At 37.7% G+C, this 57,671-nt stretch carries 51 protein-coding genes, 1 pseudogene and 1 other annotated feature (2 of these 53 running past the window's edge); of the genes and pseudogenes, 3 read left to right on the top strand and 49 right to left on the bottom strand.

What is annotated here, in order from left to right; genetic code table 11:
* From fmt to QRE67_RS17885, 9 genes are all read right to left on the bottom strand, one after another.
* Nucleotides 1-302, bottom strand: partial view of a methionyl-tRNA formyltransferase gene (gene fmt / locus QRE67_RS17845; RefSeq protein WP_286121566.1) — the start only. It extends 643 nt beyond the left edge of the window; 302 of the gene's 945 nt are visible here — the first part of the coding sequence; its start codon is at nucleotides 300-302; its stop codon lies beyond the left edge, outside the window.
* A gap of 16 nt (nucleotides 303-318) precedes the next feature.
* Nucleotides 319-795, bottom strand: coding sequence for a peptide deformylase (def, locus tag QRE67_RS17850; protein ID WP_286121567.1), 477 nt, complete (start codon nucleotides 793-795; stop codon nucleotides 319-321).
* 11 nt (nucleotides 796-806) lie between these two features.
* Entirely contained in the window at nucleotides 807-3,212 is a 2,406-nt protein-coding gene (gene priA, locus QRE67_RS17855) for a primosomal protein N' (protein ID WP_286121568.1), read from the bottom strand.
* On the bottom strand, nucleotides 3,209-4,414 hold the full coding sequence (gene coaBC / locus QRE67_RS17860; RefSeq protein ID WP_286121569.1) for a bifunctional phosphopantothenoylcysteine decarboxylase/phosphopantothenate--cysteine ligase CoaBC: 1,206 nt from the start codon (nucleotides 4,412-4,414) through the stop codon (nucleotides 3,209-3,211). Before coaBC ends, priA begins: the two co-directional genes overlap by 4 nt.
* Nucleotides 4,415-4,612: 198 nt before the next feature.
* Nucleotides 4,613-4,825, bottom strand: coding sequence for a DNA-directed RNA polymerase subunit omega (rpoZ, locus tag QRE67_RS17865; RefSeq protein ID WP_286121570.1), 213 nt, complete (start codon nucleotides 4,823-4,825; stop codon nucleotides 4,613-4,615).
* A gap of 1 nt (nucleotide 4,826) precedes the next feature.
* Nucleotides 4,827-5,444, bottom strand: a complete 618-nt coding sequence (gene gmk / locus QRE67_RS17870) for a guanylate kinase (protein ID WP_286121571.1) — start codon at nucleotides 5,442-5,444, stop codon at nucleotides 4,827-4,829.
* 13 nt (nucleotides 5,445-5,457) lie between these two features.
* The gene (gene remA, locus QRE67_RS17875; protein WP_001251459.1) at nucleotides 5,458-5,721 is read right to left on the bottom strand and encodes an extracellular matrix/biofilm regulator RemA; all 264 of its coding nucleotides are present in this window, start codon (nucleotides 5,719-5,721) and stop codon (nucleotides 5,458-5,460) included.
* Between the two features lie 68 nt (nucleotides 5,722-5,789).
* Nucleotides 5,790-6,665 (bottom strand): YicC/YloC family endoribonuclease, encoded by an 876-nt coding sequence (locus tag QRE67_RS17880; protein WP_286121572.1) that lies wholly within the window; start codon nucleotides 6,663-6,665, stop codon nucleotides 5,790-5,792.
* Between the two features lie 99 nt (nucleotides 6,666-6,764).
* A complete protein-coding gene (locus QRE67_RS17885) occupies nucleotides 6,765-9,485 on the bottom strand; it encodes a calcium-translocating P-type ATPase, SERCA-type (protein ID WP_286121573.1) in 2,721 nt (906 codons plus the stop codon).
* A 104-nt stretch (nucleotides 9,486-9,589) separates the two neighbouring features.
* On the opposite strand from QRE67_RS17885, the gene QRE67_RS17890 reads away from it, so the two are divergent.
* Nucleotides 9,590-11,299, top strand: coding sequence for an Rqc2 family fibronectin-binding protein (locus QRE67_RS17890; RefSeq protein ID WP_286121574.1), 1,710 nt, complete (start codon nucleotides 9,590-9,592; stop codon nucleotides 11,297-11,299).
* Between the two features lie 102 nt (nucleotides 11,300-11,401).
* Here QRE67_RS17890 and QRE67_RS17895 read toward each other — a convergent pair whose 3' ends face one another.
* Nucleotides 11,402-12,604, bottom strand: a complete 1,203-nt coding sequence (locus QRE67_RS17895; protein ID WP_286121575.1) for a lysozyme inhibitor LprI family protein — start codon at nucleotides 12,602-12,604, stop codon at nucleotides 11,402-11,404.
* 810 nt (nucleotides 12,605-13,414) lie between these two features.
* Here QRE67_RS17895 and QRE67_RS17900 point away from each other — a divergent pair.
* Together QRE67_RS17900 and QRE67_RS17905 are read left to right on the top strand one after the other, a co-directional pair.
* Entirely contained in the window at nucleotides 13,415-13,828 is a 414-nt protein-coding gene (locus QRE67_RS17900; RefSeq protein ID WP_286125313.1) for a mycothiol transferase, read from the top strand.
* A gap of 282 nt (nucleotides 13,829-14,110) precedes the next feature.
* On the top strand, nucleotides 14,111-14,365 hold the full coding sequence (locus QRE67_RS17905) for a YbeF family protein (RefSeq protein ID WP_286121576.1): 255 nt from the start codon (nucleotides 14,111-14,113) through the stop codon (nucleotides 14,363-14,365).
* 97 nt (nucleotides 14,366-14,462) lie between these two features.
* On the opposite strand, the gene pyrE is transcribed toward QRE67_RS17905, so the two are convergent.
* The 39 genes and pseudogenes from pyrE to bshC form a co-directional block, all read right to left on the bottom strand.
* A complete protein-coding gene (pyrE, locus tag QRE67_RS17910; protein WP_286121577.1) occupies nucleotides 14,463-15,095 on the bottom strand; it encodes an orotate phosphoribosyltransferase in 633 nt (210 codons plus the stop codon).
* On the bottom strand, nucleotides 15,092-15,808 hold the full coding sequence (gene pyrF, locus QRE67_RS17915; RefSeq protein WP_286121578.1) for an orotidine-5'-phosphate decarboxylase: 717 nt from the start codon (nucleotides 15,806-15,808) through the stop codon (nucleotides 15,092-15,094). Before pyrF ends, pyrE begins: the two co-directional genes overlap by 4 nt.
* 2 nt (nucleotides 15,809-15,810) lie before the next feature.
* Nucleotides 15,811-16,722 carry a dihydroorotate oxidase B catalytic subunit gene (pyrD, locus tag QRE67_RS17920; RefSeq protein WP_286121579.1) on the bottom strand — a complete coding sequence of 304 codons (912 nt, stop codon included), beginning with the start codon at nucleotides 16,720-16,722 and terminating at the stop codon, nucleotides 15,811-15,813.
* On the bottom strand, nucleotides 16,719-17,498 hold the full coding sequence (gene pyrK / locus QRE67_RS17925; protein WP_286121580.1) for a dihydroorotate oxidase B electron transfer subunit: 780 nt from the start codon (nucleotides 17,496-17,498) through the stop codon (nucleotides 16,719-16,721). The genes pyrD and pyrK overlap by 4 nt, the downstream gene beginning before the upstream one ends.
* On the bottom strand, nucleotides 17,495-20,713 hold the full coding sequence (gene carB / locus QRE67_RS17930) for a carbamoyl-phosphate synthase large subunit (RefSeq protein WP_286121581.1): 3,219 nt from the start codon (nucleotides 20,711-20,713) through the stop codon (nucleotides 17,495-17,497). Before carB ends, pyrK begins: the two co-directional genes overlap by 4 nt.
* A complete protein-coding gene (locus QRE67_RS17935; RefSeq protein WP_286121582.1) occupies nucleotides 20,698-21,795 on the bottom strand; it encodes a carbamoyl phosphate synthase small subunit in 1,098 nt (365 codons plus the stop codon). Before QRE67_RS17935 ends, carB begins: the two co-directional genes overlap by 16 nt.
* Nucleotides 21,792-23,078: a dihydroorotase gene (gene pyrC, locus QRE67_RS17940; RefSeq protein ID WP_286121583.1), complete on the bottom strand. Its 1,287-nt coding sequence runs from the start codon at nucleotides 23,076-23,078 to the stop codon at nucleotides 21,792-21,794. The genes QRE67_RS17935 and pyrC overlap by 4 nt, the downstream gene beginning before the upstream one ends.
* Entirely contained in the window at nucleotides 23,062-23,976 is a 915-nt protein-coding gene (gene pyrB, locus QRE67_RS17945) for an aspartate carbamoyltransferase (RefSeq protein ID WP_286121584.1), read from the bottom strand. Before pyrB ends, pyrC begins: the two co-directional genes overlap by 17 nt.
* Before the next feature lie 148 nt (nucleotides 23,977-24,124).
* The gene (gene uraA, locus QRE67_RS17950) at nucleotides 24,125-25,408 is read right to left on the bottom strand and encodes a uracil permease (RefSeq protein WP_286121585.1); all 1,284 of its coding nucleotides are present in this window, start codon (nucleotides 25,406-25,408) and stop codon (nucleotides 24,125-24,127) included.
* Nucleotides 25,409-25,556: 148 nt separating this feature from the next.
* Nucleotides 25,557-26,099, bottom strand: a complete 543-nt coding sequence (gene pyrR, locus QRE67_RS17955; protein ID WP_286121586.1) for a bifunctional pyrimidine operon transcriptional regulator/uracil phosphoribosyltransferase — start codon at nucleotides 26,097-26,099, stop codon at nucleotides 25,557-25,559.
* Between the two features lie 202 nt (nucleotides 26,100-26,301).
* A complete protein-coding gene (locus QRE67_RS17960; protein ID WP_286121587.1) occupies nucleotides 26,302-27,210 on the bottom strand; it encodes an RluA family pseudouridine synthase in 909 nt (302 codons plus the stop codon).
* A gap of 4 nt (nucleotides 27,211-27,214) precedes the next feature.
* Nucleotides 27,215-27,673, bottom strand: coding sequence for a lipoprotein signal peptidase LspA (gene lspA / locus QRE67_RS17965; RefSeq protein WP_286121588.1), 459 nt, complete (start codon nucleotides 27,671-27,673; stop codon nucleotides 27,215-27,217).
* A gap of 238 nt (nucleotides 27,674-27,911) precedes the next feature.
* Nucleotides 27,912-28,244 (bottom strand): TraR/DksA C4-type zinc finger protein, encoded by a 333-nt coding sequence (locus QRE67_RS17970; RefSeq protein WP_286121589.1) that lies wholly within the window; start codon nucleotides 28,242-28,244, stop codon nucleotides 27,912-27,914.
* Between the two features lie 313 nt (nucleotides 28,245-28,557).
* A complete protein-coding gene (gene ileS, locus QRE67_RS17975; RefSeq protein WP_286121590.1) occupies nucleotides 28,558-31,323 on the bottom strand; it encodes an isoleucine--tRNA ligase in 2,766 nt (921 codons plus the stop codon).
* A gap of 80 nt (nucleotides 31,324-31,403) precedes the next feature.
* Nucleotides 31,404-31,624 (bottom strand) — a binding site (T-box leader).
* Nucleotides 31,625-31,675: 51 nt separating this feature from the next.
* Nucleotides 31,676-32,182, bottom strand: coding sequence for a septum site-determining protein DivIVA (gene divIVA, locus QRE67_RS17980; RefSeq protein ID WP_286121591.1), 507 nt, complete (start codon nucleotides 32,180-32,182; stop codon nucleotides 31,676-31,678).
* Nucleotides 32,183-32,272: 90 nt separating this feature from the next.
* Entirely contained in the window at nucleotides 32,273-33,046 is a 774-nt protein-coding gene (locus tag QRE67_RS17985; RefSeq protein ID WP_286121592.1) for a YlmH family RNA-binding protein, read from the bottom strand.
* Nucleotides 33,047-33,061: 15 nt separating this feature from the next.
* Nucleotides 33,062-33,325 (bottom strand): YggT family protein, encoded by a 264-nt coding sequence (locus QRE67_RS17990; RefSeq protein ID WP_286121593.1) that lies wholly within the window; start codon nucleotides 33,323-33,325, stop codon nucleotides 33,062-33,064.
* Between the two features lie 6 nt (nucleotides 33,326-33,331).
* The gene (locus QRE67_RS17995; RefSeq protein ID WP_286121594.1) at nucleotides 33,332-33,787 is read right to left on the bottom strand and encodes a cell division protein SepF; all 456 of its coding nucleotides are present in this window, start codon (nucleotides 33,785-33,787) and stop codon (nucleotides 33,332-33,334) included.
* 19 nt (nucleotides 33,788-33,806) lie between these two features.
* Nucleotides 33,807-34,481, bottom strand: a complete 675-nt coding sequence (locus tag QRE67_RS18000) for a YggS family pyridoxal phosphate-dependent enzyme (RefSeq protein ID WP_286121595.1) — start codon at nucleotides 34,479-34,481, stop codon at nucleotides 33,807-33,809.
* 5 nt (nucleotides 34,482-34,486) lie between these two features.
* Nucleotides 34,487-35,296: a peptidoglycan editing factor PgeF gene (gene pgeF / locus QRE67_RS18005; protein WP_286121596.1), complete on the bottom strand. Its 810-nt coding sequence runs from the start codon at nucleotides 35,294-35,296 to the stop codon at nucleotides 34,487-34,489.
* Nucleotides 35,297-35,411: 115 nt separating this feature from the next.
* The gene (locus QRE67_RS18010) at nucleotides 35,412-35,690 is read right to left on the bottom strand and encodes a YlmC/YmxH family sporulation protein (RefSeq protein ID WP_286121597.1); all 279 of its coding nucleotides are present in this window, start codon (nucleotides 35,688-35,690) and stop codon (nucleotides 35,412-35,414) included.
* Nucleotides 35,691-35,792: 102 nt separating this feature from the next.
* Complete coding sequence (sigG, locus tag QRE67_RS18015; protein ID WP_286121598.1) at nucleotides 35,793-36,572, bottom strand: RNA polymerase sporulation sigma factor SigG; 780 nt, start codon at nucleotides 36,570-36,572, stop codon at nucleotides 35,793-35,795.
* 436 nt (nucleotides 36,573-37,008) lie between these two features.
* The gene (sigE, locus tag QRE67_RS18020; RefSeq protein ID WP_286121599.1) at nucleotides 37,009-37,728 is read right to left on the bottom strand and encodes an RNA polymerase sporulation sigma factor SigE; all 720 of its coding nucleotides are present in this window, start codon (nucleotides 37,726-37,728) and stop codon (nucleotides 37,009-37,011) included.
* A 19-nt stretch (nucleotides 37,729-37,747) separates the two neighbouring features.
* A complete protein-coding gene (spoIIGA, locus tag QRE67_RS18025; RefSeq protein ID WP_286121600.1) occupies nucleotides 37,748-38,665 on the bottom strand; it encodes a sigma-E processing peptidase SpoIIGA in 918 nt (305 codons plus the stop codon).
* Nucleotides 38,666-38,965: 300 nt separating this feature from the next.
* The gene (gene ftsZ / locus QRE67_RS18030) at nucleotides 38,966-40,123 is read right to left on the bottom strand and encodes a cell division protein FtsZ (RefSeq protein WP_286121601.1); all 1,158 of its coding nucleotides are present in this window, start codon (nucleotides 40,121-40,123) and stop codon (nucleotides 38,966-38,968) included.
* 39 nt (nucleotides 40,124-40,162) lie between these two features.
* Nucleotides 40,163-41,464, bottom strand: a complete 1,302-nt coding sequence (gene ftsA / locus QRE67_RS18035; RefSeq protein ID WP_286121602.1) for a cell division protein FtsA — start codon at nucleotides 41,462-41,464, stop codon at nucleotides 40,163-40,165.
* Nucleotides 41,465-41,656: 192 nt separating this feature from the next.
* Nucleotides 41,657-41,734: pseudogene (locus QRE67_RS28935) on the bottom strand (small basic protein); the annotation flags it as partial.
* Nucleotides 41,735-41,867: 133 nt separating this feature from the next.
* Nucleotides 41,868-42,638: a cell division protein FtsQ/DivIB gene (locus QRE67_RS18040; RefSeq protein ID WP_286121603.1), complete on the bottom strand. Its 771-nt coding sequence runs from the start codon at nucleotides 42,636-42,638 to the stop codon at nucleotides 41,868-41,870.
* A 98-nt stretch (nucleotides 42,639-42,736) separates the two neighbouring features.
* Complete coding sequence (gene murB, locus QRE67_RS18045; RefSeq protein WP_286121604.1) at nucleotides 42,737-43,642, bottom strand: UDP-N-acetylmuramate dehydrogenase; 906 nt, start codon at nucleotides 43,640-43,642, stop codon at nucleotides 42,737-42,739.
* A 50-nt stretch (nucleotides 43,643-43,692) separates the two neighbouring features.
* Nucleotides 43,693-44,796, bottom strand: a complete 1,104-nt coding sequence (gene murG, locus QRE67_RS18050) for an undecaprenyldiphospho-muramoylpentapeptide beta-N-acetylglucosaminyltransferase (RefSeq protein WP_286121605.1) — start codon at nucleotides 44,794-44,796, stop codon at nucleotides 43,693-43,695.
* 107 nt (nucleotides 44,797-44,903) lie between these two features.
* Nucleotides 44,904-46,001, bottom strand: coding sequence for a stage V sporulation protein E (spoVE, locus tag QRE67_RS18055; RefSeq protein WP_286121606.1), 1,098 nt, complete (start codon nucleotides 45,999-46,001; stop codon nucleotides 44,904-44,906).
* A gap of 84 nt (nucleotides 46,002-46,085) precedes the next feature.
* Nucleotides 46,086-47,438: a UDP-N-acetylmuramoyl-L-alanine--D-glutamate ligase gene (murD, locus tag QRE67_RS18060; protein WP_286121607.1), complete on the bottom strand. Its 1,353-nt coding sequence runs from the start codon at nucleotides 47,436-47,438 to the stop codon at nucleotides 46,086-46,088.
* Complete coding sequence (gene mraY / locus QRE67_RS18065) at nucleotides 47,439-48,410, bottom strand: phospho-N-acetylmuramoyl-pentapeptide-transferase (protein WP_286121608.1); 972 nt, start codon at nucleotides 48,408-48,410, stop codon at nucleotides 47,439-47,441.
* 22 nt (nucleotides 48,411-48,432) lie between these two features.
* On the bottom strand, nucleotides 48,433-49,908 hold the full coding sequence (locus QRE67_RS18070; RefSeq protein WP_286121609.1) for a UDP-N-acetylmuramoyl-L-alanyl-D-glutamate--2,6-diaminopimelate ligase: 1,476 nt from the start codon (nucleotides 49,906-49,908) through the stop codon (nucleotides 48,433-48,435).
* A gap of 291 nt (nucleotides 49,909-50,199) precedes the next feature.
* Nucleotides 50,200-52,116, bottom strand: a complete 1,917-nt coding sequence (locus QRE67_RS18075) for a stage V sporulation protein D (RefSeq protein ID WP_286121610.1) — start codon at nucleotides 52,114-52,116, stop codon at nucleotides 50,200-50,202.
* An 84-nt stretch (nucleotides 52,117-52,200) separates the two neighbouring features.
* Nucleotides 52,201-54,369, bottom strand: a complete 2,169-nt coding sequence (locus QRE67_RS18080; RefSeq protein ID WP_286121611.1) for a PASTA domain-containing penicillin-binding protein — start codon at nucleotides 54,367-54,369, stop codon at nucleotides 52,201-52,203.
* Nucleotides 54,370-54,386: 17 nt separating this feature from the next.
* Nucleotides 54,387-54,743, bottom strand: a complete 357-nt coding sequence (gene ftsL / locus QRE67_RS18085; protein ID WP_286121612.1) for a cell division protein FtsL — start codon at nucleotides 54,741-54,743, stop codon at nucleotides 54,387-54,389.
* Nucleotides 54,744-54,758: 15 nt separating this feature from the next.
* Nucleotides 54,759-55,691 carry a 16S rRNA (cytosine(1402)-N(4))-methyltransferase RsmH gene (gene rsmH, locus QRE67_RS18090; protein WP_286121613.1) on the bottom strand — a complete coding sequence of 311 codons (933 nt, stop codon included), beginning with the start codon at nucleotides 55,689-55,691 and terminating at the stop codon, nucleotides 54,759-54,761.
* Between the two features lie 408 nt (nucleotides 55,692-56,099).
* On the bottom strand, nucleotides 56,100-57,671 hold the 3' portion of the coding sequence (gene bshC, locus QRE67_RS18095; RefSeq protein ID WP_286121614.1) for a bacillithiol biosynthesis cysteine-adding enzyme BshC. Its footprint extends 45 nt past the window's final position; only the last 1,572 of its 1,617 coding nucleotides appear in the window; its start codon lies off the right edge, out of view — the gene reads right to left on this strand; the stop codon is at nucleotides 56,100-56,102.

Genomic DNA, 57,671 nt, shown 5'->3' on the forward strand with positions numbered 1-57,671 from the left:
TTTGGTGCTTCTAAAATTTCGTTTGGTACAATTTGTCCGAATGCAGCTGTCACGATTAAATCCGCCTGCAAGGCCAACACTTTTTCATATTCATCTTTTTCACGAATTTTTAACGGTTGCAACACTGGAATACCATGTTTTTCCGCTTCTACCTTAACAGGAGTTGGCGTCATAACCTTTTTTCTGCCCACTGGACGATCCGGCTGCGTCACAACACCAATCACATCATATCCATCTTCAATAAGACGACGAAGCACCGGTACAGAAAAGTCCGGTGTTCCCATAAATACTACTTTCACCATTCAAAAACCGCTCCTTTTACATCTCTTCTAATTCATTTTCCTCATAATATCTCGTCACTTTCGATGTAAATAATACACCATGTAAATGATCGATTTCATGTTGAATTGCACGTGCTAGAAAATCGTCGGCCTCTAATAAAAATACTTTTCCACGACGATTTTGAGCGCGCACTTTAATATATTCCGCACGCTTTACCTCACCATAAAGTCCCGGAAAACTTAAGCAGCCTTCGGGACCTACTTGTTCACCACGTTTTTCTAAAATAACTGGATTAATCAGTTCAATCTTTCCAGTATCATCGCCGATATCAACAACAGCCACTTGCAAACTTACACCGACTTGCGGTGCAGCTAAACCGACACCATCTGCAACTAACATTGTTTCGTGCATATCTTTTAATAACTTCACTAACTTTTTATCAAAGTTAATAACCCGTTCACATGGGGTTTCTAACACTTCATTTGGATGATTTACAATTGCTAAAACTGCCATATTTCCCTCCGCTACATTAACATTGTTGGATTAAAGTCAATTGAGATCTGTAGCTCTTTTTGCATTTCTGCTTGATAATGTTCATTTACCATTCTGAGCACGTACTTTAAGTTTGGTTCCCGTTTGTATTTTATCATGCATTGATAGCGATATCTATCCTTTATCCTTGGAATTGCTGATGCAACCGGACCTAATATCATCGTTTGCTGTGAACAGTGTTGCCGTAAGTAGCCGACAATTTTTTCCGTTACTTGCACTGCTTTTAATAATTCTGGATGCGATACTGTTACAAGAGCAACATAATAGTAGGGTGGATACTGCATCATTTTCCTCATATGCATCTCTCGTTCAAAGAACACATCGTACTGCTGATCTTTTGCTAGTTCTACACTATAATGCTCCGGTGTATACGTTTGAATTACCACTTCCCCTGGTAAATCATGACGTCCAGCACGTCCGCTTACTTGTGTCAATAACTGATACGTTTTTTCACTTGCTCGAAAATCTGGCAAATGTAGCATCGTATCAGCGGTTAATACACCAACAAGCGTAACTTTTGGAAAATCAAGACCTTTCGCAATCATCTGCGTTCCTAGTAAAATATCCGCCTTCTCTTCACCGAATGCTTTTAACAGCTTTTCATGCGTCCCTTTACGACTTGTCGTATCAACATCCATTCGAATGACACGCGCTTCAGGAAACAACTTTGTAATTTCTTCTTCCACCTTTTGTGTACCTGTTCCGAAGAACCGAATATAGGAACTATCACAAGCAGGACAAGCATTTGGTAAATTTTCCTCATAGCTACAATAGTGACATTTCAAACGATTATTCATCCTGTGATACGTAAGTGAAATATCACAATGTGGGCATTGTACCACATAGCCACAATCACGGCACATGACAAATGTCGAATGCCCTCTTCTATTTAAAAAGAGAACCATTTGCTCCTTTTTCTCTAATCGATCCGTTATTTTTTCATGAAGCAGCTTAGAAAACATCGAACGATTCCCATCACGCAATTCTTCACGCATATCGATAATCTCCACTGTAGGCAACGCTTGTTCATTCATACGTTTTTGCATTGTTAACAGCTCGTAGACACCTTTTTTTGCTCTAGCAAATGATTCAAGTGTCGGTGTGGCACTTCCGAGCACGACTGGACAGCCATGATATTGACCTCTCCAAATCGCAACATCACGCGCATGATATCGTGGATTGTCTTCTTGTTTATAGCTAGATTCATGCTCTTCATCAATAATAACAATACCTAAATTTTCAAATGGAGCATAAATGGCAGATCGTGCTCCCACAACCACTTTGACTTCTTTTCGTAAAATTTTACGCCATTCATCATATTTTTCCCCAACTGATAATGCACTATGAAGAACAGCAACTTGAGAGCCAAAGCGTCCTTTAAAACGATCTACCATTTGCGGTGTTAACGCAATTTCTGGAACGAGCACAATCGCTTCTTTTCCTTTTCGCAATACCGCATCGATTGATTGTAAATACACTTCGGTTTTACCACTTCCTGTTACACCATATAGTAAAAATGAATTGTGCGTTTCATTTGCAATAGATGACAAAATAGGCGTAATCACTTGCTCTTGTTCAGTTGTAAGCGGAAATGGCTTTGTCTGTTCAAATGCATCATCGTCATAAGGATTACGATATACTTCCACATACTTTTCTGAGAGTAACCCTTTTTTCACAAGTGACTTTACCGGCGCATCTGTTATTTGCAGTTCTTCTGTTAATGTTTTTAATGGTACGCTATGATAATTTTCTACAAAATAATAAAGTACGTCTTGTTGCTTCTTACTTTTCAGCTCATATGCTGCTGCTTCTAATTGTTCTTGAAGAAGCACAGGCTGAACCACTCTTTGTTTTTTCTTTTGTACTTTATCCCTTACTTTGTACACAACTTCAATCGTACCGTTTGCAATCTCTTTTTGTACTATACGATATATATGTGGATGTGCCCCAAGTTCTTCCCAATCTATTACTTCTTTCTCTTGAAATAAAACACGTACCTCATTAGCTACTTCTTCAGGTTTATGAAGCTGTAATTGCTTTTTATAAGTCGCTTTTATAGCAGTTGGAAGCATAACTTGAAAAGCGGAAATGGTATAACATAACGTTTCATTGGTAAGCCAAAACCCGAGCTTTAACAACTCTTCATTTAAAACTGGTGTCACATCTAATATTTCATGTAATGCCTTTAATTTTTTACTTTCTACATCTACAGAGTCTTTTATTTCAATAATAAAACCTTGCAATTTTCGCGGACCAAAAGGAACAACAACACGCATACCCGTCTGTACAAGATCTTCCCATTTCTTTGGAATGACATAATCAAACGGCCTATCCGTTTGACGTGCTGGTACATCAACGATTACACTGGCAAATTTCATGCGTGGTCCTCTTCTAGCATCGCTTCAATTTGCATTAAGATTTCACGAGCTACTTCTCGCTTTGTTAAAAGCGGTAATTGAATAGTCTCTCCACCTTTTTTATACATTGTTACAATGTTCGTATCCGTCCCAAAGCCCGCACCAACTGCCTTCACATCATTGGCCACAATCATATCAGCATTTTTCTCACGTAATTTTTTCGTTGCGTATTCTTCCACATTTGTTGTTTCAGCCGCAAAACCGATGAGCAGTTGATGTTCTTTTTTCTCACCTAATGTTTTCAAAATATCTATCGTTCTTTCTAATTCAATAACTGTATCGCCGCTTTTCTTTTTCATCTTCTCATCATAGACAAACTTCGGACGATAATCTGCTACCGCAGCTGTTTTAATCACGACATCCATAGCATGATAATTGTGTAGCACAGCTTCTAGCATGTCCTGCGCCGACTGAACTTGTACGGTTGTTACATTCGCAGGCGGTGTTAAAGCTGTTGGACCTGAAACAAGAATCACTTCTGCTCCCAGTTCTGCTGCAACTTCTGCTAAAGCATATCCCATTTTTCCTGATGAAAAATTCGTCATAAAACGAACGGGGTCAATCTTTTCACGCGTTGGCCCTGCTGTCACTAAAAGTTTTTTTCCTTTCAGTGGCTTATTTTGTGCAAAAACCTCTTGTAATCGAGTGATAATTATTTCTGGTTCTTCTAAGCGACCTTTTGCAACATATCCACAAGCTAAAAAACCTTCTCCAGGTTCGATAAATGTATATCCAAACGTTTTTAACGTTACCATATTTTTTTGAACAATTTTATTTTCATACATATGCACATTCATAGCAGGTGCAATCCAGACCGGTGCTGTAGTAGCTAATATTGTTGTTGTAATCATATCGTCTGCAATGCCATTTGCAAGTTTCCCAATACAATTCGCTGTTGCTGGTGCAACAAGTACCACATCTGCCCAATCTGCTAAGTCGATATGTGCAATCACTGCAGAATCTTTTTCATCAAATGTATCTGTATATACATCGTGGCGAGAAAGCGCTTGAAACGTAAGAGGTGTCACAAACTTCATCGCTGACTCACTCATCATTACTTTTACAAGTGCTCCTGCTTGCGTTAATTTACTTGTTAAAGCCGCTGCTTTAAAGACAGCAATGCCTCCTGTTACACATAGAAGTATCTTTTTCTCTTTTAGCATATGACTCGTCCTCTTTCTTTTAAAACTTATTCTGCTGAAATGTAGTAATTCCAGCTAGTCAGTGCTAGCATTCCATCAAACAAAAGTCTTTTTTGTTCCGTCTCTACCGTAAAAAAATAACAACCTACTTGTAAATAGGTTGTTACCGTTACATAGAAAAGTATAATGTCTATGTTTTCATTTGTCGAAGAGAATGCCTTATTCAGACACTTTCTCTTCGCTTGGCTCGTAGCTTAATACTTCTGCATCAATTTCTTCTAGTGCTTTTCCCACACATTTATGAGATACAGGTTGCGTAATCACACAATTATCAGCAATTTGCATTTCACGAGCACGTTTCGCTGCTACTGTTACTAATGTATATTTAGAGTCGATTTTTGTTAATAATGAGTCAATTGATGGATTTAACATATTATATACCCTCCGTCATTTCTTTGTAATATTTTGCTACTCTCTCGCGGCGACAGTGTTCACCGACCACAATGGCTTTAATACGTTCGCAAGCAAGTTCTACTTGATCATTTTCTACAACATAGTCATAAGCGTCCATCATATCGATTTCTTCTTTTGCTACTGTTAAACGATTTTGAATGACATCTTCTGTCTCTGTACCACGGCCAACGATACGGTTCTTAAGCTCTGATAAACTTGGAGGAGCTAAGAAGATAAATACGCCTTCTGGAAATGCTTTCTTTACTTGAAGTGCGCCTTGCACTTCAATTTCTAAGAACACATCTTTCCCTTGCTGCAATGTCTGTTCTACATAATCGACTGGTGTTCCATAATAATTCCCAACAAACTCTGCCCATTCAAGCAACTTTTCGTTACGAATCATTTCTTCGAACTCTTCTCTTTCTTTAAAGAAATAATCCACACCATCTACTTCACCCTCACGTGGTTTACGTGTTGTTACTGAAATAGAGTATTGTAACTTTGCATCTTCATGGCTGAACAATTCTTTTCGAACCGTCCCTTTCCCAACGCCAGAAGGTCCTGAAAGAACGATGAGCAACCCTCTTCTACTTCTCATAAATATGTAAAACCTACCCTTCCTCACTTAAATCTTCTTTATTATTTAAACGATGTGCAATCGTCTCAGGCTGAATTGGACTTAATACAATATGCCCATCATCCATGACAATAACTGCCCTTGTTTTTCTCCCATACGTAGCATCAAGCAGCACGTTATGTTCACGTGCTTCCTGTACCGTTCGTTTAATAGGAGCTGACTCCGGACTTACAATAGCAATAATTCGATGAGCAGATACGATATTCCCATATCCAATATTTAAAAACCGCATGGCCATAGTTTGCGCCTCCTAGTAAGTCTATCCGATTTCTCCACCACGTATAACTTTATCTACTTTTTTGACAGCTACTCAATATTTTGTACTTGTTCACGAATTTTTTCAAGGTTATTTTTCATTTCTACAACATATTTTGAAATTGTTAGGTCGTTTGCCTTTGAACCAATCGTGTTAATTTCACGATGCACTTCTTGTACGATAAAGTCCATTTTTCTACCAACGGGCTCCATAATTTGCAATGCTTCATTAAATTGATCTAAATGGCTTTGTAAACGAACTAATTCTTCATGAATATCACAACGCTCTGCAAACATAGCTATTTCTGTTAGCAACCGTTGTTCATCTAACTCTTGATTATGTAATTCCTTTAAACGATTTCCCAATCGTTCCCGGTACTTTTGAATCACAATTGGTGCATGTGGAATAATCGCATTTACACAATTGTGAATCTCTTGTAGACGATGCTCTATATCTTTATGTAATCGTTTCCCTTCACCATCTCTCATCATTTTCAACATATGAGCAGCTTGGCGAACAGCTTCATATAAACTATCTTCAAATTGTTCGTTTACATTTTCCATTTCTTCAATTGCCGTTACCTCTGGCATTGTCATTAATTGTTGTAATGTAATGGAATCTTGTAATTGAAATTTCATTTTTGCATCTTCCATAATGGATTTATATTGTTCCAGAAGTGGCCAATCCACACGTAATTTTCGTTCAACAAGCCCTTCACCTGCAATAGTAACAGACATTTCAATACGTCCGCGGCGAACTTGTTCAGCAATCAACTTACGAATTTTATCCTCAAATACCATCATTTGCTTCGGAAGTCGAATGTTCATCTCTAAAAAGCGATGGTTCACTGACTTCATTTCTACTATAATTTGAAAAGCATCGTTTTCCACCTTTGCTCGTCCAAATCCTGTCATACTCGAAATCATCTTTATCACATCCAAGCCATGAAATAACTCAACGAAAAAGGTAATAGAGATGCAACTCTACTACCTTTTGTAAATTATATCACATTTTCATATCATTGACTATTTCAAGTTTATACCTCGTTTATAAATTGCAGGCTTCTTTTTCTCTTTTTTACCCGTTAGTAAAGAACCGACTAACAAAAACGTTGGAATAGAAGATAAAGCAACAATGAGTAACCAGTCTCTTGCCTGAATTGGCATCGTACTAAAAACCGGTTGCAGTGGCGGATAATAAATAACAACGAGCATTAATAAAACCGAAATGATTACCGCTCCAACTAAATACAGGTTTCCAAACGGATTGCGATGAAAAATAGAATGTTCACTTCGGCAATCAAACACATGAATGAGCTGCGCTAATACAAGTGTTGCAAACGCAACTGTTTGTGCATATTTCAATTCATTTGGATGTTGATTATATGCAATGATAAATGCAAGCAGCGTTGCAATGCCAATTAAAAAGCCGCGACTCACAATTTTCCAAGCAAGCCCTCTCGCAAATACACCTTCTTTCGGATGACGTGGATTTCTCCTCATCACATCCCCCTCAGCAGCATCCAACCCTAGCGCCATCGCTGGCAAACCATCCGTCACTAAATTCACCCATAAAATTTGAATAGGAACGAGTGGAAGCGGTAATCCTAGCAGCATTGCAAATAACATAACAAGAATTTCTCCAACGTTTGATGCTAATAAGTAACGAATGAATTTCCGGATATTTTCATATATATTTCTTCCTTCTTTAATTGCTGCTTTAATAGTAGCAAAATTATCATCTAGCAGTACGAGAGATGAAGCTTCTTTTGCCACATCCGTACCCGTAATCCCCATTGCTATTCCGATATCAGCAGTTTTAATTGCTGGAGCATCATTTACTCCATCCCCTGTCATCGCTACGATATGATCTTTATTTTGAAGAGCCTTCACAATTTTCAATTTATGCTCAGGAGACACGCGGGCAAACACATATGTGTCTTCTACAATATCCTCTAGTTCCTCGACAGACATTTTTGCCAGCTCTACACCTTCCACAACACGGCCATTCGGTGGTAAAATGCCTAACTGTTCAGCAATTGCCATCGCTGTTACTTTATGATCTCCTGTAATCATCACTGTTTTAATACCAGCATCTTTACACTCTTGTACCGCTTGCTTTACTTCCGGTCTTGGGGGATCAATCATTCCCTGTATGCCAACAAGCATTAAATCTTTTTCTACTTCTCTTTCATGCTCAATTTGATCTGTGACTTTTAAAGGTCTAAACGCAACAGCGATCGTCCGGAGCGCTTGACTTCCAAGATTATGAATAGCCGTTTGCACTTCATTTCGATACAGTTCACTTAACGGCTGCTGTTTATTTCCCCATAAAATGGTTTGACTCATTTGTAAAAGGACATCCGGCGCTCCCTTTGTTACTACAAACTTTTTACCGTCACGATCACGAACAATGACACTCATCATTTTCCGTGTTGAATCAAAAGGAAACTCACGAATGATTTCAAACTTTCCTTTTAAAGCTTCTCGTGATATACCCGCTTTCATTGCCGCGGCAACAAGTGCTCCTTCTGTCGGATCTCCATCTAAGACATACGATTTTTTCTTCTTCATAATGTTGGCATTATTACATAAACAACCAAATGTTAATAATTGATATAGAGAACGGGCAGATGTCGGATCAATCTTCTGCTCATCTTTCATAAACGATCCAGTAGGTTCATACCCTTTCCCTGTTACATGCCATGTGTCTCCACTGGCCCACATGTGCGTGACCATCATTTTATTTTGTGTCATCGTCCCTGTTTTGTCCGAACAAATAACTGAAGCGCACCCTAAAGTTTCTACCGCTGGAAGTTTTCGAACGATTGCTTTCTTTTTAATCATACGCTGTACACCGAGTGATAAAGCGACTGTAACAATAGCTGGTAAACCTTCAGGTATCGCAGCAACTGCAAGTGACACACCCGCTAAGAACATGTGATATACTTCGTTCCCTTGATAAACCCCTGCGAGTACGACGAGCGCTGTTAAAATAAGAGCAACAATAATTAAAATTTTCCCAAGTTGTTCTAGCCTTCTCTGCAAAGGCGTTTCCATTTGCTCTGCATTTTGTAACATATTTGCAATTTGTCCCATGGCAGTATTCATTCCTGTTCCTACTACTACTCCTACCCCTGAGCCTCTCGTTATCATCGTTCCCATAAAAGCCATATTTTTTTGATCACCAATCGCTACATTTGAACCTTGCAGTGCTTCCACTTTCTTTTGAACGGGTACAGATTCTCCTGTTAAAGCTGATTCTTCAATATATAAACTTGATGTTTCAATGAGTCGAATATCAGCTCCAATACGATCCCCGCTAGAGAATTTAATAACATCACCAAGGACCAGACCTTTTGACGGCGCTTTTATCCATTTTCCATTTCGTAAAACTGTGACTTGCGGGGCGGCTAATTCCTTTAAAGCTTCTAGTGATTTTTCTGCTTTTCTCTCTTGGAAAAAACCGAGAATCCCATTAATAATGACAATTGCTACAATAGCAATCGCATCGATATACTCTCCTAAAAATGCTGAAATAACTGTTGCACCAAATAAGACAAGTACCATAAAATCTTTAAACTGTGCCAAAAATACAACGAGTGCAGAAGGCCGCTTTGCTTCTTGCAATTCATTTGGGCCAAGCTTTTTTAATCGCCCTTCTGCTTCTTGCTCTGTGAGCCCTATCTTTACATTCGTATTCGTTCTTTCTTCTACTTCATGTGCACGCATTTCATACCAATTCATCTCGCCATCGACCTCCTGATTGCAGACATGCTCTAATGAAAGCTTATTCAGCCTCGTCCAAAAAAATGCTATAATTAACATTTAGTTAGAAAGGAGTGTTCATTATGGCATTCGATGGATTATTTACGAGAGCGATTACACATGAAATTGCAAATTCTCTTCAAACAGGAAGGATTTCCAAAATATACCAACCGTCTAAATATGAAATTTTGTTACATATTCGGGCAAACGGAAAAAATCAAAAGCTACTTCTCTCCGCCCACTCTACATATGCGCGTATGCATCTTACAAGTCAAAGCTATGACTCACCCGCTCTGCCGCCCATGTTTTGCATGTTGCTGCGCAAACATTTAGAAGGTGGATTTATTGAAAAGATTGAACAAATTGATTTAGAACGAATCATTCAAATCACGGTTCGTAGCCGTAACGAAATTGGTGATGAATCAGTAAAAACATTAATCATTGAAATTATGGGTCGTCACAGCAATATTATTTTAGTAGACTCCAAAACAAATATGATTTTGGATAGCTTAAAACACGTTTCCTTAGCAGTAAACCGTCACCGTACTGTATATGCTGGAGCAGAGTATATCGCACCACCAGCGCAGCATAAAAAGAATCCTTTACAGATTGAAACGAAAGAAGAATTAATTAGACCATTAGACTTTTTAGCAGGAAATATGGATAAACAACTTGTTCAAACCTTTATGGGGATTTCTCCACTATTTGCAAAAGAAGTGGTCACAAAAGCTGGCATGGTAAATGAAAATGCATTATCAGAAGCATTTTTCACATTACAGAAATCGCTGAAATTACATCAGTATACGCCAACAATGATAAAGGCAAACGGGAAAGAATTCTTTTACTTATTCCCACTTACACATCTAAAAGGTGAAGAAAAAGCATTCTCATCTGTAAGTGAACTGCTAGATCGCTTCTTCTTTGGAAAAGCAGAACGTGACCGCGTGAAACAGCAAGCACATGATTTAGAACGATTTATGCACAATGAAAAAACAAAAAATGAAAAGAAATTAATTAAATTACAAAAAACATTACAAGACGCTGGCAAAGCCGATAAATATCAATTATTCGGTGAATTACTTACTGCTAATATGTATGCATTGAAAAAAGGTGACAAAGAAATTGAGGTTATCAATTACTACGATGAAAATAGCAGAACGGTAAAAATTACATTAGATCCACTGCGAACACCATCACAAAATACACAGCGTTATTTCCAAAAATATCAAAAAGCAAAAAATTCTGTCGCAATTGTTACCGAACAAATTGAAAAAACAAATGAAGAAATTCTTTACTTTGACAGCCTACTGCAACAAATGGAAGCTGCCTCTTCAAAAGATATTGAAGAGATCCGTGAAGAATTAGCTGAAGAAGGATATGTTCGTAATCGCAAATCCAAAAATGCTAAGAAAAAACCGACAAAACCTGTATTAGATAAATATATTGCAAGCGATGGAACAGAGATTTTAGTCGGTAAAAACAATAAACAAAATGATTATTTAACAACTAAATTCGCACGTCGTGATGAAATTTGGTTACATACGAAAGACATTCCAGGTTCACACGTTGTCATTCGTTCATTAGAACCTTCTGAGGAAACTTTATTAGAAGCCGCAAGACTTGCTGCTTATTACAGTAAAGCAAAAGAATCTAGCTCTGTTCCCGTTGACTTCACAAAAATTCGTCATGTGAAAAAACCGAGCGGTGCGAAGCTTGGGTTTGTTACATATGATAACCAACAGACACTGTATGTAACACCAGATGCGGATACTGTTATGAAGTTAAAAGCTTAATTCAATCCATAATAAAAAGGCATTGCTTTCGTGCAATGCCTTTTTACTATGGACTACATCTATTTCATGATCGTCTTTATCAAAAAAAGGATACTTGTTTATTTAACTCATATATGAATTAACTAATTCATAACATCTTTCTTTTGTCATTGTATATTTCTCTTGAGCAGCATCTATATATCTCATCGTTCCGTTGTTTGGGTCTTTTAAAATAACATCAATTCTATTTTCTTTCAATTTAATCCATTCAATTTGTTTTGCTTTCATAGTTTCAAATGCAGCAGCTGGCATATTATCCTTTAACACCCGATAAATTTCATTCAGTTTATCATCCCATAACTGAGAATTATCTCCAATTTCATTCGCTATGTCCATTGTAGCAGTGAGACCTGAATGTTTCTCTTGTTTTTCTAAAGCTGACAATTCATTAAGAAACTTGGTTTTGCTTAATCCTGAAGAAGAAGATTCTACCCCTGAGGCTGTATAAGTTTCTTGATTTTTATTATTGCTCGAATCATTTTGGTTAGCGTTAGTTGGTTCTTGATTAGATTCTTCCTGTTCTTGATTTTCATCACCTGAATCTTCCTCATAACCATATTTAATTACTGATGTTGCAGCATTAACAGCAAGAGTCTGTCCATTTACTTTAAATATATAATTTTTATGATTACTATTATCTTCTTTTATGAATGTTATATCTTTAAACTCAATAATATGTAAAAACTTCTCTGCTTCTTCTTTTGTAAGATTTAAATCAACTTCTGTATCAAACGACCATTTATCCATTAACCATTTACTATCTTTATAAATTAAATGAAATTCCCATGTTTCTGCTGGATTGCCCATATCATTAGCAGGAACTAATGTATCAATTTTTAGCTTTTCCTTTTCTTGTACAAAAGCAAATCTCATTTCAGGTTCAATATAGATTGGAAAAGGTTGCATGTCTGTGTCTCTTGAAGCATTATATGTTTCAAGCAATCTACTTAACTGATTTTTTGCAAATTGTTCAGAAATAACAGCCTTCAATCCATCTTTAACCGTTTCAAGATCGCCAGGATTATTACGGCTCCAGCCATTTTCTTTTTCCATTTCGTCAAAAGACTGTACTATTTCATTAATATTTTCTTTTAAAACTTTTTTAGCCTCTTCTTCTGTTACTTTTGGAATTTCTTCAACTTTTCGTTTTGAATCCGTTTTTACTGTACTTTCTTTTCCTTGAGCTTCATCATTGTTCTTTCCGCAGCCTGCCATTAGCATACTTGCTGTTAAGCACAATAACATCATCGTTAATGCTTTCTTCATGTGTTAACATTCCTCGATTTCCTATTTAATTATTCTCCTCAAGCTTATAACTAGCCTGACAAATTCCTATTATATCAATAACTAAAACTAGCGTATACATAATACTCGATATTCTAAAAAACAACACTCCTCACTGATTATTAGCCCTCACCAATCGGGATTTTACGAGCAGTTCTCCCCACCTATCTTCTTTGGTCTCCTTAGAATCTTAAATTACTGCCCCCGAATAGCGGGATATATTTTCATCACTACATTTTAAATATTTATTACTCCAGACCCTTATTACTAGATTAAAAACATATGGTCATCTAAAAATGTTCAAAAAATGCAAATAAAAATATCACTTATATATCTATATAAATCCATTTTGGTTTTTCGACATTTAAGCCGCGGCTATGGGTAACAAAAGGTGACCTGCACTCGTTTTCTCTCTTTGTTTTCACTATGTCTGGGCAGGAAAAGGATCTGACCGCTTCTATGCATGGCCGGATGCTCTCTCCCACCTAAAAAAGGTTTTCTGTCGGTTTTTAATTTGTATTTATATAGATTCTTTGGCACTGTCATCACTTATTCCAGCTTTCTCAAAGAAAAAATCTAATTCTACTCATTTCTTTATCCTATGATCTATCTGAAAAAGGAATTTCCTTCTACACACAGAATTCTTTTTATGAAGAAATCATTTTCTGGGAGGAAATTATTTTGAATTTCTTAATTGATAAGATTGATGGATTAAACGTGGAGTTTTCCAAACTTGTTTCGATGATGAATTACGCCCGCTCTACAACATTACGGGCTGTATAAGGTTTAACAATTGAAGAACTCGATTACTTGTACGATGAGCAAGCAAATTCTATTGGTATGCTTTTGTATCATATGGCTGCAATCGAATTTTACTATCAGATTCATACCTTTGAAGATCGCGAGCCGACAGAAGCGGAATTAGAGCGCTGGTTACCAGGAGTTGAATTAGGAGACCTTGGACGTCAAAATATTAAAAATCAACCTTTAGACTACTACATAAATACTTTGCAAGAAGTTCGTGATAAAACAATCTTAACGTTTCAATCAATGCCAGATGAGTGGCTCTATAAAACAACGCCGTTTTGGCATGATAAACCAGCAAATAACTACTTCAAATGGTTTCACGTGTTTGAGGATGAACTTAGTCACCGTGGACAAATTCGGTTGATTAAAAAGATGCAAAAAACTCATTCAGTAAAATAATGAAAAGTGCTATCTCACAATGAGGTAGCACTTTTTATGTTTTAGATCTGTCATCATCTATTAATAATTTTTCATTCACTTTTGTAACTACAATTGTAGCAATGTTTCTTCTATAGCGTAAGCAAGAATGATCTTGTTTGCGCTTTTTATCCGCACAAATTGTTAGAGTATTCCACTCCTAAAAGGGGATTTCGGATTATATGAAGAAATCATATGAGGAGAACAAATACTTCAAAACGTTTATGAGAAACGAATTACTTCTTAAGAAAAGAGGACATGACCATGAGTGAATTTATTTTCGTCTTATTACTTTGTCCATTGCTTATTTTCATTGTTTCAGTAATTGGGACTCGCATGACAAAAACGTATTATGTTATGCCCATTGTAACATTTGCCATTTTTCTTATTTTAGGAGTTACAATGTTTAGTCCGTCCTTTTTCTTTTGGGTTGGCATGTATAGCATTTTCTCATTTATCGTTTCTTATATGACTTTATTATTTGTAAAAGAGTACGAAGCTGTAGAGAGAAAGCAATAACTATGTACCTTCCATCTTTTTTGTTTTTACTTCTAAACAAATTATTTACCTATAAAAAAACACGACCGTGTTTCCCCCCGCGGTCGTGTTTTCTTTATTACGCTGTAACCCAAGCCTCATCAGCTGGATTTTTGCGCCACTCTTGTAATTTTTTTGTTTCAGCTTGTCCGATCATCCCTTTTTCTTCTGCTACTTCAGTTAGTGTACTGTAGTCGCTTAAAGAATATGATGCTATGTTTGCTGCTGCTAATTTTTCTTTTCCTGCTTCAAGCTCATATGTGAAGATTGATACGATACCTAATACTTCACAACCAGCCTCGCGAAGTGCCTCTACACAAGTAATGGCACTACCACCAGTTGAAATTAAGTCTTCTACTACCACTACTTTTTGACCTTTTTCAGCTTTACCCTCGATCTGATTCCCTTTACCATGACCTTTTGCTTTGCTACGTACATAGCACATTGGTAAGTTCATGCGATCACTTACCCACGCAGCGTGAGCAATACCAGCTGTTGCTGTTCCCGCGATAACTTCTACAGTTGGGAAGTGTGTTTGAATTAGCTCTTCTAATCCTGCTGCAATCGCTTGACGTACTTTTGGATATGATAACGTTAAACGGTTATCACAATAGATTGGTGATTTCATACCAGAAGACCATGTAAATGGATCATTTGGTTGTAAAAATACTGCTCCAATTTCTAATAGATGAGATGCGATTTCTTTTTTCATATTGTTACACCTTCCCACTGTTGTTTTACTGTTTTATACGCTTCAAGCGGATTTTCTGCCTTTATAATACTACGTCCTACTACAATGTAGCTTGAACCAAGTTCACGCGCACGCTTCGGCGTTGCTACGCGTACTTGATCATTCACATCATCACTTGCAAGACGAATCCCCGGTGTTACTGTTACAAATGCACTCCCGCATACTTCACGTAATTTTGGTACTTCTAGGGTTGAACAAACAACACCATCAAGCCCGCTTTCTTTCGTTAGTTTCGCATAATGAGCAACCGCTTCTTCTAACGTTTTCTCAATGCCAATCTCTTTTCTCATCATAGCTTCCGATGTGCTTGTTAGCTGTGTAACTGCAATACAAATCGGTCTCTCTTTTCCTTCTTGCTTACCTTCCTCTAATCCCTCGAGCGCAGCTTTCATCATGCTACTTCCCCCAGCAGCATGAACGTTTACCATATCAACATCTAGACTAGCTAAGCTGCGCATTGCGCTTTTTACTGTATTCGGAATATCATGAAGCTTTAAATCTAGAAAAATTTGATGTCCTTTTTCTTTTAGGTACGTAATGATAGCAGGTCCCTCTTTGTAAAATAGTTCTTTACCAACTTTGACAAATAACTGTTCTCCTTCAAAGTGATGTAAAAACTGTTCTACCTCTGCTTTACCTGGAAAATCCAGTGCAACGATTAGTGACTGTGACATGTTTATTTCCAGCTCCTTCCTTGACATTCCGAAATATGCTCGAATCCTAATTCATCTAATAACGCTGGTAATTCTTCAATAATCGTTGGACATACGAACGGATCAACAAAATTCGCTGTTCCAACTGCAACCGCACTTGCACCAGCGTAGAAGAATTCAATTACGTCTTCTGCTGATTCAACACCGCCCATTCCGATAATCGGAATGTTAACCGCTTGACTTACTTCATGGACCATACGAATCGCCACTGGCTTAATTGCTGGTCCAGATAGTCCACCTGTACGATTTGCTAAAATTGGTTTTGCTGTTTTTAAATCTAAACGCATGCCAAGCAATGTATTGATCATCGTTAATCCGTCTGCACCAGCATTTTCGATTGCCTTTGCAATCTCAACAATGTTTGCCACATTCGGTGACAATTTCACATATACCGGCACTTCAGAAACCTCTTTCACTCGCTTCGTTAAATCCGCAGCAATCTCCGGTACTGTCCCGAAAGCAATACCGCCTGTTTTTACGTTTGGACAAGAAATATTTAACTCTAGTGCATGAACGTTTGGTGCTTTAGAAATTTCTTTGGCAACCGCCACATAATCCTCTGCTTGTGAACCAGCAACGTTTGCAATAATCGGAAGATCGAATTGTTCAAGCCACGGTAATTCTGAATTCATTACTTTTTCTAACCCAGGGTTTTGAAGGCCAATTGCATTTAACATTCCGCCTGGTGTTTCAGCCACGCGCGGCGTTGGATTTCCAAAACGAGGTTGTTCTGTCGTTGCTTTAATCATGATTGATCCAAGTACACTTAAATCATAAAACTGTGCGTACTCACGGCCAAATCCGAAGCAACCAGATGCTGGGATGATTGGATTTTTTAATGATAATCCTGGTAAGTCAACTTGCAATCTGTTCATAGTACAACCTCCCCGATTGGAAATACTGGCCCGTCGCTACACACCTTCTTGTAAGAATGTCCGCTTGGATCTTCTTGTAAGTGGCATACACATGCGAAACACGCTCCAATGCCGCAGCCCATACGTTCTTCTAATGAAATATATGCTTTTTTCTCTTTATATCGGCCTTCTAATGCACGTAGCATCGCAAGAGGTCCACATGAATATAAAATGTCAAAGTCAATTCCATATTCATCGATGACATCTGTTACAAATCCTTTTGTACCATGTGTACCATCGACTGTTGCTACATACGTATCACCAAGTTCTGCAAATTTCTCTTCGTAGAAGACAACATCTTTTGACTGAAATCCTAAGATATGAATGACACGCACTCCTTTTGCAACGAGACGCTGTGATAGCTCATAGAGCGGAGGTACACCAATTCCGCCTCCTACTAATAGAGCTGTTTGCTCAGCTTCTGCTTCTTCTACAGGAAATCCATGGCCTAGTGGTCCTAATACGTCTACAAGTTCACCTTGCTTTTTCTTTGCTAATGTTTTCGTCCCTTGTCCTTCCGCACGATATAGCATTGTAAATTCGTTCTTTTCTTGATCGACATTACAAATACTAATTGGGCGGCGCAGCAGAGGCGTGATGCCTTCTGCTACTTTAATGTGTACAAACTGCCCTGGTTCGTTCATTTGCTGTACAAGATCACCTTGAAGCACTAATTCGTAAATATTTTTTGCGATTTCTGTTTGATTAACAACGATCATATTTTTCTTTTGCATCATGCATGTACCACCTCGTGATGTTGTGCCGGCGCTACTTCTTTCATTGCGTGAGCAGAGAATGTCATAGATTCTAATACACGCAAGATTGCTCTTGTTGTATCAAGTGATGTTAAGCATGCAACACCATTCTCTACAGACTCACGGCGAATACGGAAGCCATCACGCGCTGGTTGTTTTCCTTTTGTTAATGTGTTAATTACAAATTGTGCTTTTCCTTGACGAATGATATCAAGTAAGTTGTAGTCTTCAGAATCAATTTTGTTTACAATTTGAACTGGAATATTTTGTTCTGTCAATGATTTTGCTGTTCCTGCTGTCGCTAATAAGTTATAGCCAATTTCATGGAAGCGTTTTGCGATCTCCATTGCTTCTTCTTTATCTTTATCTGCCACAGTGATGATAACAGATCCATGTGTTGGAATGTTGATTCCAGAAGCAACAAGTCCTTTATACAATGCTTTTTCAAGCGTTAAGTCTTTCCCCATTACTTCCCCTGTTGATTTCATTTCAGGTCCTAATGTTGTATCAACAGAACGCAATTTTGCAAAGGAGAATACCGGTGCTTTTACATATACTTCTTTCGCTTCTGGATGATAACCTGTTTTATATCCTTGCTCTACTAATGATGTACCTAGAATAACTTTCGTTGCGATATTTGCCATCGGTACGCCTGTAATTTTGCTTAAGAATGGTACCGTACGACTCGCACGCGGATTTACTTCTAGTACATACACTTCATCTTTGAACACTACAAACTGGATATTTAGTAAACCAATGATGTTTAATCCTTTTGCAAGAGAAATTGTATTTTCGATAATTTGCTCTTTAATTTTTTCAGATATACTTTGCGGTGGGTATACGCCGATCGAGTCACCAGAGTGAACCCCAGCTCGCTCAATATGTTCCATAATACCTGGAATATATACATTCTCACCGTCAGAAATTGCATCTACTTCAATTTCTTTCCCAACCATGTAGCGGTCAATTAGTACCGGATGCTCAGCATGAACTTTTACTGCGTTTTTCATGTAGTGCAATAGTTCTTCTTGACGATAGACGATTTCCATCGCACGTCCGCCAAGTACGTAAGATGGTCTTACAAGTACTGGGTAGCCAATTTCTTCAGCGTTTGCTACCGCTTGTTCTACCGTTGTTGCTGTTTTACCAACCGGCTGCGGGATACCTAATTTTGTTAATGCTGCTTCAAATTTATCACGATCTTCTGCACGATCTAAATCTTCAAGTGATGTTCCTAAAATTTTCACACCGTGTTCTTCTAATTTAGCAGCTAAGTTAATTGCCGTTTGTCCACCGAATTGAACGATAACACCTTCTGGTTTCTCTAAATCGATAATGTGCATGACATCTTCAATTGTTAGTGGTTCAAAGTACAGTTTGTCAGAGATACTGAAGTCTGTTGAAACTGTTTCTGGATTGTTATTCACAATAATTGCTTCATAACCAGCTTCTTTAATTGCCCATACAGAATGTACTGTTGCATAGTCAAATTCAACACCTTGACCGATACGGATTGGACCAGACCCAAGAACAACTACACTTTTACGATCTGTAACGATTGATTCGTTTTCATCACCATATGTGCTGTAGTAGTATGGCGTTGCAGATTCAAACTCTGCCGCACAAGTATCTACCATTTTGTATACTGGTATCATGTTGTTTTCTGTACGCATATCGTATACTTCACGCTCTGTTTTGTTCCAAGCTGCTGCAATATAATGATCGCTAAAGCCCATTACTTTCGCTTCTTGTAACACTTCCATATCGCCTACATGCTCTTTCACTTTACGTTCCATGTTTACGATGTTCTCAATTTTTTGTAAGAAGAAGAAGTCCATTTCACACCATTCGTTAATTTCTTTCTTCGTTACACCTTGACGAATCGCTTCTGCTACTATAAAGAGGCGTTCATCATCTGCTTTTATAATGCGTTTTTTCATTGTTTCTTTATCAAGTTCTTTTAGATGATCCAACTCTAGGTGATAAATGCCAAGCTCTAGAGAACGAATTGCTTTTAACAATGACTGTTCTAGGTTACGACCGATAGACATAACTTCTCCAGTCGCTTTCATTTGTGTACCGAGCGTGCGGTTTGCTGATTCAAATTTATCAAACGGCCAGCGTGGAATTTTGGAAACCACATAGTCTAATGCTGGCTCAAAGCATGCATATGTTTTTTGTGTAACCGGGTTGATAATTTCATCCAGTGTTAAGCCAACTGCGATTTTCGCTGCTAATTTTGCAATTGGGTAACCTGTCGCTTTAGACGCTAGTGCAGATGAGCGACTTACACGTGGGTTCACTTCAATTACATAGTATTGGAAGCTATATGGGTCAAGTGCAAGCTGAACGTTACATCCACCTTCAATGCCTAGTGCACGAATAATTTTTAATGATGTGTTACGAAGCATTTGATATTCACGATCACTTAGCGTTTGACTTGGCGCAACAACGATGGAATCCCCTGTATGTATGCCAACTGGGTCGATGTTTTCCATGTTACATACTACAATGGCATTATCGTTTGCATCACGCATTACTTCATATTCAATTTCTTTACAACCTGCGATGCTTTTTTCTAGTAAACATTGTGTTACTGGGCTATGTTTTAAACCACCTGAGACAATTTCAATTAGTTCTTGTTCATCATTACAAATTCCGCCGCCTGTTCCACCCATTGTGAATGCTGGGCGAACAATAACCGGATAACCAATTTCTTTTACAAATTCATATGCTTCTTCTAGCGTGTGAATAATTGTACTAGATGGAATTGGCTCGTTTAATTCTTGCATTAATGTACGGAATAAATCACGGTCTTCCGCTTGTTCAATTGCTGATAATTTCGTTCCTAAAATTTCAACTCCACACTCTTCTAGTACACCTGATTTTGCAAGTTCAACAGCCATGTTTAAACCTGTTTGTCCGCCAAGTGTTGGCAAGATTGCATCTGGGCGTTCTTTACGAATAATGCGGCTTACGAATTCTAATGTTAATGGTTCAATATATACTTTATCTGCAGTTGCAGTATCTGTCATGATTGTTGCTGGGTTAGAGTTAACAAGGATAACTTTGTAACCTTCTTCTCTAAGAGATTGACAAGCTTGTGTTCCAGAGTAATCAAACTCCGCTGCTTGCCCGATTACAATTGGTCCTGATCCGATTACTAAAATGGTGTTAATGTCTAGGCGTTTTGGCATAACTCTTCCCCTTCTTTCTTAAAGTTTTCAATCATTGCTAGGAAATCTTCAAATAAGTTGTTTGCATCTTCCGGTCCTGCTGATGCTTCTGGATGATATTGTACTGTGAATGCTGGGAACTTCGTATGACGAAGGCCTTCTACTGTGCCATCGTTTAAGGCAACATGTGTAATTTCAAGATCTGTACTCTTTACTGATTCTTCCTCTACTGCATAGCCGTGGTTTTGAGAAGTAATAGCAACTTTTCCTGTTACTACATGTTTTACAGGATGGTTTAAACCACGGTGACCAAATTTTAATTTGATTGTATTTGCACCAGATGCTAGAGCAAACAATTGGTGTCCAAGGCAAATTCCGAATAATGGTACTTTCCCAAGAATCCCTTTCAGCATTTCGATTGCTTCTGGTACATCTTTTGGATCTCCAGGTCCGTTACTTAACATAATTCCATCTGGGCTTAAACGTAGAATTTCTTCTGCTGATGTATTATAAGGAACAACGATTACATCGCAATCGCGTTTATTTAATTCGCGTAAAATGCCGTGCTTCATACCGAAATCAACAAGAACAACACGGTATCCACGTCCTGGGCTTGGGTATGGGTCTTTTGTAGATACACGCTTCACATGATCTGTAAATACTGTTGCTTTTAGTTGACTAACAATGTAGTCTACATCTGCATCCATGTTACAAAGACGTCCACGCAGTGTTCCATATTGACGAATTTTTCGCGTTAATTTTCTTGTATCAATTCCTGATAATCCAGGAATATTTCTTCCTTTTAAATACTCATCTAATGAGATTTCGTTACGAAAGTTAGATGGGTGATCACAAATTTCGTTAACGATTAAGCCGTGTACAGATGGCTGAATCGATTCAAAATCGTCTCGGTTAATTCCGTAGTTTCCGATTAATGGATACGTAAATGTTACGATTTGACCGCAGTATGATGGATCAGATAATGTTTCTTGATATCCTGTCATCCCTGTTGTAAATACGACTTCACCTGATTTTTCAATTTCTCCGCCGAAGCCTTTTCCAATTAATACTGTTCCATCTTCTAAGATAAGCTGTCTTTTCATACTAATGCACTCTCCTTTTGCCATGCGATCTTACCGCCAACTACTGTCATAACCGGCCATCCTTGGCACTTCCAGCCTGTAAATGGCGTGTTTTTTCCTTTTGATAAGAATGTTGTTGGATCAATCTCTTCTTCTTGTTCTAAATCGATAATTGTAATATCTGCCTCTCTACCTTCCTGCAGACGACCAGCTTCTAAGCCAAATGTATCAGCTGGTTTTTCTGTTAAGAATCGAATTAATTGTTCTAATGTAATAATTCCTTTTTTCACAAGGTTTGTGTAAAGAAGTGGGAACGCTGTTTCAAAACCAGTAATTCCGAATGGTGCTCTTTCAATTCCTTGTGCTTTTTCTTCTGCCGTATGCGGTGCATGATCCGTTGCAATCATATCGATTGTTCCATCTAATAATCCTTCGATTAATGCCTCATGATCTTCTTTTCCGCGAAGTGGTGGATTCATTTTAAAGTTTGGATCTACGCCAGGAATATCATCTTCACATAACACTAAGTGATGCGGTGTTACTTCTGCTGTTACTTTAATTCCAGCACGTTTTGCATCTCGAATAACGCGTACAGATCCTTTTGTACTCACGTGGCATACGTGATAGTGACAATTTGCAGCCTCTGCAAGTAATATGTCCCTGGCAATATGTACAGATTCACATACTGATGGAATACCGTTTAAACCGTGCTCCTTAGAAAACTTTCCTTCATGTACACAACCTTTATTAATTAACGTGTTTTCTTCACAGTGTGCAACAACTGCCATGTCTAATTTTGCTGCACGTTTCATCGCCGCAAGCATCATGCTTGCATCTTGTACACCAACTCCATCATCAGTGAACGCGAATGCGCCTAGCTCCTTTAATGTTTCAAAATCTGTCATTTCAGCACCTGCTTGACGTACTGTAATTGCCCCATATGGCAGTACATTTACATGTGCTTTTTCTTGAATTCGTTTTTGTAAATCTTCCATATGTTCTTTACTATCCGGTACAGGGCGGGTATTTGGCATTGCGCAAATCGTTGTAAATCCACCTTTTGCAGCTGCAAGTGTCCCCGTTGCAATTGTTTCTTTATGTTCACCGCCTGGTTCACGAAGATGCACATGTACATCCACTAATCCAGGTGCGATTAATTTTCCATTTACATCTATTACTTCAACATTTTCTGCCGAAATGTTTTCTGCTACTTTCGCAATTTTACCATCTTGTACAAGAAGATCTGTTATTACAATATTTCCTTCTTCATTTAAATAACGTCCATTTTTAAACAAATAATTCATGTTTCATTCCTCCTAATACATTTGGTAATGCGCGTTTTAGTACAGCCATTCTTACGTAAACTCCATTTTCCATCTGTTTGAAAATGCGAGAACGCTCACACTCAACAAGCTCGCTTGCAATTTCTACATCACGGTTTACAGGAGCTGGGTGCATAATAATGCTTCCTTGTTTCATCCTTTTTTCGCGTTCAATCGTTAATCCGTGCTCTACATGATACTCTTTCATGATGTCTGTTTCATAATGATCATGACGTTCATGTTGTACACGCAATAACATCATCACATCAACTTCTGGAACAAGTTCATCTAAATCTTTATATGTTCCAAATGTATTTGTTTCATCTTTCCACTCTTCTGGGCTAGCAAAGTAGATTGTTGCTCCTAACTTTGTTAATGCTTCAGCATTTGAGCGGGCTACTCGGCTATGACGAATATCTCCAACAATCGCAACCTTTAATCCTTCAAATCTTCCAAACTCTTGTTTAATCGTTAGTAAATCGAGTAAACATTGTGTTGGATGATTTCCACATCCATCTCCGGCATTTAAGATTGGAATATTTACATTGTCTTTTAGCTCATCAAAGTAGCGATCTTGTTGATGGCGGATAACTACTGCTTTTGTTCCGATTGATTCTAGTGTTCTTATCGTATCGTATAATGTTTCTCCCTTTTGTACGCTAGAAGAGTCTGCAGAGAAGTTTAAAACATCCAACCCTAATTTCTTCTCGGCAACTTCGAAACTAAACTTTGTTCTCGTACTATTTTCAAAGAACAAGTTTGCTACAAATGTTTGCTCCGATGTTTTTCTCTCTTTTCCATTCGCAAAATCTTCTGCGTCTTTCAGGATTTCTGAAATCTCTAACTCCGATAATTCACTCATCGTTAACAAATGGCTCATTGTCATCCCTCATCTTTCTGATTTTTATGATAACATCTTTGTATTTATATAACAATAACTGCATAAAAATACCCTAGCCGTGTGAGACTAGGGTGCCAGAAAGTAGCCACCCTTTTCTGTCTCACAGGACTGAATTAAAAGGTTGTTTTTATGAAGCAATCTGCTTTGATTGTTGTTTTTGTTTCTTTTCAGGTAATACTAGATTTAACAGTACTCCGACGATTGCTGCTAGTGCCATTCCTTCTACTTGGAATGATTCTCCGACACGAAGTACTGCACCGCCAATTCCGATTACGAGAATCACTGATGCAATCATTAAGTTTCGTTTATCGCTTAAGTCTGTTTTCTCATCTACCATCATGCGTAAACCACTTGATGCAATTACACCGAAGAGCAGGATGGATACACCGCCCATAACTGGTGTTGGAATCGAGTGAATCAACGCTGAAATCTTACCGATAAATCCGAACATAATCGCCAGCACCGCTGATCCAACGAATAAGTATACACTGTATGCTCTCGTTATTGCGAGTACACCGATGTTTTCACCGTATGTTGTATTTGGTGGTCCTCCGATTACAGAAGCGATTATTGTTGCCATGCCGTCTCCAAAAATCGAGCGGTGTAAGCCTGGCTTTTCAATTAAATCTTTTTTGATAACATTTCCAAGTACAATTTGGTGTCCGATATGTTCTGAGATTGTTACTAGGGCAACTGGCACCATCAGTAATACTATTTTCCACGAAAACTCTGGTGAATATGTGACAAATGGTACTACAAAATCTGGTACATCAAACCATTTTGCTTCTGCAACTGGTTTTAAGTTCACTAATCCTTGGAAGTAAGCGAAGATATATCCTCCAATAATCCCCAGCAATACTGGGATGATGCTGAAAAATCCTCTTCCAAAGATGGAACAAATGATTGTAATTGCGAGTGTTACTAACGCTACTGAGAAGTGTGTAAAGCTATACTTTCCACCTGCATCATTCATCGCCATATTTACCGCGGTATGTGCAAGTGCTAGACCGATAACCATTACAACTGGACCAACTACAATTGGTGGAAGTAACTTCATAATCCAGCTTGATCCAGATTTTTTAATCCCGAGTGAGATTAAGATATAAACAAGTCCCGCTAGTAAACCACCGAGCATTGCTGCTCCCGGTCCACCTGCTGCCTTTGCCGTAATAATTGGTGCGATAAACGCAAATGATGATCCGAGATATGCTGGTACTTGCCCTTTTGTTATAAGAAGAAACGCTAGCGTTCCTAGTCCGCTTGAGATTAAAGCTACTGATGGATTCAATCCTGTTAAAAACGGAACAAGCACTGTCGCTCCGAACATCGCAAACAAATGTTGTATACTTAATAATAACCATTTTCCTGGTTTCGGTACTTCATGAATGTCTAACACTGGCTTTTGCTCCATTGTTGCACCCTCCTTCAATATGAAAATTTTGCAATAAAAAAACTCTTTGTGCCCTGTGCACAAAGAGTCCTATACTTTCATACGTCAAATTTGACATATGAAAGTCAAGACCCTTTGGCAGCCTCACGGGACCACATTTAAAAGGGCTTTACTTATCGTATATGCTTACTCGATCTTGTTGATCTGTCTCTTGCAAATCAACCTCAATACGTTCTTCACTTGATGTTGGAATGTTTTTCCCAACATAGTCAGCGCGAATTGGTAATTCACGGTGACCTCTGTCTACAAGAACAGCTAGTTGGATTTGTGATGGTCTACCTAGATCCATCAGAGCATCCATTGCCGCCCGAACCGTTCTACCTGTATATAGTACATCATCAACAAGGATGACCTTTTTCTTTGTAATATCTACTGGAATATCAGAACCTTTTACAAGCGGTTCTTTATTTTTGGATTGTAGTGTTAAATCATCACGGTATAACGTAATGTCTAATTCCCCTACTGCCACTTCTTTCCCTTCAATTTGCCCGATACGTTCTGCCAAACGCTGTGCGATAAAGATACCACGTGTTTTAATCCCGACAAGAACACAATTCTCAACACCTTTATTACGCTCCACAATTTCGTGACTAATGCGTGTTAAAGCGCGGCGAATCATTTGATCATCTAGAACAACTGCTTTTTCTTCCATATTCTGCACCTCCAAGCTTTTTCTTGCGTGAGAGGAATGGTATAAAAAAATCCTCTCGTCGTGTGCGAGAGGATTTTTTGAAAAAGGGTATAACCATACCCTAAGCATTTCAAACCGTTACCTTCTCAACCTCACGGGGCTGTGTTAAAGGATCATTATTTAACTGTTGTTAGTATCGCAGTTTTTTTCGGTTTTGTCAATATTATTTACGTAAATCATTTAAAACTTCTTCAAATACTTGTGGAATCGGTGCTTCAAACTCGATATATTCCCCTGTACGCGGGTGATTGAATCCTAAAATCCCAGCATGAAGTGCTTGTCCATTTATATCCATTGTTTTCTTCGGACCATATTTTGGATCTCCTGCAAGTGGAAAACCAATATATTTCATATGAACACGAATTTGATGCGTACGCCCTGTTTCTAAGCGACATTCAACAAGTGTAAAGTTGTTGAATCGCTCTAACACATGAAAATGTGTTACAGCATTCTTTCCCTTATCCTCAACTGTCATACTTTGACGATCTTTCTTATCACGACCAATTGGTGCATCAATTGTTCCTTTATCGTGCGGAATTACGCCGTGAACAATTGCCTTATAGCGTCTTGTTACCGTTTTTGCTACAAGCTGATTCACAAGAGATTCATGCGCCATATCATTTTTTGCAACCATTAATAAACCAGAAGTGTCCTTATCAATGCGGTGTACAATACCCGGACGCATTACACCATTGATGCCTGATAAATCTGTACAATGATGCATCAAGCCATTTACTAACGTACCCCTTGTGTGTCCAGGTGCTGGATGTACAACCATACCACGTGGCTTATTCACAACAAGTACATCTGCATCTTCATAATAAATTTCTAAGTTCATATCTTCTGGCAAAATATCAAGTTCTTCTGGTTCTGGAATTGCGATTGCAATTTCGTCATTTACCTTTACTTTATAATTTCCTTTAATGTCATTTCCATTTACGGTTACAACACCATCTTTAATCCATTGTTGTACTTGTGAGCGTGACCATTCATTGTTCACACCTGCAACAAACTTATCAATTCGCTCACTTTTTTGTTCTTCTGTAACTGTTACTTGTACTACTTCGCTCATTCAATTACTCCTTCATTTTCTTTCCTTCTAATAGGGTTTGAATAATAATTAATACAACACCAATACATAAAGCTGAATCAGCTATATTAAATACTGGATAGTTGTATGAGAAAATATACACGTGAATAAAATCCACCACTTCTTGTCTAAATACACGATCAATAAAGTTACCTATTGCTCCGCCTAAAATAAGACCTAATGAAATGCCTAGGAGTTTATCTGTTTTTGCGTATTTTTTCATATAAAATACGATAAAGGCAACAAAAATAACTGTGATAATATAGAAGAACCACATTTTATTTTCTAAAATGCCCCAGGCAGCTCCTCGATTCCGATGAGATGTTATGTATAACACATTATCAATAATCGGTATACTCGTACCTAATTCCATATTCTTCACAATCAACCATTTCGATATTTGATCGATGGCAATAACAAACAATGCTATTAAGTAATATATCATTTTCATTTCCCCCACAAAGACAGTGTACCTCAAAATTTTAGCATAGCTGCTATGTTTTCACAATGAACCTTTGCAGAAGAATAAAATAAAATGAAAAAAGGTACTATAATATCGTTGTGCTTATAGCAGATGTTCAAAAAATCCGGTAAAGATAGCCGCCCTATTTCTTCGTTACGTCGCCACTCAGGTACGCATGTAGTTCACTCTACACTCCGTATCCTCCTTTTTGAACAAGCACTTATAGCACGTTTACTTTGTCATATAAGAATTCACGAATCGTACGAGCGGTTGGCATCGTCTTCATTTGCTTTACTGGAATATTTTTTCCTGTTTCTTCGCAAACACCATACATGTCAATTTCCATTTTAAATAGCGCTCGCTCTACGTCTTTTAAATCTTCTCTCATATCATGCAATAACAATTTCTTTTTAGAATCTTGCGTGGACTCATATCCCAATTCCTGTCCAAATTCCATATGATAGGTGTGCATCGCTTCTTTTGCCAGTCGCTCCTGTAGTTCTTTCCTCATCAATTGTAATTCTTGCTTAATTTCCATATAGATATCATTCACGTGTACATTCCTCCCGGCTGCAATGTACCGTTAGTGTATCCGAAATAAGCTCCCTTACCGCACACACATTTTTCCTGCGTAGGAAAGAGATAAAGTGAAACTTTGATCAGTGGGGAGTTCTTCATCACCCACTGATCATTAGTCCTCACGAATCGGGCTTTTACGGGCAGTTTATCCCTATCTAACTTCTTTGCTTCTTGCAGAACTTTGAGGTGGAGGTCTTACTGCCTACGAATAGCGGGATAAATAATTTCTATTTATAAAAGTAAAAACTGACCGCTATGATAAGCAGTCAGTTTTTATTCACATACAATTATTTTACATAATTTTCTTTTACAACTGTCGCACAACGCTCACATAATGTTTCATGATCAGCATCGTTACCAATTGTTTCAGAAACAACCCAACAACGTTCACATGTTTCACCAGCCGCCTGCGCTACAACAACCGCTGTGTGCTCATATTTTGGTGCATCTGCTGGAGCTTCTTCAATTGTTCCACCAAGCTTATAATCAGAAACAATAAACAATTGTTTTAAATCTTCGCTAATTGATTCTAACGTTTGTTTCATTTCTACAGTTGGGTAAAGCGTAATGCTTGCATTTAAGGACTTACCGATTATTTTCTCATTACGCGCAGCTTCTAACGCTTTTAAAACGTCATCTCGAAGTGTCATAAATGCATCCCATTTTGTTTTTAACTCTTCAGCACCGTCTACTTTTACTACTTCCGGCATATCAGTAAGCTGAACACTCTCTTCTACTGCACCAGGCACATATGGCCATACTTCATCAGCTGTATGAGGTAAAATTGGCGTTACAAGTTTTGTTAATGCAACAAGAACATCATATAACACTGTTTGAATTGCACGACGCTCATGATTATTTGCAGCTTCAATATATAAAATATCTTTTGCAAAGTCTAAATAGAATGAACTTAGATCAATTGTACAGAAGTTATGAATTGCATGATATACAGCAGCAAATTCATACGTTTCATATGCTTCTTTTACTTTTGTGATTAAGTCATTTAATTTCACTAACATGTAGCGATCTACTTCACGAAGTTCAGCCGATGCCACCGCATCTTTACTTGGATCAAAGTCAGCTAAGTTTCCTAATAAGAAACGGAATGTGTTACGAATTTTACGATATACTTCTGCTACTTGTTTTAAAATATCATCTGAAATACGTACATCAGATTGATAATCAACAGAAGATACCCATAGACGTAAAATATCCCCACCTAATTGATCCATAATTTTTTTCGGTACAACAATGTTTCCGATAGACTTACTCATTTTACGACCTTCACCATCTAGTACGAAGCCATGGCTTAGTACACCTTTATACGGTGCTTTACCTGTTACCGCAACCGCTGTTGATAAAGAAGAGTTAAACCATCCACGATATTGGTCAGATCCTTCTAAATACAAGTCAGCTGGACGCTGCAGGTCATCACGCTCTTCTAACACAGCTTGGTGAGAAGATCCAGAATCAAACCATACATCCATAATATCTGTCTCTTTACGGAATTCGCCATTTGGACTAGATGGATGTGTAAAGCCTGCTGGTAATAAATCTTTCGCTTCACGTTCAAACCATACGTTAGAACCATGTTCACGGAATAAATCTGCTACATGCTGAATTGTTTCATCTGTAATAATTGGGTCGTTATTTTCTGCATAGAATACAGGAATTGGTACACCCCACGCACGTTGACGAGAAATACACCAATCACCACGGTCACGAACCATATTATGAAGACGTGTTTCGCCCCATGCCGGTACCCATTTCGTTTCTTCAACGGCTTGTAACAGTTCACTGCGGAACGCTTCAATAGAAGCAAACCATTGCGCTGTTGCACGGAAGATAATTGGTTTTTTCGTTCTCCAGTCATGTGGATAAGAATGCGTAATAAATGTTAATTTTAATAATGCGCCAACTTCTTCTAATTTTTCCGTAATTGGTTTATTTGCTTTATCATAGAATAAACCTTCAAATCCAGGTGCTTCACTTGTTAATACACCTTTATCATCAACTGGGCAAAGAACTTCTAAGCCATATTGTTTACCAACAAGGAAGTCATCTTCCCCGTGCCCAGGCGCTGTATGTACACACCCTGTACCAGCATCTGTTGTAACGTGCTCACCTAGCATAACAAGAGAATCACGGTCATAGAATGGATGTTGTGCTACAGTATATTCAAGATCGCTACCTTTTACTGTTTTCACAACTTCTGTGTTTTCCCACTCTAATGTTTTTGTAACTGTTTCAAATAATTCAGAAGCGATGATATATTTTTCATTGTTTACTTTTACAATGCTATACTCAAGCTCCGGATGAACAGAAATACCTAGGTTTGCTGGTAATGTCCAAGGTGTTGTTGTCCAAATGATAAATTTCTCGTCGCCTTCTAAAACGCCTTTTCCATCTTTTACAGGGAATGCTACGTAAATAGATGCAGACTTTTTATCTTGATATTCAATTTCTGCTTCAGCTAAAGCAGATTCACTTGTTGGAGACCAGTAAACAGGCTTTTGTCCTTTGTAAATATAACCCTTTTTCGCCATGTCACCAAACACTTTAATTTGCTGTGCTTCATACGCTGGCTCTAGTGTGATATAAGGACGATCCCAATCTGCACGTACACCAAGGCGTTTAAATTGCTCACGTTGACGGTTCACTTGTTCATATGCATATTCTGCACATAATTTACGGAACTCTGCAACTGTCATTTCTTTACGCTTTACCCCTTTATTTGTTAAAGCTTGCTCAATTGGTAAACCGTGTGTATCCCATCCTGGTACATATGGTGCAGAGTATCCAGTCATAGATTTGTAACGGACAATAAAATCTTTTAATACTTTATTTAACGCATGACCCATATGAATGTCACCATTTGCATATGGAGGACCATCATGTAATACAAATAAAGGACGACCTTTTGTATGTTCTTGTACTTTTTCATAAATATTCATTTCAGCCCATTTTTCTTGCATCGCAGGCTCACGTTTCGGTAAATTCCCACGCATTGGAAACTCTGTTTTTGGCATTAGTAATGTATCTTTGTACTCCATGCTCAATTCCTCCTTGAATGTATAAAAGAAAGACATTTTTTCTTAATAAATGGAATAAAAAAGAGACCTTCTCATCCCCAAAAAGGGACGAGAAAGTCTCCCGCGGTACCACCCTAGTAGACCATACATAAATGCACTGGTCCTCTTTACATTCTTAACGCGAATACACGCCTACGCTTACTTATTGTTCAGCGCGGAACTCCAGGGTGATATTCCATTCTCTCCTTATCCTGAGCTTACACCATCCTCAGTTCGCTATATAAGGTATGAAAAAAGTACTTATCCCTATCTTCGTTTTTCTTAATAAATATGTTGTCTAAAATTATATGTAATAATGAGAAAAACGTCAAGCTTACACTGTTTCTTCTTTCTTCAACAGTTCATCCACTTCGTCTTCTAATTCAATAAGCTTGTCCCAATCGTCATTGTTTAACATTTCAAGCTGTGCTTCTAACAGCATACGGAAACGAGTACGGAACACTTTCGCTTGTTTCTTCAACTCTTCAATGTCAAATGCAACTTTTCTTGATTTTACTAATGCTTCGTTAATGATACGATCTGCATTTTTTTCTGCCTCACGGACAATTAATTTTGCCTCTTTTTGTGCATTACGCTTTACTTCTTCTGCTGCTTCTTGTGCAACAACGATAGATTTATTCAATGTGTCTTCAATGTTAGAAAAATGATCTAACTTGCCTTCTTGCTGCGCAACTTTTTCTTCTAATGCTTTCTTCTCACGAATGACTAATTCATAATCTTTGATGATTTGATCAAGAAACTCATTAACTTGATCTTCATCATAGCCACGGAATCCGCGACCAAATTCTTTGTTATGAATATCTAATGGTGTTAACGGCACAAACGCCACCTCCAAATAGTTATCTAAATTTTCCTTTTTAATTATATCTTTTCTTCGACAAAATAAGAGATTTTCCTTCTAAAAAACCAATCATTTTAGTATACCATACAAAACTCTCCATTTGTCGCGTTTCGTTTTTCCCTCTACAGAAAATAATTTACTTCGGCCATATCCTCTAACTGAAAAAACATCCCCTGGGAAACATTCATAGGCAGTTTGTTCTATGACTTTCCAATTCACTTTCACAAGACCGTTTTTAATAAGCGGCTGTACTTTTTGCCGGGATATATGAAACATTTCAGCTAGTAAGACATCTAATCGGAGTGACGAAACAGTTCCAGATTGTTCTATCCATTCCTCTGGCAAACGCAATACTTGCTCTACTTGTACCGAACTCAGTGATACCTTCGTTTTTCCTATTGATTGTAAATTCATTTCAATATATGAAACAACTTCTTTTGCAACTACAATTTGGGCACGATCTTCTTGAAGCCAAATATCACCGCATTTTTCTCTTGTTAAACCAAGAGACATAAATGCGCCTAATATTTGCCTGTGTTCAAGCGTATAAAACTTGGAAGGATAGTCAATTTCTAATACTTCTATTTGAAATTCTTCTTCATCTAACTCAAGATAATTAGGATAAATAAGAGCTCTTTTTCTTTCCGCTTTTGGCGCAGCACCATAAAACTGCAAAGCAGCATCCCCCTGATTTCCAATCACCATAGTAGCAATTTGCTGCTGACGTGGATCAAGAAAATCAGTTAATTTTACTTGATGATACTCCTCAGCTGCTTGTTTCCATTCTAACACTTTATCAACAAAGACCTCTTCATCGGGTCTAAAATGCTCATAGATGCTCATTGGTTCAACCTCTTACTACAGGAAATACTGAAATAGGCTTACTAAACCACTTCTAGCTAATCGCAATACAATAATTGCAACGATTGGAGAAATATCCATTACACCAAATGGCGGGATAAACCTCCGGAATGGCTCTAAATATGGCTCGCAAATACGTGCAAGGAAATCACCAAATTTTGATTCTCTTGCTCCTGGAAACCAAGAGAGAAGAATATAGATAATAAGCGCGTAGGAGTAAAATTGTATTAAATAGAGCAATACTTGTAAAATCATTGTCATGGCGTATTACCACCTCTTTATATTTGTATCTTCCTCTTCACCGAACAACTCAGAAATCGCTCCAACAATATCCACAGTTTCAGGTGTACATATAAATGTTTTCGGCCCTAATTTTTGAATATCCCCGCCTATAGCGTATACAGTACCACTTAAAAAGTCAATGATGCGCAGCGCTTGATCTGTTGACATTCTTTGCAAATTAATAACAACAGCTCGTCTTCCCTTTAAATGATCCGCAATACCTTGCGCCTCTGAATATGTGCGCGGCTCTAACAAAACAACTTTAGAGGATTGCTTTGCCGTTTCAATGCTCACGATATTTTGCTTTGGCTGCACTTTTGTCAGTGGAATATCCTGCTGCTGAGGATCCTGTTGCTTTTTCATTTCTTCTTGCTCCTTTTCATAAGCTTCTCGCTCTTCCGGTGTGTCAAAAAAAAAGTATTTTACTTTTGACCAACTCATAATAATATTCTCCTTCCTTCTACGCTTTTCCTACTAAAATCGTTCCCAAACGAATATATGTAGCACCCTCTTCAATTGCAATCGTATAGTCATTTGACATCCCCATTGATAACTCTTTACACGGAGCGTATGACAATTGTAGTTCTTGCACTTGTTTTTGTAACCTGCGCAATGTTTGAAAACAACGACGAATCTCTTCATCTTCATCTGAAAATGGTGCCATCGTCATCAATCCAACAACTTCAATCTTATCAAACTCTTGCAACGCACGAATAAACGCAATCGTTTCCTCTACCAGTAATCCTTGCTTTGATTCTTCAGAAGACGTTTTAACTTGCACAAAACATCGAACTGTTTTTGTAGCACGTTTTTGGATTTCTTTTGCAAGTGAAAGGCGATCTAATGAATGCAAATAATCAATTTCATTTATGACTTCCTTTACTTTTCTCGTTTGTAATGAACCAATGAAATGCCAATTTACGTTTGAACCAAAATGTTCATATTTTGGTATAAAACCTTCATTACGATTCTCACCTAAATCAGTAAGTCCAGCCTCTATTACTTCGTTTGTTTTTTCGATTCCTACTGTTTTCGTTACAGCAACGAGCTTAATCTCTTTTAGCGAACGATTTGCTCGTTCGCATGCTTTTTTAATCTCTTCTTGTACAATTGCTAAACTCTCTTGTACTGCCACTGTTTTCAATCCTCCTTAAAGCCTATGAAACTCAACATTCTTCCCGTTTTTCCTTGATCACGGCGATGCGAGAAAAACAATTGTTCTTCACAGCTTGTACAAAGAGACGACATCACAATATGTTCTTCTCTTACGCCAGCTTGTATACATAATAAGCGATTGATTTCTTTTAAATCAATTGCATATTGTCCGTCTGAAATCACTTTATATGGAACAGGTCCATTTAGTGCTCGTTTTGCTGCTGATAACACACGATCATCAACAACATAACAGCACGACCCAATAGCTGGTCCAATTGCAACATGAATCTCATGAATTGGTACTCCTTCTTCCTTCCACTTTTGAATCATTTCTCCCGCAATTTCTTTGACAGTTCCTTTCCATCCAGCGTGTGCAAGGCCTATCATTCCATGTGAGGGTGCGTAGAAATAAAGTGGAACACAATCAGCATAACAAGATGTTAAACACACATCTTTATCAGTCGTATAAATACCATCCGTATTTGGAATACCATCTTCATATAAGAAGATTCCTCGCCCTTTTTCTTGCTGTCCAACTTTTTCAACGTAATGATCATGAACTTGTTCTGAACAAATCCAACTTTCTAATGGTTTCTGTAACTTGTCTGCTAAAATACGTCTATTTTCATGAACATTCGCCATGTTATCATTTACATGTAATCCCAAGTTCATCGCATGAAAAGCACCTGTACTTATCCCGCCTTCTTTTGTCGTAAATCCAGCAGTAATGTTTCCAAGCTCTTTCCATGCTTGTAAATTCAATATACCGTCCTCATATATAAATGGTTCTCTCATAAAGCGGCTCCTTATAATAAAATAACATAAAAAGTATGGTACTTCCTGTCTATTTTACCATACTTTTATTTTTCCATAATGGCAACATTAAAAAAAGAAGAATTTGTAATATTTTTTAAGAAATTGTCGGTGTTTGTATTGGTTCTGTTACAGAATTGACATGATCTGCACGAACTAAGATAACATCTTCGCCAATTTTTAAAATTTGTTTCCATGGAATGACAAATTCCGCTTCTTTTCCAAATATACCTAACATACGAGCTTGCTTTGAAATGATGATCGCTTGTATTCTCCCTGTTTGCATATCAATATCAATATCACCAATATTCCCAAGTTTTTTTCCATCCGATACATTCACAACATCCTTCATTTGAAACTCTGAAATCCGTATCATTGCCATTCCCTCCTTTAAAGCCATTATATGAACACCCCATCTTCTCTATGAACGGAATGTGATTTGTTCATTATAAAAGATCTCATCATGAATGATGAGATCTTATCCTTGAATTGTTTTATTCATTTGTTTAATTGCTGATTTTTCAAGACGGGATACTTGCGCTTGAGAAATGCCGATTTCCTCAGCAACTTCCATTTGTGTCTTTCCTTGAAAGAACCGTTTACGAATAATCATTTTTTCTCGTTCATTTAATCGCTTCATTCCCTCTTTCAACGCCAATTCTTCCACCCATTGCTCGTCCCTTTGTTTATCATCGCTTAACTGATCCATCACAAAAATAGGATCTCCCCCATCATTATAAATAGGTTCAAATAACGAAACTGGGTCTTGAATGGCATCAAGAGCAAACACAATTTCTTCATGTGTAACTTCAAGCACTTTTGCAATATCCATTGCCGTTGGTTCCTTCGAATTTTCAGCGATAAGCTTTTCTCGTACTTGCAATGCTTTATACGCAATATCTCGCAAAGAACGAGAGACGCGAATTGGATTGTTATCACGCAAATATCTTCGAATTTCTCCAATAATCATCGGCACAGCATATGTTGAAAATTTGACATTTTGGCTTAAGTCAAAGTTATCAATGGATTTCATAAGTCCAATGCAGCCAACTTGAAATAAATCATCAACAAACTCCCCTCTGTTGTTAAATCTTTGGATGACGCTCAGTACAAGACGTAAGTTTCCATTTACTAATTTCTCTCTTGCGCTTATCTCTCCACTTTGCATTTCTCGAAATAATTTACGCATCTCTTCGTTTTTTAGTACTGGAAGTTTAGCTGTATCAACACCGCAAATTTCTACTTTGTTTCTCGTCAAAGTGTTCCCTCCTATCGGGAGTTGCTGTACAGTGTAAAGTATCTCCTTTGGAGGGAATTTTATGCATACGGCTTTTCTACTCTGCAAACAAACACATCTATGCACACTTTGTAAAAAAAATACAACAAAACCAATCGGTATTCCGATTGGTTTCATTCACCCTCATTACAAAAATACGATTTCTAAAAGACTCACTTTCTCCATTATTACCAGACGGATATCCCTAAAAACAGTCACATACTACATGTATATTTTATTACGCATTCGTGCAGATCATACTAACCAATGGAATACTTACTTTATCCCGCTATTTGCGGGCAGTAATACCCCCACCTCACAGTTCAGCAAAAAGCAAAGAAGTTAGGTGGGGAGATAAACTGCCCGTAAAAGCCCGATTCGTGAGGGCTAATGATCAGTGGAGGATGAAAGTTTCACTTTATACCATTTTATTAAATTCTTTCCGAAGCCTTTTTATAATTCGTTTTTCCAGACGCGAAATATAAGACTGTGAAATTCCTAACATATCTGCCACGTCTTTTTGTGTTTTCTCTTCTCCCCCAGCGAGCCCAAAGCGCAGCTCCATAATTTGTTTTTCACGGTCATTTAATTGATGTAGTGCTTTCATGAGAAGATGTCGATCTACCGTGGCCTCTAAGTCTTTTGTAATAATATCTTCATCAGTCCCAAGAACATCGGATAGTAACAGTTCATTTCCATCCCAATCAATATTTAACGGTTCATCGAATGACACTTCAGAACGATTTTTATTATTTCGACGTAAATGCATTAAAATTTCATTTTCTATACAACGTGATGCATAGGTTGCTAACTTTATTTTCTTTTCAGGATTAAACGTATTAACTGCCTTAATGAGGCCAATCGTACCAATACTAATCAAATCCTCAATATTAATTCCTGTATTTTCAAATTTACGAGCTATATACACCACAAGACGCAAGTTTCGCTCTATTAATAATGACCGTGCTGCTTGATCTCCTTTTGGTAGTTTATTTAAAAGAACCTCTTCTTCCTCTTTCGTCAAAGGCGGTGGTAATGCCTCACTTCCACCAATGTAATAAATTTCATCGGTCTTAATTCCTAACTTCAGCAATACTTTATACCAAAGATAAATAAAATAAAATTTCAGTTTTAACATACTCTCCCACCTCTCATTATTAAGCAATTGTTACTTTTTGTGATATCAACATTTTTGGGTGTATGATGCATTGATATTCTCCGTTTGCAGACAATTGCTGTGTATTTAATCCGATTAATACTTTACTTACAATCATATCGCTGCCTTCATGATGAATTTGAACGCTATCCGGCTTAATCGCCCATAAAAATTGATGATCCACCCCTACGGCCCGGAATGGGATTAAGCGCAGCCTGGTTGCCCACCCTGAATCCGTTTCTGGAATTTGTGGAATCTCTGTTTTTACATAAATTTGTTCTGTTAACCATTTTGGTAAACAATGCTCTAATGATGAAACATGCATAATCATAACAGGTGTTTTCGTTAAAGGATCATGAAGTTGATTTCCACTATCAATCAATCCATCTAGTTCAATTTCATTTTCAGCTAGTTTAATATTCACTTTTACAATTTGTTCATAATGAATTTTTGTCACTTCAACATTTGCAATGCGTTTTTTTGAAAAGTAGTAGATAATTGGAAATCCAAAGATAACAAAAATCCAGCTCACCGAATCACCATAGGAAATTGATTTTGTAGAAATAAGCCCATTTACCATCTCATTTGTTTGAAGAAAAAAATGAGTTCCAATTAATCCGCCACCTACCATAAATGTCACAAAATAAAAGGTGAAGACCGTTTGTATATAATCTCGAAAAGTAGTAAACCCAAATGCCGCATACACGATGAGTAATGAATACAGCAGTTTCATGATTGGATGTGTCATAGTAGCTGCCAAAGGTGTAAAGGCAAAGATAACAATTGTTGAACCAATACATGCCCCCAGTACAAGCCTCCATCTTTTGACCTTCTTTTTTAATACAGTTGCAGTTAGTAAAAGTAAAAGAAAATCAATACAGAGGTTTAACAACCAAACAATGTCGGCGTAAACAACCAAACAGTTCACCTCTTTTTATAAGTTGAGACTAGTATAAAGCATATCCAATAGGAAAGTGTGTCAATTTGCGGAGGGGTTTTTTTGTTATTTTGTGGTTTCTAGACATAATCTGTCGTGAAGGCTAATTCTCAGTGGAGGTTTTCTTCATCCTCCACCTATCTTCTTTGTTTCTCTCTGAATCTTGAGGTGGGGTCTTACTGCCCGCGAATAGCGGGATAAAAAAAGAAGACCTCTTACAAGGTCTTCTTTTTCATGTTAAACAGCACGCTATATTCTTCTTTGTTTTAGCGCAATATTCTTTTATCGTCTACGACGGTTACGTAAAAATGCTGGAATATCAATGTCATCCGAATCTGTATTACGATCATGTGCAATCGGCTCTTCACGTTTCACTTCACGCTTTACTTCACGTTGTTTTTGTGGTTGAGCAACCGGTTGCTGTTGCTGTGCATGATTTGTAGAAGTAGTAGGACGCACAAATGGTTTTGGTGGCTGAATTGAAATGCTATCATCAAAACCCGTTGCAATTACAGTTACAACAATTTCATCTTTTAAGCTTTCATTAATTACAGAACCGAAAATCATATTTACTTCTGGGTCTGAAGCTGAAGCTACAATATCTGCTGCTTCTTGTACTTCATATAAGCTTAAGTTCGTGCCTCCTGTAATGTTCATAATAACACCTTGTGCACCATCAATAGATGTTTCTAGTAACGGACTAGAAATTGCGCGTTTCGCCGCTTCTGCAGCACGATTTTCGCCACTACCAAAACCGATACCCATTAAAGCAGAACCTTTGTTAGACATAATTGTTTTTACGTCTGCAAAGTCTAAGTTAATGAGACCAGGTGTAGCAATTAAATCAGAAATACCTTGAACACCTTGACGTAATACGTTATCCGCTTCACGGAATGCTTCAAGCATCGGTGTATTTTTATCAACGATTTCTAGTAAGCGATCATTTGGAATTACGATTAATGTATCTACATTTTCTTTAAATGCCGCAATACCAGTTGCAGCTTGTGTTGCACGTTTGCGACCTTCAAATGTAAATGGGCGCGTTACAACACCAACTGTTAATGCTCCTAACTCTTTTGCAACTTGTGCGACAACTGGAGCTGCACCTGTACCAGTGCCACCGCCCATACCAGCTGTTACGAACACCATATCTGCACCGCGAAGTGCCTCTTGGATTTGTTCTTTACTTTCTTCAGCAGCTTTTTTCCCTACTTCAGGGTTCGCACCGGCACCAAGTCCGCGTGTTAATTTTCCACCGATTTGCATTTTTGTTTCAGCTTTTGATAAATTTAATGCTTGTGCATCAGTATTCACAGCGATAAAGTCTACACCTTGTACGCCGTGCTCAATCATACGGTTTACGGCGTTATTTCCGCCACCACCGACACCGATAACCTTTATACTCGCTAATTGATCTTGAGTAGTATCAAACTCTAACATGTCGAAATCCCCCTAGAACCTCATTTTTCGTGTCCAATTTTAATCCCATAAATATCGGAATACACGTTTTACTTTTGACATCATGCGTTCATCATTTTCATTATTATTGTTTTGATTACGATTTTTTTGTTTCATAGGCTGCTGCTGTACCGGAACTGGCGCTGGTACAGGTTCAAAATGCTCTTGCTTGTCCTGCACACTTTTCCCTCGCAATTTAGCCTTTTGATATGAATGTTTAATTAATCCAACTCCAATTGTATATTGGGGTTCACGAACGCCAATATAATCTGGTGTTGCTATACGAACATTTTCATTTAGAATATCATATGCAAGATCAAGAACACCGGGCATAGAAGCAATACCACCAGTAAGTACATAACCAGACGCTACATGTTTTACTCCTAGTTTACTTACTTCATCTTGAATAAGCATCAAAATTTCCTCTACGCGTGCCTCAATAATATCAGATAATTCTAATTGAGAATATTGTTCTGTTTGATCGTTTCCCATAATAGAAACCGCGAATACCTCTTCTTCAGATGCAGTGTCATAAAAAGCATGTCCATATTTCAGCTTAATTTGATCAGCATTCTCTGTTGAAGTTTTCAATCCAATGGCTATATCTTTTGTTATATGATCTCCACCTATTGGCAATACACTCGTTACTTGTAACTCTCCATCCTGAAAAATTGATAAGGTTGTAGAACCTCCTCCAATATCAACAAGAGCAACCCCTCTATTTTTCTCATCAGAAGATAAAGCAACCGTTGCGGCAGCTAATGGTTGCAGACAAATATCAACAATTTCGAGGCCCGCTTTTTCTACACAGCGAAGTAAATTATGTAATAACGTTCTAGAGCCTGTAATTAATGTACCTTCCATTTCTAACCTTACACCGATCATCCCGCGTGGATCGTTAATTTCGTCAAGACCGTCTACAATGAACTGTCGAGGTACCACATCAATAAATTCACGTTCAGGAGCAATCGATACGACTTGTGCTGCATCCAAAACGCGTAAGACATCTTCATTTCCGATTTCACGATCTTCGTTTGAAACAGCGACTACTCCGTGACAAGGAAGAAGCTGTACTTGGTTGGCATTGACACCTACAACAACGTGTTCAATATGAATCCCCACCATACGTTCAGCTTGTTCAATTGCTTTTTTAATTGATCGAACAGTCTCGTCTATGTCAACAATGGAGCCCTTTTTCAAACCATTTGATTTTACGTTTCCAACACCAATAATGTTCAAACCATCATTAACCATTTCGCCAATGATGACTTTAACATTGGATGTACCGATGTCAAGACTAACATATATTTCATTGCTGTTCATTCTTTGGCACCTCCTTCTTTATTTATACCATACAATTCAATATATGGAACAACAATCGCAGCTTTACTATATTATAAGAAAAATATTCAACGTCTTTATGCGTTTCCCTTTTTTAACCCTATATTTTTCTTATTTTTATTTAACATTCACTCATCTATATAGCAGTAATCCGTGAATGACTGCTTTATTTTAAAATAATTCTACTTCAAACGCAAAGATTACCGTCAAATATAAGTCTACACTAAGATGTACTTGTAGAAAAGCTAAACTTGTATCAATCCTTACATGAATCGAAGAAAATTTGGATATTTTTCACCTAATTGATTATCAGTATAAATAAATGTACAAGAGAGTGAGCACACGTGTATCGGTGTAATATTTAAAAAGAAACTTACACACTATTCTACTGTTTTTTTTCTTCCTCATCTAAATATTTAATGAATGCACCAACTTCTAAATCCACCAGTGCTTTTCTATTTGGTTCTATATTTTTTATAATAAGCGGGTACGCTTCCATACGCTTTGCAAAATCCTGAATGGTCGTGCTGACCTCATAGCCCTCATTCATATACAGCGTAAGATGATCTTCATTCGAATTCGTCGGCGCATAATGAATTTCAGAAATGGAGCGAAGAATAGTCGGTGTTAATTTTTCCAATTCAGCAATGAGCTCTTTCATTTTTTTCTCTTCAAACGGTGCGAAAATCGGAGCAGCAACAGGTAATTTTCCATTAGGGAATACCTCAAGCGTTTTACCATTTTCTAAAAGCGGTTGCAATTGGCCCTCTTTGTTCATATAACCGATCGTTACATATTCTTCAATTTGGATATCAATTTTATTTGGGAAACGTTTTTTGACATTTACTTTCTTAATTTCTTTTCGTTTCGTTAAATTTTTTTCCGCTTTATGTGCCGTCACCCGAAAATAACTTGTTTCATATGTAATTCCAGATTCCTTCATTACTTGTTCATCTGTCATATAGTGATTCCCAAGAACCGTTATCTTTTTTATATTACTCAGTGGAGACCGAAAATAAATTAAAAAAAGTACTAATAAAAATAAAACCGATACATATAAAATTAATCGATTATTGACTGGCTTTTTGTTCTTTTTCTTTTGATTTTTTAATTTTGGTACACGATCTTGTAGTTTAATAACTTTACTATTTTTCATGTACGATCCCCCTATGTAACATAAAGAACGGCATGTTACGCATGCCGTTCTTATCTTCTTATTATATCATAAATGATAATGAGCGGAACAGACAACAGTTATCTTCCAATGATTTCTACTTCTGTATACAGATCTATATCAAATTTTTCTTTAATTGTTTTTTTGACAAATGCAATTAAATCTAGTACATCTTGCGCTGATGCTGATCCTGCATTGACAATAAAGTTCCCATGCATTTCAGAAATTTTCGCCCCACCGATTTGATGACCGCGTAAGCCAGCTTTTTCTACTAAATCTCCAGCAAAATTAGGTAGTGGATTTCTAAAAATACTACCTGCACACGGATGATTCCATGGTTGTGTCTCACGGCGATAGTCTTTGTTTTTCTGCATTACGCCAACAATCTCTTCACGATTTCCTTCTTTTAACCTCAATTCTGCTTCTAATACAATCCCAGGACGTTTTGTTTGTAAAATAGAAGTACGGTAAGAGAATTCCAACTCTTCTTTTGTTATCCATGCAATTGTACCATCTTCAAACATAATACGGGCTTTCGTCAAAATTTCTGATACATCAGATTTATGTGCACCAGCATTCATATATACAGCCCCGCCGACACTTCCTGGAATACCACTAGCAAATTCTAATCCTGATAATCCTTGACGACTAAGTAATGTAGACAGCTTAATAAGAGGATAGCCTCCTCCTACTCGTACAGTTGTTCCTTCCACTTCTAGATGATCTAATCCTTCTCCTAGACGAATCACAACACCTTCAATTCCTTTGTCCGATACGAGAAGATTGGAACCACGTCCAATTGCTGTCCACTTTGTTTTGTATTTTCCCACTAGTTCTAAAGCCTTCTCCACACTAGCAACGCTGCTTGGCACAATTAGAATGTCAGCTGGTCCGCCTATTTTCATAGTTGTATAACGAGCTAACGATTCATTCTCTAACACTTTACCAACTTCTGCTTCCATCAGTTCTTTTGCTAATTGTTTCATGATGATCTCCCCCATATTAAATCTCCGTATTACAGTAGTATGCAGGGCATTCACCTAACGTTATTTTGTACAAGCTTTTTCATCACTTCAAATAACCTATTTGCTGCATCCGGAATTCCTAACTGCTTAGCAGCTAGTTTCATATTTTGTAATATTTGTGTATCTAATAAAATTTCATCGATATCATGAAGAAGGGTTTCAGCTGTTAAATCTTTTTCAAGAAGCATTTTAGCTGCTCCCTTATCAACAACAGAGCTTGCATTTTTTTCTTGATGGTTATTTGTCACATAAGGGCTCGGAATTAAAATACTTGGTTTTCCGAGTGCCGTCAACTCTGCTAGTGTTGTGGCCCCAGCACGTGAAACAACAAGGTCCACACCAGTAAGAACCTCTGGCATGTTATGAATAAACGGTTTAATGATTACATTGTTTGGATTCCCTTTTTGTTTCACAGCCTCCATTACTTTATCATAATGCACTTCACCTGTGATATACAATACTTCATAATTTTTGTTACCAAATTGTTCAATTGCTTCTATAAATGCATCATTAAGTGGCCTTGCTCCGCGGCTTCCCCCAAAAATAAGTACGGATTTTTTAGAAAGGGATAATCCAACAGATCGCTTCCCTTTCATACCGTTTTGGTTCATTACTTCTGATGCACGTGGATTTCCGGTCATGACAACTTTAGATTGTGGAAAATGTTCGGATGCTGCTTCAAAACAAACAGCTACTTTATCCACATAACGGCTTAAAAATTTATTTGTCACGCCAGGTACACTGTTTTGCTCATGTACAATTGTTGGAATACCTAATTTTGCTGCCGCATATACGACCGGTCCACATACATAGCCACCTGTTCCAATGACCACATCTGGATTAAAACGACGAATATAACGTTTACTATCTTGCACACCTTTTAGAAAACGCATCACTGTTTTCACATTATCCAAGGATAATTTACGTTTAAATCCACTAATGACAATAGATTGAAACGGTATTCCTGCTTTTGGAACTATCGTGCTCTCTAGTCCATTTTCTGTACCAATGTATAAAAACCGTGCTTCAGGATGTAGTTTTTTTATTTCTCTAATTAAAGCAAGGGCTGGATAAATATGACCACCTGTTCCACCACCACTGACTAATACTCGCACTACAAATTCCTCCGCTTCTCTGTTCTAATTTCATCTTCATTTATTCATATACCAATGATATAATTTCCGTTTTTGACACACGAAAAACCCTGTCATATAAACAGGGTTTAGTAGCGAGAGTGACGACTTATATTTAACAATACTCCAACCGCCATTAGCATCAAGGTCAAACTTGACCCACCATAACTGAAAAATGGCAAAGTAATTCCTGTAACAGGCATCAATCCTGTTACAACACCAACATTAATCATCACTTGAATCGCAATCATCGCCACAATACCTACTGCTAAAAAAGTACCATATAAATCAGGCGCTCCTAATGCTATACGAATCCCACGCCATAATAACAGACTAAATAATAATAACACAAACGACCCACCAATAAAACCTAATTCTTCGGATAAAATAGCAAAAATAAAGTCAGTTTGTGGCTCCGGTAAATAAAGAAATTTTTGCCTACTTTGTCCAAGGCCAAGACCAAACAAACCACCTGGTCCAATCGCAAGTAATGATTGAATAATCTGAAACCCACTACCGAGTGGATCCGCCCACGGATCCAAATAGGATGTAATTCGTTTCATTCGGTACGGTGCAGAGGCAATAAGTCCCACAAATCCAGCTAATCCTGCTAATCCTAACATTGCAAAATGGAAAACACGTGCTCCTGAAATAAAAATCATCACAACACACGTTCCAACCATTACCGTTCCTGTACCAAGATCTGGTTGCAACATGATCATGCCAAAAGCAACAAACACAAAACCAAGTGCTGGAAGCAATCCCTTTTTAAAAGACGTAATCATTTTTTGCTTTTCTGATAAAAATTTCGCTAAAAAAATAATCATCGCAAATTTCATAAATTCTGAGGGTTGAATTGAAAACGCTCCGATTCCAATCCAACTTCGTGCTCCGCCTCGTACTAGTCCAACCCCTGGAATCAAGACAAGAATGAGCAGAATAAAACAGATGAGTAAAATAACTTTTGAATAGGTACGCCACACCCAATAGTCAATTTTCATAATAAAAAACATTGCGACTACACCAAGCCCAGCAAATAATAGTTGTCGTTTTGCAAAAAAGAATGAGTCACCCATCTTATAGGAGGCCCAAACAGCGCTTGCACTGTAGACCATAATCATTCCAATCGTTAACAATAATAAGGTAACGATAATGAGAATAAAGTCAGGCGTTTTCTTTACTGGCAATGAACATCACCTCTTTTAAAGAAGCATTTATTTCCATGTAACAAAACATCAGTAGGTGTTAGCCTACTGATGTTTTGTTTCACTTTATATTAGTCTATGCACAGCTTGTATAAAAATGTCTCCTCTTTCTTCGAAGGTTTTAAATTGATCCCAGCTTGCACATGCTGGTGAAAGAAGAATAACATCTCCATCTATAGAAAGAGCGTACGCTTTTTCTACAGCTTCTTCTACATTATCGACACTTTCAATTTTATCTATTCCAGCTTTTTCAGCAGCTTTTACTAATTTCGGTGCCGTTTGTCCAAATGTTAGTAATACTTTTACATGCCCCAAATAAGGAATTAGATCATCAAATTCATTTCCGCGATCAAGGCCACCAGCTAGTAAAATAACAGGTTGCGAGAATGCAGATAACGCCTTTTCTGTTGCTAACATATTTGTTGCTTTTGAATCGTTATAAAACTTACGATTTTTAATTGTTGTCACATATTCTAAACGATGTTTTACACCTGCAAAACGTTTCAACACCGCAATAATCGCTTCATTTGCCACACCCAGTAATTTCGCTATACTCATCGCAGCTAAAATGTTCTCTAAATTATGCTTACCAGGTAAAACGATATCTTGAACATCAATGACTTTCTCACCTTTAAAGTAAAGAGCATCCTCATTTATATATGCACCGTCTTCAATCACTTTTGAAGTTGAGAAGAACACTTTTTGTCCTTTACTATTTGCTGATAGTGCCATTACATCCGCATCATCCGCATTAATTACACTATAATCTGTGTCAGTTTGGTTTTTGAAAATATTCGCTTTTGCCAAACCATACTCTTTCTTCGTACCATGATAATCTAAATGTGCTTCAAACAGATTTAAAAATGCTGCAATTTTCGGTTGGAACATTTCTACTCCCATTAACTGAAACGAAGAAAGCTCGGTTACAATTACTTCATTTTCTTTCGCTTGCTGCGCTACTTCGCATGCGACAGTCCCAATATTCCCAGCAATAACAGGGTGTTTTTGTCCTTCTTGTAACATTTCAAACGTTAATGTTGTCGTTGTTGTTTTTCCGTTAGATCCCGTAATTCCAATAAACGGTGCTGCTGAAATGCGATACGCTAGCTCCACTTCTGTCACAATTGGAATTTGTTTTTCTTTTGCAACAACAAGCAATGGGTTGGAATATGGAATTCCTGGATTTTTTACAACAAGTGAAATATTTTTTTCTAATAGCTCTAATGGATGACCGCCGCAGACAACGTCCATCCCTTTCGCTTGTAGTTCTGCAGCTAACACATTGTCAGCTAATGGCTTTCCGTCATTTACAATGACATTTGCTCCTAAGCTTTTTAATAAGGTTGCTGCTGCATAACCACTTTTTGCAATACCTAATACAAGAATATTTTTATTTTGATAGTCAGTTACAGTTTTCAATTACATCCACACCCCGATATAAATTCCTAATACTGCTAATAAGAACCCTACAGACCAGAACGTCACAACAACACGCCATTCTGACCAACCACATAATTCATAATGATGATGCAGCGGGCTCATCTTAAAGACACGCTTTCCTGTCGTTTTAAATGAAATAACTTGAATGATAACAGATAAAGTTTCCATTACAAACACGCCACCAATTACAACGAGTAATAACTCTTGTTTTAATAAAATGGCCACAGCAGCTATTGCACCACCTAAAGCAAGAGAACCAGTATCTCCCATAAATACTTTAGCAGGATTTGCGTTAAACACTAAAAATCCAAGTACAGCTCCTACAACTGACATGCAGAAAATAGCTATCGCATATTGGTCTTGAGCCACTGCAATAATACTAAATGCTCCAAATGCAATTGCCGCTGTTCCTGATAATAACCCGTCTAAGCCATCGGTTAAATTGACCGCATTCGATCCCCCAATTAGCATAAAAAGAACAAGAATAAAATATGTCCAGTGTAAATCAAATTTGACCTCTGTTCCTGGAATCATTATATGCGTGTCGAAGCCTTGGCCAATTGCAATAATAAAGAACGCTACTGCAATAAAGAGCTGTGCTACTAATTTTTGTTTTGATGTTAAACCGAGATTTCTTTTTTTAACAACTTTAATATAATCATCCAGAAAACCAATTAATCCATACCCAAATGTAACGAGAAGCAATAAGTACGTATCTGAACTTTTTTCAAACTTAAACATCATGATAATTGATGTAACCATGATGGAAACAAAAATGACAATCCCGCCCATGGTCGGCGTTCCTGATTTCTTTTGATGTGATTTTGGACCTTCATCACGAATGCTCTGTCCAAACTTTAAACGACGTAAAAATGGAATAAACAATGGCGAAAGGGCAACAGAAATTAAGAATGCTACCCCAGCCGTTATTAATAAACCTTGTTCAAGCACATGTAGTCCCCCTCTCATGTTGTTACTCTTTGCGGCTTAAACGTTGTGCAATCGCCTCTTGGGCAACTTCACGATCGTCAAAATGATGTACTTCTTTTCCAATAATTTGATATGTTTCATGGCCTTTTCCAGCAATAATGATAATGTCTTCTGCTTGTGCTTCTGAAACCACATAGAAAATAGCTTCTTTCCGATCGACAATTACTTCATAATTATTCCCTTTTGCACCTGTTAACATATCATCCAAAATTGCTTTTGGATCTTCACTTCTTGGATTGTCGGATGTATAAATTGCATGCGTTGCATACTCCGCCGCAACACTTGCCATAATTGGCCTTTTCGTACGATCACGGTCCCCACCGCAACCAACGATACAATAAATATTCCCTTTTGCAAATTGCTTCGCTGTCGTTAATACATTTTCTAAACTGTCTGGTGTATGTGCATAATCTACAATAACTGTAAAATTCTGCCCTCCATCAACAACTTCAAAGCGTCCTGGAACTCCCTTTAAATCTGTCACAACATCAATAACTGTTTGTAAAGACACACCGGAGACAAGAGCTGCTGCTGTTGCTGCTAATACATTATATACATTAAACTTTCCGATTAATTTCATTGTAATTTTAGTGCTTTCATTAGGCGTAACAAGATTGAATGTTGTACCTCCACTTGTCATCTGAATATCTTTTGCCATAATATCACTTTGCGTATCAATACCATACGTAATAACAGTGGCAGCAGTACTTCTCATATAGTCTTCAGCTGCTTCATCATCACGATTTAATACAGCATACTTTTCACGATTATGATGATAACTATTACCAAGCTGCGCAAAAAGCAAACCTTTCGCATGCTTATATTCTTCCATTGTCTTATGATAATCTAAATGATCTTGTGTTAAATTTGTAAATACTGCAACATCATAATCACAGCCATGTACACGACCAAGGTGCAATGCATGTGAAGAAACTTCCATCACTGCACTATTCACATTTTGCTCAACCATGCGATGAAACGTTTGTTGAAGCGTCAGTGCATCTGGCGTTGTATTTTTCACCTCAATTGTTTCATCACCGATTTTCATATTAATCGTTCCAATCAGCCCTGTTTTATGACCGTGTGCTCGCATAATTTCATCCACAATATGCGATGTTGTTGTCTTTCCATTTGTACCTGTAATCCCAATTAAATGTAATTTGTGCGTTGGCTGCTCGTAAAAATAATCAGCTAAAACAGCTAACGAACGAAAGGTATTTTTCACAAGTACAACTGGAACGTCAACATCAATCGGTCTTTCCGCAACAATAGCAGCCGCACCTTGCGCGGCTGCTTGCTTAGCAAATTCATGGCTATCAACCGTATACCCTTTCATACATACAAATACACTTCCATTTGTCACTTTACGTGAATCTGCTTCAATGGATGTAATTTCTGGGTTTTCTTTTGGAACAACTGGAAAATCATGCAAACATGATACAAGTGTGTGCAACTTCATTTCACTAAATCCTCTCTACTTGTTTATTTATACCCTACTGAATGGGTAGTAAGTTCCCCCATCTTAAGTTCATAAAGAAACACATAGAAGCAAGACGGGGGAAACTTCCCTAATAGCCCAATGAATCAGGCTCCTCCATCAGTGAAAAATATAGTCTCAACTGACGGAATGTTCACTTTATCTCTTATTTTTAGGAGAGATACATTCTTGTTTCATAGAAACCAAATTTCTATGAAAACATATATTGACTCAACTTCCACCAATTGTATCATAAAATACAATCCCTTACTCTTAATTACCGAAGTAAATTCGAATTTTTGAGCCTTCTTTTACTTTGGTACCTGGCTTTGGAGATTGTTCAATAATTTTCTCTCCTTCACCGCTTGCATCGAGCTGTAAATCTACAAGCTGTGTTTGTAAATCTTTTTTCTTCATTCCCACTAAATTAGGAACTTCTATTGTAGGTGTGTCGCCCCATTTGAATTCTTTTTCAATCTGTTCTTTCCGCGGTTCTACCCCCATAACAGGAAGTGCATCACGAAGAATATTTCCAACGATTGGAGCAGCGACAACACCACCAAATTGCGTAATCCCTTTCGGGTTATCAACAGCAACATATACAACAATTTGAGGATCATCTGCTGGAGCAAATCCAATAAACGACACAATATAGTTATTATCTAAGTATTTTCCATCTTTTACTTTTTGAGCTGTTCCAGTTTTCCCACCAACGCGGTAGCCATCAATATAAGCTCCTTTACCAGAACCTTTCGCTACAACATTCTCTAGCGCATAACGAACTTTTTCTGATGTTTCCTTGGAAATAACCGTTTTCTTCGTTACCGGCGTTTTCTTACTCACAACTTGTTTATTCGATGGATCAACAAACTCTTTCGCAATGTACGGTTGGTATAATGTTCCCCCATTTACAGCCGCTGCCACCGCAGCAACTTGTTGAATCGGTGTAACAGATACCCCTTGCCCAAAAGAAGTTGTTGCTTGTTCAACTGGCCCAACTTTTTTTAAGTCGAATAAAATCCCTCTGCCTTCTCCTTGCAAGTCAATTCCTGTCTTTTGTCCAAATCCAAAATCACGAATATATTGAAATAACTTTTCTTTCCCTAGACGGTCCCCCAGTTCAATAAATCCTGGGTTACAAGAATTTTGAACGACTTCTAAAAAGGTCTGGCTGCCATGCCCACCAGCTTTCCAACAACGTAATCTGGCTCCATCGACTTCAGCTGCTCCATCATCATAAAACGTATCTTTCTCTAAGTCTACTAAATTTTCATTCAAAGCAGCTGCCAATGTAATAATTTTAAATGTCGATCCCGGCTCATATGTACTCCATACAGGCAAGTTTCGGTTAAACACTTCTGGGGAAACACTCTTGAAGTCTGCCGGATCAAAACTTGGTCGACTAGACATCCCTAAAATTTCACCATTCTTCGGATTCATGGCAATCGCAACCATGCCATCTGGATTATATGTCGCTTCTGCAATATTGAGTTCTCGTTCCATGATCGTTTGAACACGAGCATCAATTGTTAATTTTAAATCCAAGCCATCCTCCGGTTCTTTGAAATCATCACCAATATTCGGCATTCGTTGTCCTTTTGCATCTGCAAAGAAGCGAACGTGTCCTTTATCACCATTTAACTCTTTATCATAATTCAGTTCTAATCCCATAAGACCTTGATTATCAATGCCGGCAAAACCTAATACATGTGATAAATATTTTCCAAATGGATAATGTCGAATAGAATCTTCGGCAATATAAACCCCTTTTAAACTTAACGCTCGCACTTCCTTTGCTTTATCATGCGAAATTTTCCTTCCGCCTTTATCTAACCTTACAATAGATGACTTTTTTGTAATACGACCATAAATTTCCTCTTTTTCCACACCTAAAACTGCAGCTAACTTCTCTGCAGTCTCTGCTGGTTTTTCGATTTGCCTCGGTACAACAAAGACAGTTGGTGCACTTTTATTTGTTGCAAGCTCCACACCATTTCGATCTAAAATTTTCCCTCGTTCAGGTTCGAAGGTAATATTACGACTCCACGAATCTTTCGCACGATCTGTTAACATATTCCCAAGAAAAAACTGTACATACCCAAGGCGAATATCAATAATCGTAAAAATGAGTATACCTGATACAAGCACAAAAATAAGTCTCTTCCTAACAGTTACATTCGATACACGCATATCGGAACAAGCCCTCCTTTACGCCTAGCTTGTTCCAATATATGCTTGTACTTGTTCCATTAGAACCTCTTGATTCTCCTCACATTACGTACCTTCTTCTTTCTCGGCTTCTTTCTCAGCCTCTTGCTGTGGCTCAAGCGGCGGCACTAATGTTACGTCTAATTCCGTGCCTTCTTGCAGCGGCGTTCCTTCCGCCACACTTTGTTCTGTCACATATCCTGTTCCAGACGGTGTCAAATTAAGATTTAACGTTTTCGCTAAATTCATAACATCACGAAGTGCCCACCCTTGTACGTTTGGCATAACCGGGTTATCTCCCACTAAGAAGATTCGATCGCCCTTCAATGTTTTTTCAGTCGCTTTCGGCACCTGTTGTTTCACTTTTCCTTCACCTAAAATAATCGGACGGAATTTCGCTTTTTCTAACGTCGCTTTCGCTTCTTCCATCGATTTTCCAAGTACATCAGGAACCGTAGCTTGCTGCTGTTTTACATATTTCTTCGGCTCTTTCACTTCATGCGGTTTAATTTTCAAATACTCTAAACTATTTTTCGTTACAGATTTAAACATTTCTGCAAGCGGCTGTGCTCCGTACTCGTTATCTTTCAGCTTCGGTTGTTTAATTGCCAAGTATACGATTAACTGCGGGTCATCCATAGGGGCCATACCAAGGAATGAGAAAATGTAATTTTCTCTTCCAGTCATATATCCGCCTTTTCCATTTGGAATTTGTGCTGTCCCGGTTTTCCCTCCGACAGAGTACCCATCAATTTTGTACGCATTCCCTGTTCCTTTTGGCGATGTAACAACGCGCTCTAATAGTTGTCTTACTTGTGCAGCTGTTTCTTTTGTAATCGGCTGTCCTACTTCTTCTGGTTTATGCTGCAATGTGACTTTATTATTTGTTGGATCTACAATGCGATCAATTGTATATGGCTTCATCATTTTCCCATCATTTGCAATTGCTGTCGCAGCTTGTACAAGCTGCATTGGTGTAACAGTAGACCCTTGCCCAAACGCTGTTGTCACTTGCTCAACTTGTTTATCAAACAAAATTGTATTTTCACCTTCACCAGGCAAATCAATATGCGTTTTTTCATCCATTCCAAATTTTTGAATGTATTGACGGAAACGATCTGGTCCCAGTTTCTTATCTCCTAAAATTGCAAATGCAACATTGGAGGAACGCTCGACACCTTCATCAAACGTAATGGATCCCCATCCAGCACCATTGTTATGATCTCGTATTATGCGATCACCAACTGCATATGTACCGGATTGATAATAATCCTGTCCATTATATACGCCCTCATTAATTGCGGCAGCTAATGTAAAAATTTTCATCGTTGACCCTGGTTCATACGCATTTGCGATTGGATCATTTAAAAAGTATTCGATATCACGCTTATTTGGATCATAGCTCGGTCGACTCGACATCCCTAAAATTTTTCCTGTTTTTGGATCTGCTACAACTCCAATCAACATAGAAGGTTCATAATGTTTATCAGCTTCTACCATCGCCTCTTCTAAAAATCCTTGAATACGCTGATCAATTGTTAAATACACATTATCACCATTTTTCGGTGGTTTTACATCTGCTTTTCCACCTTCAAGAGAAATACCATTACGATCTCCTGTATATGCTACGCTTCCATTCGAAGCACGTAAATATTTATCTAAGCTCTTTTCTAGTCCAAATTTACCTTCTGCAATCCCTACATCATTAGGTTTAGCAAAACCTAATACATAAGAAGCGAAGTCTCCATTCGGATATACTCTTGCTTTTTCCGTAACAAATGAAATGCCATCTATATCAAGATCTTCAATTTGTTTTTTTTGTTCTTTCGTCAAGTTTTTCCCTATCGATCCAAACTCCACTTGGTTTTTATCTTTATTTAAATACTCTAGAATCTCTTGTTCGTTCTTTCCAAGTACACCTGCAATTTTATTAGCAGCATCCTGTTTGTCTTTTACAGGTTTTTCACCTTTTAACTCAGCCACGATCTTATATGAATTCGCATCTTGAGCCAACACATGACCATTTTGATCATAAATCGTTCCACGGTTTGCCTCAAGTACACCGCTTTTATTATGTTTTTCTTTTGCAAGTTTCTTTAAATCCTCACCGTGCACTGTTCCTGTTGCTTGAATAAAAAAGAAACGGGCTAACAACAGAAAAAAGAGCAGGAGGAAAAATATCATAAAGTAACCTGCTCCTTTATTAGTATGAAATTTATTCATATTTCTCTTCATATTGCTTCACACCTATATTAATTTAGACCTTTCACATTATTCGCATTAATTTCTAGCCCGTGTTTTTTTGCGATTTCTGCGATACGTTCATAACGGCTTAGCTTTTCCACTTCAGCTTGTAATTCTTGATTAGTCTTTTGTTGCTTAACAATTGTACTCTCCATTTGTGCTGTTTCAGCGTCAACTTGGTATAAACCTGCTTTATTTCCAATAAAAGCAACGCAGGCATATAATAAAAAGCCAATAAAAGCAACATACAACAACTTCTCAATTCTTGTGATTTTTGTTTTCACATTAGGTTGTACCATCTGCTGAGGAGCTTGAGTCTGCACTTGCTCTTGTTGTTGTTTATACTTTACAGCTAAATTTGTCATACCTCTCTCTCCTTTTTATTGCTTTTCAGCAATTCGTAACTTCGCAGAGCGCGCTCGGTTATTCTCTTCTAATTCTAAATCAGAAGGTAAAATTGGTTTTCTTGTAATCAGTTTTAACTTCGGCTTAAACTCATCAGGAATGATTGGTAATCCTGGTGGAAGATCTGGTATCGTACTATTTCGTTTAAATGTCGTTTTACAAATACGGTCTTCTAACGAGTGGAATGTAATGACGCTAATTCTTCCACCAGGCTTGATCATTTCAATCGCTGATTCCAGTGCTTCCTCAAACACTTTCAATTCATCATTTACCGCAATACGGATTGCTTGGAACACTCGTTTCGCAGGGTGACCACCTGTTCTACGCGCTGGGGCTGGAATTCCTTCTTTAATTAATTCTACTAACTCCCCTGTTGTTTCAATCGACTTGTTCTCGCGATACGCTTCTATTTTCCTTGCAATTTGCTTTGAAAATTTCTCTTCACCATATTGGAAAAAGATTCTTACGAGTTGCTCATATGACCAGCTATTTACAACGTCATATGCCGTTAATGGGGCATCTTGGTCCATCCGCATATCTAGCGGCGCATCATGATGATAACTAAAACCACGTTCTGGTGTATCTAATTGTGGGGATGAAACTCCTAAATCGAATAGAATGCCATCTACTTCTGTAATTCCTAATTCATGTAGTTTTTCTGACAGGTAGCGAAAATTACTTTTCACTGTTATAAATTGTTCACCATAAGAAGAAAATTTTTCTTTTGCATTTTGAATAGCAATCTCATCTTGATCAAATGCAATTAACTTTCCTCCTGCTGTTAGCTGGGATAATAAATAAGAACTATGTCCTCCTCCACCCAGCGTACAATCTACATATGTACCGCCCGGCTTTATATCCAAACCATCTACTGTTTCTTTTAAAAGAACTGTTACGTGTTTAAACATTATTGCACCTACTTTTTGCAAAATAATACGTTGAATTCGTCTCTTCCCGCTCTAGTTAGCCATACTACTTCCAACTCAACTTTACGAGAAATCGTCAGGGGAAAATCATGCCCCCTAAAGACTTGATTCATCCAACTAATCGTCAGTAGAAATGAAATGTCTACTAATCGAAGTTTCCCTTTATTATATACTAAATTTTATCATCTTTTGCGGTAAATTACATAAAAACCTGTCGAAAAACATAATAATACGTTTACATTTTGTTCTATTTTGTCATATGCATGCTTTTTCGGTGTCAATATCGAACTTGCATCCTTTTTTGAAGGTAAACTACGCAAAAAGAAATGAATTGATTTTACAGGTAATTCCACAAAACAAAAATAAAATCCTGCTCCTAAGAGCAAGATTTTACAGTTTTATAATATGATGTTTTCCATCCCAAGCGAACGATTGCTTCATCACTCGTTCTACAAAATCTAAACCAAACTGATTTAAGTAATAACATATATTCCATACGCGCTCTTGCGGTGCACCTAAAGGACGCAGTGCATATTGTAAACGGCGGAATTTATTGAGCTCTACCTCATGCTTTTTTTCAATATTTCGTTTCAACGTTCTTTCTAACAATTGCAGCTGCTCTATAATCTTTTGTTCATTTTTTTTAGAAAATTGCTGTAACCCAGGATCTACTTTACTTACAAATTGTTGCAAAGAAGTATGCAGCGCAACTATTCTCTCTGTCGCCTCTGTAAATTGACAATCAATCGGCTCTTCTCCTTGATTAGAAAGCCATTTTTCACGAAGCATATCCATATCATTCAAAAACGGATCACTTTCTTGTAATTGTAAATCTTGTAAATCCGTTGCAATATCACGCTCCATATAACTAATTGTGAGACGTGGAACAACCGGGGGCATTTGAAAACCAAACGCATGGAATACTTGCTGCAATTCACTCCAGTAAGCAATTTCACCCGGGCCTCCAATAAACGCTAATGTTGGAAATACGTATTCTTGCATAAGCGGTCTTGTCACAACATTATTGCTAAATCGTTCCGGATTTTTTTCCATTTCCTCTATTAGTTCTTCATATGAAAACGAATATACGCCATCTTTCCCAACAAATTGGCCATTCTCTTCTTCTAACAACACACGTTCTTGATCAATTTGCATAAAAATATGCACTGCACTATGTTTCGTTTCAATGATTGGTTTATACCCTTGTTCTCTCAGTAACTGCTGTTGATTCTGAAGTCCAGCCTGCACTTCTTTGTAACAGCTTACGATTTGTTTAAAAAAGGAAACTTCCAATTTTCTTAGTGCTGGATGATGAGAATCGACAAGAATTAAACCTGAATCTGCAAACAACTTCATAATGAGCCGCGCAAAGAAATCTACATATGTATGAGATTGTTGCAGGGCATCTTCTACAAACTGTAATACATCCTTTGTAAAATTCGTTTCTGGGTACGTTTTAAAAATTTCCTCTATCCACTTTTTACAATCTTCGATTGAAAGAGCAGATTCAGATGCACTCGCATTTTTCGGATGTCGATCATGAAAAATTGTCTTTTTTATTTTTTTATTTTTTGTTACAAACACATGATTAATTTCATCAATATCATGATCTTCTCCAGCAATCCAAAAAACAGGAACAACGCGAACTCCTAAAGTTGCTTCTTTTTCCTTAGCAAGCTGTAGAATCGAGATAATTTTATGCACTGTATAAAGAGGTCCAGTTAACAATCCCGCTTGCTGCCCTCCGACAACAACATATGTATTTTCATCTGCTAATGCTTGAATATTCCGAAGTGTATGGTCTCCAGCATGCAAATTTGTATTATATTGTAATAAATGCGCCACCAAATCTTGACGGAAATACTGTTTATCACGTAAATCATGCAGCCGCTGTCTAAATCCATCTTCTGTCAACGGATAATCAAAGTACGCTTGAATCTCTTTACTATCTTTCATATAGTC

Origin of the sequence: Bacillus sp. DX3.1, from assembly GCF_030292155.1 — a bacterium.
Taxonomy (GTDB): domain Bacteria; phylum Bacillota; class Bacilli; order Bacillales; family Bacillaceae_G; genus Bacillus_A.

Coding starts and splice junctions, on each gene's coding strand:
- pyrK (WP_286121580.1), bottom strand. CDS start 17,498: ATGATGCAAAAGAAAAATATGATCGTTGTTAATCAAACAGAAATCGCA.
- pyrE (WP_286121577.1), bottom strand. CDS start 15,095: ATGAAAAAAGAAATCGCATCTCATCTATTAGAAATTGGAGCAGTATTT.
- ftsA (WP_286121602.1), bottom strand. CDS start 41,464: ATGAACAGCAATGAAATATATGTTAGTCTTGACATCGGTACATCCAAT.
- QRE67_RS18070 (WP_286121609.1), bottom strand. CDS start 49,908: ATGAAGTTGCACACACTTGTATCATGTTTGCATGATTTTCCAGTTGTT.
- QRE67_RS18010 (WP_286121597.1), bottom strand. CDS start 35,690: ATGATACGGATTTCAGAGTTTCAAATGAAGGATGTTGTGAATGTATCG.
- coaBC (WP_286121569.1), bottom strand. CDS start 4,414: ATGCTAAAAGAGAAAAAGATACTTCTATGTGTAACAGGAGGCATTGCT.
- QRE67_RS17990 (WP_286121593.1), bottom strand. CDS start 33,325: ATGACAATGATTTTACAAGTATTGCTCTATTTAATACAATTTTACTCC.
- QRE67_RS18075 (WP_286121610.1), bottom strand. CDS start 52,116: ATGCGTGTATCGAATGTAACTGTTAGGAAGAGACTTATTTTTGTGCTT.
- QRE67_RS17885 (WP_286121573.1), bottom strand. CDS start 9,485: ATGAATTGGTATGAAATGCGTGCACATGAAGTAGAAGAAAGAACGAAT.
- ftsZ (WP_286121601.1), bottom strand. CDS start 40,123: ATGTTAGAGTTTGATACTACTCAAGATCAATTAGCGAGTATAAAGGTT.
- gmk (WP_286121571.1), bottom strand. CDS start 5,444: ATGAGAAGTAGAAGAGGGTTGCTCATCGTTCTTTCAGGACCTTCTGGC.
- QRE67_RS17880 (WP_286121572.1), bottom strand. CDS start 6,665: ATGATTTCGAGTATGACAGGATTTGGACGAGCAAAGGTGGAAAACGAT.
- QRE67_RS17995 (WP_286121594.1), bottom strand. CDS start 33,787: ATGAGTTGGTCAAAAGTAAAATACTTTTTTTTTGACACACCGGAAGAG.
- QRE67_RS17890 (WP_286121574.1), top strand. CDS start 9,590: ATGGCATTCGATGGATTATTTACGAGAGCGATTACACATGAAATTGCA.
- QRE67_RS17935 (WP_286121582.1), bottom strand. CDS start 21,795: ATGAAAAGACAGCTTATCTTAGAAGATGGAACAGTATTAATTGGAAAA.
- pyrB (WP_286121584.1), bottom strand. CDS start 23,976: ATGAGCCATTTGTTAACGATGAGTGAATTATCGGAGTTAGAGATTTCA.
- QRE67_RS18080 (WP_286121611.1), bottom strand. CDS start 54,369: ATGAAGAGAAATATGAATAAATTTCATACTAATAAAGGAGCAGGTTAC.
- remA (WP_001251459.1), bottom strand. CDS start 5,721: ATGGCCATGCGGTTTTTAAATATTGGATATGGGAATATCGTATCTGCT.
- carB (WP_286121581.1), bottom strand. CDS start 20,713: ATGCCAAAACGCCTAGACATTAACACCATTTTAGTAATCGGATCAGGA.
- QRE67_RS17960 (WP_286121587.1), bottom strand. CDS start 27,210: ATGAGCGAAGTAGTACAAGTAACAGTTACAGAAGAACAAAAAAGTGAG.
- ileS (WP_286121590.1), bottom strand. CDS start 31,323: ATGGAGTACAAAGATACATTACTAATGCCAAAAACAGAGTTTCCAATG.
- pyrD (WP_286121579.1), bottom strand. CDS start 16,722: ATGAACAGATTGCAAGTTGACTTACCAGGATTATCATTAAAAAATCCA.
- ftsL (WP_286121612.1), bottom strand. CDS start 54,743: ATGACAAATTTAGCTGTAAAGTATAAACAACAACAAGAGCAAGTGCAG.
- rpoZ (WP_286121570.1), bottom strand. CDS start 4,825: ATGTTAAATCCATCAATTGACTCATTATTAACAAAAATCGACTCTAAA.
- QRE67_RS17905 (WP_286121576.1), top strand. CDS start 14,111: ATGAGTGAATTTATTTTCGTCTTATTACTTTGTCCATTGCTTATTTTC.
- rsmH (WP_286121613.1), bottom strand. CDS start 55,691: ATGTTTAAACACGTAACAGTTCTTTTAAAAGAAACAGTAGATGGTTTG.
- QRE67_RS17895 (WP_286121575.1), bottom strand. CDS start 12,604: ATGAAGAAAGCATTAACGATGATGTTATTGTGCTTAACAGCAAGTATG.
- uraA (WP_286121585.1), bottom strand. CDS start 25,408: ATGGAGCAAAAGCCAGTGTTAGACATTCATGAAGTACCGAAACCAGGA.
- QRE67_RS18040 (WP_286121603.1), bottom strand. CDS start 42,638: ATGAAAAATAGTAAAGTTATTAAACTACAAGATCGTGTACCAAAATTA.
- pyrC (WP_286121583.1), bottom strand. CDS start 23,078: ATGAATTATTTGTTTAAAAATGGACGTTATTTAAATGAAGAAGGAAAT.
- murB (WP_286121604.1), bottom strand. CDS start 43,642: ATGAAACAATTAGCAAAAGAACTGATGGAAGCAGAAGTTGGTAAAGTG.
- lspA (WP_286121588.1), bottom strand. CDS start 27,673: ATGATATATTACTTAATAGCATTGTTTGTTATTGCCATCGATCAAATA.
- sigE (WP_286121599.1), bottom strand. CDS start 37,728: ATGTTAAAACTGAAATTTTATTTTATTTATCTTTGGTATAAAGTATTG.
- pyrF (WP_286121578.1), bottom strand. CDS start 15,808: ATGTCACAGTCACTAATCGTTGCACTGGATTTTCCAGGTAAAGCAGAG.
- priA (WP_286121568.1), bottom strand. CDS start 3,212: ATGAAATTTGCCAGTGTAATCGTTGATGTACCAGCACGTCAAACGGAT.
- QRE67_RS17985 (WP_286121592.1), bottom strand. CDS start 33,046: ATGAGCATCTATGAGCATTTTAGACCCGATGAAGAGGTCTTTGTTGAT.
- pyrR (WP_286121586.1), bottom strand. CDS start 26,099: ATGGAAGAAAAAGCAGTTGTTCTAGATGATCAAATGATTCGCCGCGCT.
- def (WP_286121567.1), bottom strand. CDS start 795: ATGGCAGTTTTAGCAATTGTAAATCATCCAAATGAAGTGTTAGAAACC.
- pgeF (WP_286121596.1), bottom strand. CDS start 35,296: ATGAGAGAACCATTTATATATGAGGACGGTATATTGAATTTACAAGCA.